The sequence below is a fragment of the Chryseobacterium sp. 27AL genome (genome assembly GCF_057815395.1).
The window spans coordinates 1-57,671 of the sequence record NZ_JBYRIW010000003.1 but is presented as its reverse complement, the minus strand read 5'-3'; the positions used below and the strand labels follow the sequence as shown (position 1 = coordinate 57,671).

At 37.1% G+C, this 57,671-nt stretch carries 55 protein-coding genes (1 of these 55 running past the window's edge); 30 read left to right on the top strand and 25 right to left on the bottom strand.

Translation table 11 applies throughout. The annotated features are described in order from the left end of the window. From AC3WV0_RS07780 to AC3WV0_RS07760, 5 genes are all read left to right on the top strand, one after another. Positions 1 to 64, top strand: the end of a protein-coding gene (locus AC3WV0_RS07780; RefSeq protein ID WP_248390861.1) for a hypothetical protein. Its footprint begins 386 nt before the window's first position; 64 of the gene's 450 nt are visible here — the last part of the coding sequence; its start codon lies off the left edge, out of view; the stop codon is at positions 62 to 64. Then, on the top strand, positions 64 to 561 hold the full coding sequence (locus tag AC3WV0_RS07775; protein WP_488845450.1) for a metallophosphoesterase family protein: 498 nt from the start codon (positions 64 to 66) through the stop codon (positions 559 to 561). The genes AC3WV0_RS07780 and AC3WV0_RS07775 overlap by 1 nt, the downstream gene beginning before the upstream one ends. Before the next feature lie 91 nt (positions 562 to 652). Continuing rightward, the gene (locus AC3WV0_RS07770) at positions 653 to 1,147 is read left to right on the top strand and encodes a DUF8465 domain-containing protein (protein WP_488845448.1); all 495 of its coding nucleotides are present in this window, start codon (positions 653 to 655) and stop codon (positions 1,145 to 1,147) included. Positions 1,148 to 1,165: 18 nt separating this feature from the next. Continuing rightward, positions 1,166 to 1,882 carry a DUF3822 family protein gene (locus tag AC3WV0_RS07765; RefSeq protein ID WP_488845446.1) on the top strand — a complete coding sequence of 239 codons (717 nt, stop codon included), beginning with the start codon at positions 1,166 to 1,168 and terminating at the stop codon, positions 1,880 to 1,882. Positions 1,883 to 1,950: 68 nt separating this feature from the next. Next, positions 1,951 to 2,535, top strand: a complete 585-nt coding sequence (locus tag AC3WV0_RS07760) for an RsmD family RNA methyltransferase (RefSeq protein ID WP_488845444.1) — start codon at positions 1,951 to 1,953, stop codon at positions 2,533 to 2,535. Positions 2,536 to 2,792: 257 nt separating this feature from the next. Here the strand turns inward: AC3WV0_RS07760 and murI are convergent, their stop codons facing one another. The 7 genes from murI to AC3WV0_RS07725 form a co-directional block, all read right to left on the bottom strand. After that, positions 2,793 to 3,623, bottom strand: coding sequence for a glutamate racemase (gene murI / locus AC3WV0_RS07755; RefSeq protein ID WP_488845442.1), 831 nt, complete (start codon positions 3,621 to 3,623; stop codon positions 2,793 to 2,795). Between the two features lie 65 nt (positions 3,624 to 3,688). After that, positions 3,689 to 4,813, bottom strand: coding sequence for a radical SAM family heme chaperone HemW (gene hemW, locus AC3WV0_RS07750; protein WP_488845440.1), 1,125 nt, complete (start codon positions 4,811 to 4,813; stop codon positions 3,689 to 3,691). Next, positions 4,810 to 6,291 (bottom strand): rhomboid family intramembrane serine protease, encoded by a 1,482-nt coding sequence (locus AC3WV0_RS07745; RefSeq protein ID WP_488845438.1) that lies wholly within the window; start codon positions 6,289 to 6,291, stop codon positions 4,810 to 4,812. The genes hemW and AC3WV0_RS07745 overlap by 4 nt, the downstream gene beginning before the upstream one ends. Before the next feature lie 80 nt (positions 6,292 to 6,371). Then, on the bottom strand, positions 6,372 to 7,322 hold the full coding sequence (locus AC3WV0_RS07740) for a PorP/SprF family type IX secretion system membrane protein (RefSeq protein ID WP_312900701.1): 951 nt from the start codon (positions 7,320 to 7,322) through the stop codon (positions 6,372 to 6,374). Positions 7,323 to 7,373: 51 nt separating this feature from the next. Continuing rightward, a complete protein-coding gene (locus tag AC3WV0_RS07735; protein WP_488845436.1) occupies positions 7,374 to 8,447 on the bottom strand; it encodes an RluA family pseudouridine synthase in 1,074 nt (357 codons plus the stop codon). Between the two features lie 71 nt (positions 8,448 to 8,518). After that, positions 8,519 to 9,607 carry a PASTA domain-containing protein gene (locus tag AC3WV0_RS07730; protein ID WP_488845434.1) on the bottom strand — a complete coding sequence of 363 codons (1,089 nt, stop codon included), beginning with the start codon at positions 9,605 to 9,607 and terminating at the stop codon, positions 8,519 to 8,521. A gap of 259 nt (positions 9,608 to 9,866) precedes the next feature. Then, positions 9,867 to 10,109: a bacteriocin-like protein gene (locus AC3WV0_RS07725; protein WP_312900698.1), complete on the bottom strand. Its 243-nt coding sequence runs from the start codon at positions 10,107 to 10,109 to the stop codon at positions 9,867 to 9,869. 133 nt (positions 10,110 to 10,242) lie between these two features. On the opposite strand from AC3WV0_RS07725, the gene AC3WV0_RS07720 reads away from it, so the two are divergent. From AC3WV0_RS07720 to AC3WV0_RS07705, 4 genes are all read left to right on the top strand, one after another. Next, the gene (locus AC3WV0_RS07720) at positions 10,243 to 11,229 is read left to right on the top strand and encodes a D-alanine--D-alanine ligase (protein WP_488845432.1); all 987 of its coding nucleotides are present in this window, start codon (positions 10,243 to 10,245) and stop codon (positions 11,227 to 11,229) included. An 81-nt stretch (positions 11,230 to 11,310) separates the two neighbouring features. Then, positions 11,311 to 11,775, top strand: coding sequence for a pantetheine-phosphate adenylyltransferase (coaD, locus tag AC3WV0_RS07715; RefSeq protein WP_090002303.1), 465 nt, complete (start codon positions 11,311 to 11,313; stop codon positions 11,773 to 11,775). A gap of 34 nt (positions 11,776 to 11,809) precedes the next feature. Further along, positions 11,810 to 12,169, top strand: coding sequence for a four helix bundle protein (locus AC3WV0_RS07710; RefSeq protein ID WP_488845430.1), 360 nt, complete (start codon positions 11,810 to 11,812; stop codon positions 12,167 to 12,169). A gap of 46 nt (positions 12,170 to 12,215) precedes the next feature. Continuing rightward, a complete protein-coding gene (locus AC3WV0_RS07705; protein WP_488845428.1) occupies positions 12,216 to 12,848 on the top strand; it encodes a trimeric intracellular cation channel family protein in 633 nt (210 codons plus the stop codon). A 129-nt stretch (positions 12,849 to 12,977) separates the two neighbouring features. Here AC3WV0_RS07705 and AC3WV0_RS07700 read toward each other — a convergent pair whose 3' ends face one another. Together AC3WV0_RS07700 and AC3WV0_RS07695 are read right to left on the bottom strand one after the other, a co-directional pair. Continuing rightward, on the bottom strand, positions 12,978 to 13,547 hold the full coding sequence (locus tag AC3WV0_RS07700) for a DUF2892 domain-containing protein (protein WP_488845426.1): 570 nt from the start codon (positions 13,545 to 13,547) through the stop codon (positions 12,978 to 12,980). Positions 13,548 to 13,640: 93 nt separating this feature from the next. Next, complete coding sequence (locus AC3WV0_RS07695) at positions 13,641 to 14,132, bottom strand: dihydrofolate reductase (protein ID WP_488845425.1); 492 nt, start codon at positions 14,130 to 14,132, stop codon at positions 13,641 to 13,643. Positions 14,133 to 14,208: 76 nt separating this feature from the next. On the opposite strand from AC3WV0_RS07695, the gene AC3WV0_RS07690 reads away from it, so the two are divergent. The 5 genes from AC3WV0_RS07690 (at position 14,209) to AC3WV0_RS07670 (ending at position 18,620) form a co-directional block, all read left to right on the top strand. Continuing rightward, positions 14,209 to 14,817: a LemA family protein gene (locus tag AC3WV0_RS07690; RefSeq protein ID WP_449388443.1), complete on the top strand. Its 609-nt coding sequence runs from the start codon at positions 14,209 to 14,211 to the stop codon at positions 14,815 to 14,817. Continuing rightward, positions 14,817 to 15,251, top strand: coding sequence for a TPM domain-containing protein (locus tag AC3WV0_RS07685; protein WP_488845422.1), 435 nt, complete (start codon positions 14,817 to 14,819; stop codon positions 15,249 to 15,251). The genes AC3WV0_RS07690 and AC3WV0_RS07685 overlap by 1 nt, the downstream gene beginning before the upstream one ends. Then, entirely contained in the window at positions 15,232 to 16,038 is an 807-nt protein-coding gene (locus AC3WV0_RS07680) for a TPM domain-containing protein (protein WP_488845420.1), read from the top strand. Before AC3WV0_RS07685 ends, AC3WV0_RS07680 begins: the two co-directional genes overlap by 20 nt. Positions 16,039 to 16,217: 179 nt before the next feature. Next, positions 16,218 to 16,739: an NAD(P)H-dependent oxidoreductase gene (locus tag AC3WV0_RS07675; RefSeq protein ID WP_488845419.1), complete on the top strand. Its 522-nt coding sequence runs from the start codon at positions 16,218 to 16,220 to the stop codon at positions 16,737 to 16,739. 3 nt (positions 16,740 to 16,742) lie between these two features. Beyond that, the gene (locus AC3WV0_RS07670) at positions 16,743 to 18,620 is read left to right on the top strand and encodes a monovalent cation:proton antiporter-2 (CPA2) family protein (RefSeq protein ID WP_488845417.1); all 1,878 of its coding nucleotides are present in this window, start codon (positions 16,743 to 16,745) and stop codon (positions 18,618 to 18,620) included. Here the strand turns inward: AC3WV0_RS07670 and AC3WV0_RS07665 are convergent, their stop codons facing one another. Continuing rightward, complete coding sequence (locus AC3WV0_RS07665; RefSeq protein ID WP_488845415.1) at positions 18,621 to 19,442, bottom strand: GIN domain-containing protein; 822 nt, start codon at positions 19,440 to 19,442, stop codon at positions 18,621 to 18,623. A gap of 228 nt (positions 19,443 to 19,670) precedes the next feature. Between AC3WV0_RS07665 and AC3WV0_RS07660 the strand changes: the two genes are divergently transcribed. From AC3WV0_RS07660 to AC3WV0_RS07640, 5 genes are all read left to right on the top strand, one after another. Beyond that, entirely contained in the window at positions 19,671 to 20,036 is a 366-nt protein-coding gene (locus AC3WV0_RS07660; protein WP_488845413.1) for an SPW repeat protein, read from the top strand. A gap of 140 nt (positions 20,037 to 20,176) precedes the next feature. Next, the gene (locus AC3WV0_RS07655; RefSeq protein WP_488845411.1) at positions 20,177 to 22,318 is read left to right on the top strand and encodes a M3 family metallopeptidase; all 2,142 of its coding nucleotides are present in this window, start codon (positions 20,177 to 20,179) and stop codon (positions 22,316 to 22,318) included. Between the two features lie 5 nt (positions 22,319 to 22,323). After that, the gene (locus tag AC3WV0_RS07650; RefSeq protein WP_488845409.1) at positions 22,324 to 23,163 is read left to right on the top strand and encodes a hypothetical protein; all 840 of its coding nucleotides are present in this window, start codon (positions 22,324 to 22,326) and stop codon (positions 23,161 to 23,163) included. A 2-nt stretch (positions 23,164 to 23,165) separates the two neighbouring features. Beyond that, positions 23,166 to 23,591 (top strand): hypothetical protein, encoded by a 426-nt coding sequence (locus tag AC3WV0_RS07645; RefSeq protein WP_488845407.1) that lies wholly within the window; start codon positions 23,166 to 23,168, stop codon positions 23,589 to 23,591. Positions 23,592 to 23,806: 215 nt separating this feature from the next. Beyond that, complete coding sequence (locus AC3WV0_RS07640) at positions 23,807 to 24,184, top strand: YchJ family protein (RefSeq protein WP_312900683.1); 378 nt, start codon at positions 23,807 to 23,809, stop codon at positions 24,182 to 24,184. A 327-nt stretch (positions 24,185 to 24,511) separates the two neighbouring features. Here AC3WV0_RS07640 and AC3WV0_RS07635 read toward each other — a convergent pair whose 3' ends face one another. Both AC3WV0_RS07635 and AC3WV0_RS07630 read right to left on the bottom strand, forming a co-directional pair. Then, positions 24,512 to 25,012, bottom strand: coding sequence for an FKBP-type peptidyl-prolyl cis-trans isomerase (locus tag AC3WV0_RS07635; RefSeq protein WP_488845405.1), 501 nt, complete (start codon positions 25,010 to 25,012; stop codon positions 24,512 to 24,514). Between the two features lie 102 nt (positions 25,013 to 25,114). Continuing rightward, positions 25,115 to 25,366, bottom strand: coding sequence for a VF530 family protein (locus AC3WV0_RS07630; protein ID WP_488845403.1), 252 nt, complete (start codon positions 25,364 to 25,366; stop codon positions 25,115 to 25,117). A 152-nt stretch (positions 25,367 to 25,518) separates the two neighbouring features. Here AC3WV0_RS07630 and AC3WV0_RS07625 point away from each other — a divergent pair, with 152 nt between their 5' ends. From AC3WV0_RS07625 to AC3WV0_RS07615, 3 genes are read left to right on the top strand one after another with little or no spacing between them, the layout of a single operon-like run. Next, the gene (locus AC3WV0_RS07625; RefSeq protein ID WP_488845401.1) at positions 25,519 to 26,724 is read left to right on the top strand and encodes a metallophosphoesterase family protein; all 1,206 of its coding nucleotides are present in this window, start codon (positions 25,519 to 25,521) and stop codon (positions 26,722 to 26,724) included. A gap of 3 nt (positions 26,725 to 26,727) precedes the next feature. After that, on the top strand, positions 26,728 to 29,763 hold the full coding sequence (locus AC3WV0_RS07620) for an AAA family ATPase (RefSeq protein ID WP_488845399.1): 3,036 nt from the start codon (positions 26,728 to 26,730) through the stop codon (positions 29,761 to 29,763). A gap of 49 nt (positions 29,764 to 29,812) precedes the next feature. Further along, the gene (locus tag AC3WV0_RS07615; RefSeq protein WP_488845397.1) at positions 29,813 to 30,259 is read left to right on the top strand and encodes an STM3941 family protein; all 447 of its coding nucleotides are present in this window, start codon (positions 29,813 to 29,815) and stop codon (positions 30,257 to 30,259) included. 208 nt (positions 30,260 to 30,467) lie between these two features. On the opposite strand, the gene AC3WV0_RS07610 is transcribed toward AC3WV0_RS07615, so the two are convergent. From AC3WV0_RS07610 to AC3WV0_RS07600, 3 genes are all read right to left on the bottom strand, one after another. Further along, complete coding sequence (locus tag AC3WV0_RS07610) at positions 30,468 to 31,487, bottom strand: LLM class flavin-dependent oxidoreductase (RefSeq protein ID WP_488845395.1); 1,020 nt, start codon at positions 31,485 to 31,487, stop codon at positions 30,468 to 30,470. Positions 31,488 to 31,561: 74 nt separating this feature from the next. Further along, complete coding sequence (locus AC3WV0_RS07605) at positions 31,562 to 32,641, bottom strand: acyltransferase family protein (RefSeq protein WP_488845393.1); 1,080 nt, start codon at positions 32,639 to 32,641, stop codon at positions 31,562 to 31,564. Between the two features lie 128 nt (positions 32,642 to 32,769). Then, entirely contained in the window at positions 32,770 to 34,911 is a 2,142-nt protein-coding gene (locus tag AC3WV0_RS07600; protein WP_488845391.1) for a S9 family peptidase, read from the bottom strand. Between the two features lie 831 nt (positions 34,912 to 35,742). On the opposite strand from AC3WV0_RS07600, the gene AC3WV0_RS07595 reads away from it, so the two are divergent. The 4 genes from AC3WV0_RS07595 to ygiD all read left to right on the top strand — a co-directional run bounded on the left by AC3WV0_RS07595 (position 35,743) and on the right by ygiD (position 40,230). Further along, a complete protein-coding gene (locus AC3WV0_RS07595) occupies positions 35,743 to 36,261 on the top strand; it encodes a hypothetical protein (protein WP_488845389.1) in 519 nt (172 codons plus the stop codon). An 839-nt stretch (positions 36,262 to 37,100) separates the two neighbouring features. Then, a complete protein-coding gene (locus tag AC3WV0_RS07590; protein ID WP_488845387.1) occupies positions 37,101 to 38,084 on the top strand; it encodes a hypothetical protein in 984 nt (327 codons plus the stop codon). A gap of 711 nt (positions 38,085 to 38,795) precedes the next feature. Beyond that, positions 38,796 to 39,308 carry a YceI family protein gene (locus tag AC3WV0_RS07585; protein ID WP_488845385.1) on the top strand — a complete coding sequence of 171 codons (513 nt, stop codon included), beginning with the start codon at positions 38,796 to 38,798 and terminating at the stop codon, positions 39,306 to 39,308. 94 nt (positions 39,309 to 39,402) lie between these two features. Next, complete coding sequence (gene ygiD / locus AC3WV0_RS07580) at positions 39,403 to 40,230, top strand: 4,5-DOPA-extradiol-dioxygenase (protein ID WP_488845791.1); 828 nt, start codon at positions 39,403 to 39,405, stop codon at positions 40,228 to 40,230. 63 nt (positions 40,231 to 40,293) lie between these two features. On the opposite strand, the gene AC3WV0_RS07575 is transcribed toward ygiD, so the two are convergent. Beyond that, the gene (locus AC3WV0_RS07575) at positions 40,294 to 40,572 is read right to left on the bottom strand and encodes a hypothetical protein (protein WP_374462141.1); all 279 of its coding nucleotides are present in this window, start codon (positions 40,570 to 40,572) and stop codon (positions 40,294 to 40,296) included. A 353-nt stretch (positions 40,573 to 40,925) separates the two neighbouring features. On the opposite strand from AC3WV0_RS07575, the gene AC3WV0_RS07570 reads away from it, so the two are divergent. Continuing rightward, positions 40,926 to 42,092, top strand: coding sequence for a carboxypeptidase-like regulatory domain-containing protein (locus AC3WV0_RS07570; RefSeq protein WP_488845383.1), 1,167 nt, complete (start codon positions 40,926 to 40,928; stop codon positions 42,090 to 42,092). Positions 42,093 to 42,127: 35 nt separating this feature from the next. Here AC3WV0_RS07570 and AC3WV0_RS07565 read toward each other — a convergent pair whose 3' ends face one another. The 3 genes from AC3WV0_RS07565 to hutH all read right to left on the bottom strand — a co-directional run bounded on the left by AC3WV0_RS07565 (position 42,128) and on the right by hutH (position 45,969). Then, positions 42,128 to 43,624 carry a S8 family peptidase gene (locus tag AC3WV0_RS07565; RefSeq protein ID WP_488845381.1) on the bottom strand — a complete coding sequence of 499 codons (1,497 nt, stop codon included), beginning with the start codon at positions 43,622 to 43,624 and terminating at the stop codon, positions 42,128 to 42,130. Positions 43,625 to 43,740: 116 nt separating this feature from the next. Beyond that, positions 43,741 to 44,187 carry a GNAT family N-acetyltransferase gene (locus AC3WV0_RS07560; protein ID WP_488845379.1) on the bottom strand — a complete coding sequence of 149 codons (447 nt, stop codon included), beginning with the start codon at positions 44,185 to 44,187 and terminating at the stop codon, positions 43,741 to 43,743. A 294-nt stretch (positions 44,188 to 44,481) separates the two neighbouring features. Then, positions 44,482 to 45,969, bottom strand: a complete 1,488-nt coding sequence (hutH, locus tag AC3WV0_RS07555; RefSeq protein ID WP_488845377.1) for a histidine ammonia-lyase — start codon at positions 45,967 to 45,969, stop codon at positions 44,482 to 44,484. A gap of 132 nt (positions 45,970 to 46,101) precedes the next feature. Here hutH and AC3WV0_RS07550 point away from each other — a divergent pair, with 132 nt between their 5' ends. Both AC3WV0_RS07550 and uvrC read left to right on the top strand, forming a co-directional pair. Next, positions 46,102 to 46,863 (top strand): hypothetical protein, encoded by a 762-nt coding sequence (locus AC3WV0_RS07550; RefSeq protein ID WP_488845375.1) that lies wholly within the window; start codon positions 46,102 to 46,104, stop codon positions 46,861 to 46,863. Positions 46,864 to 47,464: 601 nt separating this feature from the next. Next, the gene (gene uvrC, locus AC3WV0_RS07545) at positions 47,465 to 49,258 is read left to right on the top strand and encodes an excinuclease ABC subunit UvrC (protein ID WP_312903002.1); all 1,794 of its coding nucleotides are present in this window, start codon (positions 47,465 to 47,467) and stop codon (positions 49,256 to 49,258) included. A 45-nt stretch (positions 49,259 to 49,303) separates the two neighbouring features. Here uvrC and AC3WV0_RS07540 read toward each other — a convergent pair whose 3' ends face one another. Genes AC3WV0_RS07540 through AC3WV0_RS07530 form a run of 3 tightly spaced genes read right to left on the bottom strand, consistent with a single transcriptional unit; the run spans position 49,304 to position 52,045 of the window. Continuing rightward, positions 49,304 to 50,062 (bottom strand): hypothetical protein, encoded by a 759-nt coding sequence (locus tag AC3WV0_RS07540; protein ID WP_488845373.1) that lies wholly within the window; start codon positions 50,060 to 50,062, stop codon positions 49,304 to 49,306. Between the two features lie 9 nt (positions 50,063 to 50,071). Next, positions 50,072 to 51,151, bottom strand: coding sequence for a putative type IX sorting system protein PorV2 (locus AC3WV0_RS07535; RefSeq protein ID WP_488845790.1), 1,080 nt, complete (start codon positions 51,149 to 51,151; stop codon positions 50,072 to 50,074). A gap of 15 nt (positions 51,152 to 51,166) precedes the next feature. Then, positions 51,167 to 52,045, bottom strand: a complete 879-nt coding sequence (locus tag AC3WV0_RS07530; RefSeq protein ID WP_488845371.1) for a DMT family transporter — start codon at positions 52,043 to 52,045, stop codon at positions 51,167 to 51,169. 397 nt (positions 52,046 to 52,442) lie between these two features. Between AC3WV0_RS07530 and AC3WV0_RS07525 the strand changes: the two genes are divergently transcribed. Beyond that, on the top strand, positions 52,443 to 54,071 hold the full coding sequence (locus tag AC3WV0_RS07525; protein ID WP_488845368.1) for an acyl-CoA carboxylase subunit beta: 1,629 nt from the start codon (positions 52,443 to 52,445) through the stop codon (positions 54,069 to 54,071). A 318-nt stretch (positions 54,072 to 54,389) separates the two neighbouring features. Here the strand turns inward: AC3WV0_RS07525 and AC3WV0_RS07520 are convergent, their stop codons facing one another. The 3 genes from AC3WV0_RS07520 to AC3WV0_RS07510 all read right to left on the bottom strand — a co-directional run. Then, on the bottom strand, positions 54,390 to 55,829 hold the full coding sequence (locus tag AC3WV0_RS07520) for an AAA family ATPase (RefSeq protein ID WP_488845367.1): 1,440 nt from the start codon (positions 55,827 to 55,829) through the stop codon (positions 54,390 to 54,392). A gap of 52 nt (positions 55,830 to 55,881) precedes the next feature. After that, positions 55,882 to 57,003 carry a vWA domain-containing protein gene (locus AC3WV0_RS07515; RefSeq protein WP_488845366.1) on the bottom strand — a complete coding sequence of 374 codons (1,122 nt, stop codon included), beginning with the start codon at positions 57,001 to 57,003 and terminating at the stop codon, positions 55,882 to 55,884. Positions 57,004 to 57,366: 363 nt separating this feature from the next. Further along, positions 57,367 to 57,671: hypothetical protein (locus tag AC3WV0_RS07510; protein ID WP_488845365.1), on the bottom strand; the 305-nt coding region annotated here is incomplete at its 5' end.

The window sequence follows — 57,671 nt, the reverse complement described above, 5'->3', positions numbered from 1 at the left end:
TGAAAGAGTGCAGACATTTAAAGAAAAATACGACGAAAATATTACCGACAGAACCTTCAGATAATGACCAAAATCCTTCTTCTTTCCGATTCCCATTCATATATTGATGACCGTATTTTAGAATATGCCGGGCAGGCAGATGAAATATGGCATGGTGGTGACTTTGGAAGCATGGAAGTGATTGAGCAGCTGGAAAAAATAAAACCGCTAAAAGGCGTTTACGGAAATATCGACAATGCTAAAATCCGTTCGGAATTCCCTGAAGTGAATCGTTTCTTTTGCGAAGGTGTGGAAGTTCTGATGATCCACATCGGCGGTTATCCGGGAAAATATACTCCGCTGGCAAAACAGGAAATTGCGGGAAAAGCTCCAAAGCTATTTATTTCAGGCCATTCGCATATTTTGAAAGTGATGTTTGATCAGAAAAACAACCTGCTTCATCTCAATCCGGGAGCATGTGGAAAGCAGGGATGGCACAAAATGAGAACGATGATGCGTTTTGTAATCGACGGTACGGAAATCAAGGATCTGGAAGTGATTGAATTGGGGCCTAAATTTTAAACACGGATCTCACTAATGTTTCACGAATATCACTAATTTAATTTGTGGAAATTTGTGAAAATATTTGTGCATTTTGTGTTTTAGAAAAATTATGAAAATAGGAGATAAAGTTTCGGTGGTAGATGAAGATTTGAGCGGGATTGTAACTTCGGTCAACGGAAATGTTGTTGTTTTTAAAGATGAATATGGTTTTACACATCAGTATCCGAAAGAAAAACTGGTTCCGAAAAATTCAGATCTGTACGAAAATATTAAAGTTGAAAAAAAAGCAGAGCCTAAAAAAAACATTTCTAAAAAACATCAGAAAAATGCTTTGGTTCTTGACCTTCATTTTCATAATCTTGTTAAAAACCCTAATGATTATGACAGTTTTGAAAGGCTTTTCATTCAGAAGGAAAGATTACTCGAAACGTTGAATCTTTGCAGGAAAAATCATCTTAAAAGATTAGAGATCGTTCACGGTATTGGAGACGGAACCCTTCAGCGAATGGTTCTGGATATCCTGGAAAGCCAGACCGGACTTGATTTTTACAATAAGGAAATACTTCATCATCAATCAGGTGCGGTAATGGTAGAATTTCACTAAATTTGCAGGAATTGAAATATGAATATACTTAATTTACTTTTCACCAAAGACGGACTGACTTACCAGATTGCCAGGAATAAAAGCATTGTGGAAGAAAAATCGTATTTCGTAAATGAAGAATCTCCGGAAAATCTTATTTCAGATAAACTGGACGAAGTACTGATTAAACAAAGGTTTGATGAAATTCATGTTGTTTCGGCACTGAATCATTTTACACTGATGCCGGAAGGATTTTCGCAGCATGAAACAGGATTTGATCTGATCGCATTCAATGCCCCTGTTGACAAGGAAAAAGAAGAGCTGATGCTGTCGATCAATGAGAAGTTCAAAGTTCAGTTTTATTACACATTCCCTAAGGATTTTTACAGAAAGATCAAAGATTTGGCTTTACCTGTGAATTTTAATTTTTCGGGCGAGAAGTTTCTGAATTCCATCCATAATAAAAATAATAAGGAAATTCACATTAATCTTTATCACAATCAATGTGAGTTTTTTGCCATAGACAACAGGAAAGTTATTTTATATAATAATCTGGATGTTAATTCTGAGGTTGATTTTCTTTACTTCATCATGTTTACCTTAAGCAAGATCGGTTTTGGGATCAATGAAACGAATTTCTTTGCTTACGGAGAAACTACGGAAAATGAAACCTTTATTTCCGAACTTCAGAAATTTGTGAAAAATTTAAAAATCATATTCGATAATATTCCGAATAAAAATTTTATACTAAATTAGGTTACAGGAAGCAGTTACCAGGTTTAAGTCACCCGCATGCTTTATCTACAATCTAAAACTTAACAATTATGTACAGAATCATTTCAGGCAAATGGAAAGCCAAAAAAATAGCTGCTCCAAAGAATTTTGATGTAAGACCGACGACGGATTTTGCCAAAGAAGCGCTTTTCAGTATTTTGGAAAATACGTATGATATGCAGTCGGTTTCCGTGCTTGATCTTTTTGCAGGGATTGGCTCCATCACGCTGGAATTTGCTTCCAGAGGCTGCCAGGATATAACTTCTGTAGAAATGAACCCGAAACACACGGCTTTCATCAATTCTACCGCTGCTGATTTAGATATGGCTTTGCAGGTGAATGTTCAGCGTGGTGATGTTTTCGACTGGCTTAAAAAATTCAGAAACAAAAAATCTTTTGAAATTGTTTTTTCCGACGCTCCATTTGAAATGGAAGAGAAAAAGTACCAGGAAATCATTTCCCTGGTCTTAAACAATAAATACCTGAAAGAAAACGGCGTGCTGGTCATTGAGCATCAAAGCCGTATGAAATTTGATCATCCGAACTTATACGACACCCGAAAGTACGGAAACGTGAGCTTCAGTTTTTTTAAGCCCAATAAAGGAGAGGTAAACGAAATACAAAATCAGGAATAATTTCCTGATTTTTTGTTTATACAATCTAAACTTTTAGGAGCTTTTTCCCGCTTTCCATTACAATCTTTTTTTTGCAAAAAAAGGATTTTCATTACAATCGGGGCTATTTTTAGTTTACATAGTAGTATACTTAGACTCTTTCGTCATCTATAGGAATCCTGACTGGAATATTTTATGCATAGTTTAGATCCTTACGGGATGACAAATTGAGTTAGTCTCTAAAAGATAAAGCTGTCTCATGTGAAACAGCTTTTATGTTATAATACTTTTAATTCTAAATCGATGGATCTTCCGAAGAATTTCTTGGAGATTTTTTCAAAATTTTTCGTTAAATCCGATAGATAAAAATGATAGCTCGGGTTGGGATTCTGATCATTGAGCAAATTGTATTTATCTAAAATAATCTTCAAATGATTGGCCACAATATTAGGAGAATCAATTACACGGACACGGTTACCATAATATTGTTTGATTTCATCGATTAATAAAGGATAATGCGTACAGCCTAAAATCAGGGTTTCAATATTCTTCAGCTTACTGTTGCTCAAGTAATTATAAATAATTGCATGGGTAATGGGATGATTTTTAAAACCCTCTTCAATGGCCGGAACCAATAAAGGCGTCGCCAGCTCATCAACCTTGATCCATTTATTATGTTTTCTGATGCTCTTTTTGTACAGACCGGAATTTACTGTAGCTTTAGTCGCAATAACGCCGACGTTATTATGAATTTCATAAGAAACTTTCTCCGCGACAGGATTAATTACATCAACCACCGGCACTTTCCCTGCAACGGAAAGCATCACTTCATTTAGTGCATTCGCCGTCGCCGTGTTACAGGCAATGACGATAGCCTTACAATTTTGCTCCAGCAGAAAATTAGTGATTTTCGTAGAATATTCAATGATGGCTTCTCTCGATTTTTCACCGTAAGGAAGGTGTTTGGTGTCTCCGAAATAAATAAGATCTTCATGAGGAAGCAGCCGCTTAATTTCTTTAGCAACCGTTAATCCACCCACACCACTATCGAAAATCCCGATAGGCTGTTTCGGTGAAAGATGCGAGTAATCTTGCTTTTTAGTTTTCAAAATAACGTTGAAATTTTATGCAAAAATAAGGAATTTTGTCACGTAAAATATTACGTGAAATTAATTTAGACAATAAACAGGTCAGAGGCAATTCCATCTGCCATAAACCAGTGCTTTTCCGGAATTTTCAGATGGTTGTTTTCAACGATTAATATCTTTTCTTTAAGTTTTGACTGAATCTCTTTCTGGGAATGTTCTATTATTTCACCATTGAATTTTTCTTTCAAACGATTTAAATCAACTCCCCAAATCGTCCTTAAACCAATCATAATCATTTCATTAAATTGATCTTTAAGAGAAAGAATTTCTTCTTCTTTAGCCAGTATATTTGAATTGAGTTTTTTAATATATTGCTGATTATTGGCAACATTCCAGCTCCTGATATCATATCCGTTATAAGAATGTGCAGACGGCCCAATGCCCAGATATTCTTTGTATTTCCAGTATGAAGAATTGTGCTTTGAATAAAAATCAGGCTTAGCAAAATTGGAAACTTCATAATGTTCAAATCCGTTATCCTTCAGGAAATCTGATAAATAATAGAATTCCCTGTTCTGCTCTTCTTCTTTCGGACTCTTTATTTTACCTTTTGAAATCCAGTTTTCCAGGGCGGTTTTAGATTCAACTGTCAGCGCATATGAAGAAATATGCGGAACCTGAAGTGCAATGGTTTTATTTAAATTTTTCTTCCAGATTTCCAGATTAGACGTCGGCGAACCGTAAATGAGATCAATGCTAAGATTTTCAAATCCGAAATCCTGGGCTCTTTTGATGGAGCCCTCAGCTTCTGACGCAGTATGAGCGCGATTCATCAATTTTAAATCAGCTTCAAAAAAACTTTGAGTCCCGATTGATAAACGATTTATCGGAGAATCAGCTAAGCCTTTAAGAAAGGTTTTGTCCAGATCATCCGGATTGGCCTCTAAAGTAATTTCAATATCATGATCAAAAGTGAAATATTTCAAAACCTCATCAATCAGAGATTTTATTTCATCAGATGAAAGGATGGACGGTGTGCCCCCGCCAAAGTACAGCGACTGCAGGTTTTTATTCTGCAGTTCATCATTCCGCATGGAGATTTCCTTTTTCATCGCAGCCAACATTTCATCTTTAAAGTTCAAAGATGTTGAAAAATGAAAGTTGCAGTAGCTGCATTTCTGTTTGCAAAAAGGAATGTGAAGGTAAATCATTTTATAATAAAAAACAGCCAAGATACTAAAGCACCAATTAAAAAACCAGAAATATGAACAACATTATCTGAATTTGTAATTAATCCAAAAAGAACATTCAATAACAAATATCCTGAAGTAACAAATATGGCAGTTTTGTTTTCTTTAAAGCCATTTGCGCAACTTACTCCAAATATTCCTCCTATTACACCAAATATAGCTCCTGAAGCTCCTAATCCTACATAGTTATCATGATGAAAGCATAATGTTATTATAATAGATAAAATTCCTGAAGTAAAATATATAATGCTTAATCTCTTTTCCCCAAAGATATCCTTTGCAAAAACACCAGCGAATGAAAGAATAAACATATTATAAACTATGTGTGGTAGACTACCATGCATAAATATTGCTGTTAACAAACGCCAGATTTCTCCTTGAGCTATTTTTTCACTACTAACCGCTCCAAAAACAACCAGATCTTCAGTTTTAGGATAAAAAATATCTACCTGCAAAAAAGCCAATACTAAATAATAGATTATATTCAAGTTAATTATGACTGGTAAAAAATAATGACCTTTTTTAGGAATAAGAAAATTCAAAATTGATAAAAACTCATCACTTTTTTTATCATAACCTACTTCTTTATAAGGTATAAAAATTAAAGAGAAAAGTATGATGAGCAATCCACCGACTAGAATTTTAAAATATAAATATAAAAAATAGTCAGCCTTTTTGGTCTTATTTGAAACAGGCTTTAAAATGAGTGCTGATTTATCGTGATTAAAAATTAATTTATCAAAAGTTTCTTTTTCATCAGATTGAAAAACCTTTTCAAAATGATGTTCTTTAGAAAAATTCTTTTTTTCAAAATAATTAATCGTATTTTGGATAAACTTTTTTGCTGCAGCTTTTTTTTTGTTATCTGATAAACTATAACTAATTGTTGTATCTTTAATTTCAGAATACCATATCTTAGAAGTGGCTTTAATAGAAGCAGAATCTTTAAAAATAGGAGCAATAAAGAAAATCTGCATTTGCATTTTTTCTCCATTTCTTCCAACTATTTTTGTTTGAAAATCGCCCTTGCCTTGTCTCTGATCAACGTATAACTTATTTATTTCATACTCGGAAATAGCACGATCAAATTTAATCTCTGAAACATTATTGACACTAATACTCCTATAAAAATATTTGGTAAAAAACATCTGAGAAATGATCATAAGAAAAAGAATCAAAATCCAACAGATCAATATGTATACAAAATTATCTTTCTCTTTATTTTCAAACTGGAGTACTATAAATTTATTCCTTATTAAAATGACAGAAATAATAGAAATAAAAAACGGAATGATAAACTCCCAAGTTAAAAGCTTTATATCTATTCCTGCCTTTAATTCTATTAGATATCTAAGGAAAAAACAAATCAAGGTTGATATCAAAATCGACACTAACAGAGCAGGAAAAATACTTTTAATTTTCCTAAAATAGTTTTTCATCGTTTGTATTGAAACACATAGCACCAATTCCACTGAATCGGTGCTATAATTTTTATTTAAATTTATTTAAATTAAATCAATTAATATCTATAACCTCTGTGGTTAATGAAGTTGTCGAAGTTATATCCTACTCCTAACATAAAGCTGTTTCCTCCATATTCCTGGATATCAGACAATCCGATGTTGTAAGTAGCTCCCACCATGAATTTGTTAAATCTTACTTTTACAACCGGTGCAATCTGTAACTGCTGACTGTCGAATCTATTCTGAACGGTTCTGTAGTTTACTCCGAAAGAGAATGAGTTGATATCGTTAAAGAATGTAGCCATAAGGTTACCGTCAATCGTTCTTGTAGAGTTTGTATTTAAGTTGATTAATACAGACGGTGTCAGATACATATTATCTGCAAAATGCCAGTCCCATCCTAAATTCAAGAAGAATTTGATTGGAGAAGGCTCACGTCCGTTTACAATTGCCTCATCATTGGTAAGAGCAATATCGTTCACGGAAACTGAAGCAAAGATATTTCTGTAAGTAGCGGCTGCTCCGAAGTTGGCATAAGCCATGAAGATGTTACTTTCACTTCCCTGCAATAAAGGGTCTGAAGCATCTTGGGTATTAATTTTTGAATAATCAAAATTCATGTTGTATAAGCTAACGCTTGTACCGAAAGAGAACTGATCTTTTCTGTCTCCTTCACTGCTAAGAGGAATAAAATATGAAGCACCAGCCGTAATACCTCCTGCGGAAATAGGACCATTACTGTCTCTGAATACTGATAAACCCGCACCTACTCTATCAAATATGTTCGCATTGATCCCCACTGACTGTACGTTTGGAGACTCACTGAACTTCGAAAATTGCTGCTGATAGTTAAGATTAAGCTGCACATAGTCGGTCTTTCCGTATTGTGCCGGGTTGAACAGAAAATCACCATCTAAAAGGTATTGTTGATAGTATGGTAATGTTTCTTGTGCTTTGTATGCATTTGACAAAAGAGCTAAACATACGATAGCATATAGTTTTCTCATAACAAATCTTGATTTCAATTCAACAAATATAAAAAAATTCTCAATATATTTTTAGTTTTCTAAATAATTTCTCCATTTTTTTACAGCATCCGCCATATCTTTCGGCATTGGGCTTTCAAAATATAATTCTTTCTTTGTGGTGGGATGTATAAATCCTAAGGTATGGGCATGAAGTGCATGTCTAGGCAAAATTTCAAATACATTTTTTATAAACTGCTTGTACTTAGGAAGATTCACTCCTCGGAGAGGCGTATGCCCTTCATACCGTTCATCATTAAACAAAGTGTGACCGATGTGTTTGAAGTGCGCTCTGATCTGGTGTGTTCTTCCCGTTTCGAGTTTACATTCTACCCAGGTCATATATCTGAATCTTTCCAGAACCTTGTAATGGGTTACTGCGTGCTTTCCTTGACTACCGTCTTCATATGTGTGCATCTGCATCCTGTTTTTAGGATGGCGTCCTATATGGCCTCTTATGGTTCCTTCATCATCCTGTACATTGCCCCAGACAAAAGCCCAGTAGAGTCTCTTTGTTTTTCTGTCGAAAAACTGTTTGGCCAAAAAGCTTAAAGCATATTCATTTTTTGCGATCACCAGGAGCCCGGAAGTATCCTTATCAATTCTGTGAACTAATCCTACCCTGTCGAGATCAGATTTTTCTCCATTTTGTTCAAAGTGATAAGCTAATGCATTCACTAAAGTTCCGTCCCAATTCCCAAATCCCGGATGCACCACCATTCCCGGATCTTTATCTACAACAATCAAATCGTCATCTTCATATACAATATTGATGGGAATATTCTGAGGAACAATGACATTTTCTCTCGGAGGATGCGCGAGCAATACAGAAATCTGATCTCCCGGTTTTACACGATAGTTCTGTTTAACAGGGTTTCCGTTAACGACTACGTTTCCGGCTCTGCAGGTCTGCGAAATTTTATTTCTTGAAGAATTCTGACGAAAAATCAAAAGGAACTTATCAATCCTCAAAGGCTCCTGACTTTTATCCACAGTAATATTGAGATGCTCGTACAATCCCTTATTTTCCTCATCAATATCAATATTATCAATACTGTTTTGGTCTAATAATTCTTCATCTAAAAAATCTTCGTTATCTTCTGCCATTGTTTTATTTTTTATACAAAAGGCTTCAACGTAATAAAAGTTGAAGCCTGTATTTTTATGAGAATTACTTATTATTCTACTACTACTTTTTTAGCTTTCGGTTTTTCCGCCGTTTTTTGAGTTGAAACGGCAGGCTTATTATTGGGAACTGTATTTCCGTTAGCTGTATTGGAAGTTGTTGTTTTCGGTTTTGCACCTTCATTGGCCGAAACGGTTGTTTTTGCGCCAGATTTCTGAGGTTCCGAAGAAGAAGGTTTCGGGCTTTCTCTTTTTGGTGGAGCAGGAACCTGAGGTTCTTCATATGCCGGCTCATGATAAGCAGGAACTTCCTGATACTGTATTGGAGGTAATCCTGTATCTACTTTCATTCGGTATACAGAATTCAGCTCTTCAATTTTTGCTCTCAATTCTGCAGGAGTTCTCTTACTTGCCCAAAGATCCATCTGCATTCCCTGATCTCTCACATCTCCGGCGGCAGGATCCTGATAATAAATAATATCGGATTCATCTTTACTTCCGTCTTCATGTTCTACAAGACCCACTTCAAACATACTTCTGGCGATCACCGCTCTTGCTTCTTTTACGGTAAGTCCGACAACATTAGGAATGGAAATATTTCTCAACGGTCCTGAACCAATAACAACATCTACTACAGAGAATCTCGGAACTTTAGTCATAGGTTTTACAGGATTTCCTTTAAAGAGAATCCTTAATACGGCATCTCTCTGAATGCTTGGTTCATAAATGGTATCACCGACTTTTAATCCTACCTGTTCCAGCCTATGAAAAGCCAACACTGAATATTTGTTAATAACATCCGGTATAGCAACAGGGGCCCAGGTCTTCGGATTGACCATTATCTGGATTAATGCTTCTGGTTTCACACGAGAATGTGGTAAAGGATATACTTTTAAAACCTGATAAGGTTTATACTTAGGATCATAATTAAAACTATCAATCTTATATTTCAAACCAGCATCCTCTAATACTTTTACGGCATCTTGTGCTGTCATGTTCATTACATTCGGGACAGGAATTTCCTGACCGTGATCGGTATAATATTCCAACCAACGGAACGTAAGCCAAATCAATCCCACAAAAAGTGCCATTGATAATAATAAATTAATTAAAACTTTCCAGTGGAAAAGTGATTTAAACATGTTTCAAAAAACTTTAAATGTAATGGCAAATATAATTAAAGTTTTTAAAATGCTATTTATTTGATTCATATCTTATTTCTTAATATTTTATATTGAGATGCGTCTTATTAAATCATAAACTATCAATACAAACAAAGAGACCGTCCCACAACTCATGGAAACGGCCTTTTTATGAATTTTTCTCACGTTTCTCTATGAGAACGTTTTTCGTTTAAACAATTCTTATATCATTTAGTTATGAGAATGAATCTTTTTATTTTTAATCATCACAATGACTAACTCCTCCATTTGATGTTAAATGATATATCTTGCCATCGCCAATATTACAATAATGGCTACCTTGTGCGTATCCTGTTCCTTCATTGGCATTCCCCATATGATAAGCACAACTACCGGAATGAGTTACCCATGTACCATTACTTTGCTGAATTGCAATACTGCAAGCACGTCCTCCCACTACACCTTTTAATTGTGTTCTTGAAAGTTTTTTTAAGTTTTTCATAAAATATTTTTTTTGATTTTCCTACTCTAAAAGCTTTTCGGAATCCGCTTTATTAAAAATAATAAAAAAACAAACACTCTAACCATGTATTTAACTATTTCATTAAATTTGCCCCAATTGATACTTTACAAATATGAGCAAAAAAGGTGTTGCCGTAGTGATGGGAGGCTATTCTGATGAATATGTTGTATCATTAAAAAGCGGACAATTAATATATGATTCTCTGGACAGAAATCTTTATGATGTATACAAAGTGATTATTCTTAAGGATGAATGGTATTTTTTAGATGAAAACAATCACAAATTCCCGATCAGCAAGGGTGATTTTTCAGTAGCCTTAGACAATAACAGGACCTTAAAATTTGATGTCTGCTTCAATATTATTCACGGAACACCGGGTGAAAATGGAATTCTCCAGGCATACTGGGATGCTATCGGACAGAAATATACCGGATGTGATTTTTATCAGAGTGCTCTTACTTTCAATAAAAAAGATACTTTAGCTGTACTTTCAAAATATGGTATTCCTTCTGCAAAAAGTGTGTACTTAAGAAAGGGGGAAAACATCAATATTGATGAGATCATAGATAATCTCGGGTTACCTGTTTTTGTAAAACCAAATCAGTCGGGATCTTCTCTGGGAATTTCAAAAGTTAAAGAAAAATCTGACCTCATTGCAGCTACAGAAATTGCCTTTAAAGAAGATGATGAAATTTTAATTGAAAGTTTCCTTAATGGAATGGAAGTTTCAGTAGGAGTTATTGATTATAAAGGTGAAACTATCGTTTTGGGAATCACGGAAATTGTTCCTAAAAATGAATTTTTTGATTATGAGGCCAAATATGAAGGCGCTTCTGAAGAAATTACCCCCGCAAGGATTGACGACGAAACAAGAATCCGCGTGGAGGAAATCGCAAAAAAAGCATACAACTCTCTGGGGATGAGCGGTTTTTCACGCAGCGAATTTATTCTGATGGACGGAATTCCTTATATGCTGGAGATGAATACCAATCCTGGATTCTCCCCTGCCAGCATCCTTCCGCAACAGGCAAAGATTTACGGAATTTCCATCACAGACCTTTGTGGCAACGAGGTTGAAAAAGCTTTACATAAAAATTAAAATACAAAGGCTGGAAGGTAGAAGTTAATAACTCTGTAATTACCTCATCATTCATAGCCCATAACTTATAATTTACTGCGCATGAAAATTGCTGTTTTTCCCGGATCATTTGACCCGATCACGTTAGGACATTACGACATCATAGAACGGGCAGCTCCGCTTTTTGATAAACTCATTATTGCCATCGGGCAGAATTCCCAGAAAAAATACATGTTTCCTCTTGAAAAAAGGATGGAGTTTATACAGAATTCCGTTGCCGAATTTCCAAATGTAGAGGTTGATTATTTTGAAGGACTAACCGTTGATTACTGTTTTGAAAAAGACGCTCAGTATATCATCAGAGGATTAAGAAATCCTGCAGATTTTGAATTTGAAAAGGCCATTGCCCATACCAACAGAACATTGGCTCATAAAAAACTCGAAACGGTATTTTTGCTGACCTCATCCGGGAAATCATTCATCAGCAGCAGCATTGTACGGGAAATCATCAACCACGGCGGCGAATACGAACTGCTGGTTCCGGATTCCGTTAGGGTTGAAAGATGAGTAATAAGTAATCGGCAATAAGTAATTTTTAAATATGGATTTTAATCAGCTATTTAGGGATAGAACAAAGAATTTTTCTATTGCCATTATTAAATCATTGTCTCCGTTACCTTATTCCGACGATCTTTCAGTAATCAGAAAGCAAATCATCAGATCTTCAACTTCTGTGGCCGCCAACTACAGAGCAGTTTCAAGAGCAAGATCTGAAAAGGAAAAATTTGCCAAAATATGCATTGACGTTGAAGAAATTGACGAAACTCAATTCTGGCTTGAACTTGTTGAAGAGCTGCAATATTTAAATCAGGATAAAATTCTAGAGTTAAAAAACGAATGTAATGAATTGGTAAAAGTAATGACATCATATAAATTTAAGTTGTCCCAAATAACAATATAATTGATATTATTTATTACCAATTACTCATTACTCATAAAAGTAAAACATGCACGAACAGTTTAATTTTGCCATAGAAGTCCTTGGAACGATATCCTTCTCGATGTCGGGAAGCTTTGCTGCCATGCAGAAACGGCTTGATCCGTTCGGGGTACTGATTATCGCCTTTGTTACTTCTGTGGGTGGCGGAACAGTAAGGGATCTACTCCTGGACATTCCGGTATTCTGGATGCATGATCTACTGACATGCGCTTTGATTATCCTGACCAGCATTTTCACAATGATCTTTAAATCTTTTGAGAAAAATTTCAGGGTTACTTTATTTATTTTTGACAGCTTCGGATTGGGGCTTTTTACCATAATCGGTATCCAGAAAGGATTGAGTGAAAATATACATCCTTTGATCTGTATCGGGCTGGGAACCATTACCGGTTGTTTCGGAGGAATTATCCGGGATATACTGCTCAACAGAATTCCATTAATTTTCAGGAAAGAGATTTATGCAACGGCATGTATCGTAGGTGGCTCTGCTTTCTTACTATTGACTAAATTCACAACACTTACTTACACCATCATACAGATCTTCACCATACTTCTGATCGTTGCTATAAGAACGCTGGCTGTAAAATACCATTGGCAGATTCCTAAATTTTACGGGTATGATAATAATTCTGAAATGTAATTAAATCACTGTGGTTTATTTAAGAACTATACATATCAGTTTTTCTCACCTATTTATCTGATTTAAATTAAGTCTTAAAAAAAAATGCATCTGATTTCTCAAATGCATTTATATTTAATTTAAATTTTCTTAAAAGAATTTCCCTCTCTGTCTCATATTTGGGTTGTGCATATGCTTTTGCATGGATGGCATTTTCAGCTGTTCCTTCATCATTTTGATCTGGTCAGTCATCATTCCGGCGCTGTCTAATCTTTTTGCTTCTTCCAGCAATTTCTGACCTTCCTGCTTTCTTCCTTTAGAAATGGCTGCAGCAGCAAGATTTAAAGTAGCCATAGCTCTGTCATGCTTCATGTTAAGACCGTATTCCAACGCTTTTTTCATCAGAGGTTCCACTTTTGTCGGATGATCCTGAGCCTGCGTCAACCCCATCAGATAATGATAATAACCATATTGAGATCTGTGAAGCTGCATCTGATAATTGGTAATATTTTTCAGCCAGTCTGCCGCTTTTTCCATATTCTGTTTTCTCAGCTGCCAGAAAGCCAGCAGGATATATTCATTTTTAAAGAAAAGTAAAATCGGAGCTGCTGCCAGAAGAAAGACAACAATTCCCCAACCCAGATTTCTTGTAAAAATCATCATATAAAGTCCCAAAAGTATGAGAACTGCAGCAATGGCAATTTTTATATACTTATTCATTATTAAATTTTAGAAGTGCAAAGATAAGAAATTTATGATTCAGGGTTTGTGGTTCAACGTCTAAAGTTTTACATTAAACTCTGAAATACTAACTTAAATATTAATTTTTTCAAAGGTTTGAAAACAAAAATCATATTGATTTTTCTCGTCTTTTTCATGACAGGTTTCATTTACTTTTCGCCACACTTTTTCATCAATTTCAGGAAAAAATGTATCGGCATTAAGATCGGCCTTCACCCTGGTAACTTCCATTCGATCAACAATATCCATCGTCTGTTCATAAATTTTTCCGCCACCGATAATGAAAATATCTTCATCTATTTTTTTTGCAAATTTTATAGCCTCTTTAATACTTCCTACAATAAGAATTCCTTCCTGAAACCAGTCGCTTTTTCTTGATACAACAATATTTGTACGGTTGGGAAGCGGCTTTCCGATGCTCTCATATGTTTTCCTTCCCATAATCACCGGATGTCCCGATGTAAGATCTTTAAAGTGTTTTAAATCTTTCGGAAGATGCCAAAGTAACTGATTTTCAAAACCAATTTCGTTCTTCTCTCCCATTGCCACGACGATTGTTGTCATTAAAATTATTTTTTACAAAATTAGCACATAATTTGTATATTTGGTTAGCACAAAAAATTTTTAAAAAAATTAAACTATGAAAAACAGAGGCTGTCTGAGCGCCGGAACTATCGGCATTGCTCTTCTGATTATCGTTGCGGTTTTATTCTTCTGGGGAAAAAGCGGCTACAATAATTTTGTAACGAAAGAACAGAATGTCAATACCAAATGGTCTAATATTGAAACAGTATACCAGAAAAGAGCCAACCTGATTCCTAATCTTGAAAGAACAGTAAAATCATATTCGAAATTTGAGCAGGAAACTTTGACAAAAGTTGTTGAAGCAAGGTCAAAAGCAACTTCTATAAACATCGATCCTACGAATATGACAGAACAGGACATGGCAAAATTCCAGGCTGCACAAGGTGAATTATCCGGAGCATTAAGCAGATTAATGGCTGTTGTGGAATCTTATCCTAATTTGAAAGCGGATCAGCAATACATTAATTTCCAGAGAGAATATACGGCCATCGAAAACAGCATCCGTACAGAAACGGTATATTACAACCAGGCAGCTCAGGAATATAATACCGCTATTAAAACATTCCCGAACAATATCCTGGCAAATTTTACCAATTTTAAAGAAAAACCATATTTCAAAGCAGAAGCGGGCGCTGAAAAAGCACCTGAAGTATTCACAGAGTAATGGCGGCCGGTAAATTCTTAACAAGTCAGCAGATAGCTTCCCTCGTGGAAGCTATTCAGTCAGCAGAGGAACATTCTACCGGCGAAATCCGCGTACATATCGATTCAAATACAGACAACGACAATGCAAAAACAGCATTTAAGGTATTTGAGGAATTATGTATGGGGAAGACCACTGAGAAAAATGCAGTTCTTTTTCATGTTAATTTTGAACAGAAATACCTTACCATTATAGGTGATACGGGTATTCACGAAAAGGTAAGTCAGTCTTACTGGGATCATCTGCACGACTTTATTACTTCTGAATTTGCCAAAGGAAATTACTACAAAGCGCTGAAAAGTGCCATTCTGGAAACCGGTCTTGAACTAAAAAAACATTTTCCTGTCACTGGAGAAAACCCCAACCAGCTGTCTAATGAAATTACGTTCTCTTAAATTAGTACTTTCATTCATCCTTATATGCTTTTACACATTTGTATCAGCACAGTATTCTATTCCTAAAAAGCCAGCAGTACTGTATCCGGTTTTTGACGAAGCTAATCTTCTTTCTGAACAGGAAAAAAATGATCTTAACAAAAAGCTTATTGCTTTCTCAGATTCTACTTCCACTGAGATTGAGGTCATTATTATCAAATCGACCCAGGGAGAAGATGTTAATTTTCTTGCTACCATGTTTGGTGAAAAATGGGGTATCGGGCAAAAAGGGGTTGACAATGGAGTCGTTTTTTTAATTGCCAGCGAAGACCACACGATGTCGATTCAGCAGGGACGGGCCGTCGAGCAGTACTTAACAGCGTCAGTGGCAGGTCAGATTCTGGATTATATTGTTACTCCACATTTTAAGCAGGGCGAATGGTATGAAGGAATCGACCGCGGAACGTCTGCTATTATGGATGCCGTTCAGGGTAAATTTAAACCTTTAAAAGAACACAAAAAGAGCGGCAATGGAGGTCTTATTAAAATCATGATTATTGCATTTGTCATCTTCATCATTTTCTCAATAATTTTCGGAAACCGAGGTGGAGGAAGAGGTGGAAATGGAGATGACGACGATGTCATCCTTTCAAGAAGAGGCAGAAGAAACTATCCTGGTGGATTTTTCCCTTTCCCGGGCAGTTTCGGGGGTGGTGGATTTGGAGGCGGAAGCTCTGGAGGCGGTGGATTTGGAGGCTTTGGCGGAGGCGGAAGCTTTGGCGGTGGTGGCGCCTCTGGTGGATGGTAAGCTTTTATTGTCTGATATTATACCAATTACTTATTCATTTCGTAAAAAGATATTTTTTGCACATTTTTTTAATTTTCATTAACTAAAATGTCATTTATTGATATTAAAAAATTAATAAACCTGCCCTAAAACTGTTTTTAATTTAAGACTTTTTCATTATATTTACTGAAAACAGGTTTATGAAGAAGACATTGGTAGTTTTTGCGCATCCCTATTTAGAGCACTCAAATTCGAATGCAGAGCTCATTAATTACTATGTTCGTCAACAGCATTTTACCCTTCGGGATCTTTACGAAGAATATCCTGATTTTCATATTGCAGCATTCAGGGAACGGAAAAGAATAAAAAATTATGAACGTTTTATTTTTCAGTTTCCTCTTATCTGGTTCGGAATGCCACCTCTGCTAAAACTCTGGATCGATGAAGTTTTTGACCGTGACTGGCTTAAAGACGGTAATTACAATCCATTGCAGGGGAAAGAGGTTTATATACTGGTCACAACTGGCGGAAAAGAAAGATCATTTCACAAAGAAGGAACCTACAAGTTCACGGTCGAAGAGCTGATCAGCGGTCTTATCGTGTCTCTGAACGTATTTAAAGCAGATATCAAAAATATTAAAATCGTTTACGAAGCCAATAAACTTTCAAAAAAAGAAATCATTTTACACAAGCAGGAATTTTCAGAACTACTCAATCAATAAAATATGGAAACAAGCTTAGCCATGAATACACTTTTATTCCTGGGCGTTGCCATTATTATGGTTCCGCTGGCGAGGAAATTCGGACTAAGTTCTGTGATAGGCTATATTGCGGGGGGAATTATTATAGGCCCTTATGTTTTAAGGCTGACAGGAAAGGATGTCAACGGCATCATGCACGCCAGTGAATTTGGCGTAATCATGCTTCTTTTTCTGGTCGGACTTGAGCTGGAGCCCCGGAAATTCTGGGAAATGCGGAAAAAAATTGTTGGGTTGGGCCTCAGCCAGATGCTCCTTACCATTTCATTGCTTTTCCTTGTCTTTATAATGGTCGGGTGGCCTCTGGATAAAGCCATTGCTATTTCCATGTGCTTTGCACTTTCTTCTACGGCTATTGTTTTACAGACTTTACAGGAAAAAAATAATTTAAAAACACTGGCAGGAGAGGCTTCATTTTCCACGCTTTTGTTCCAGGATATCGCAGTGATTCCCATTCTGGCGATCCTCCCGCTGATTGCGCATTACAAAGCAAGACATCATGATAATGAAATTCAGGTACTGATTCAGACACTGCCCGAGTGGATGCAGTTTGCAACCGTGATTTTAGGAGTTGCCCTATTAATACTACTGGGAAGATATGTTTTTGTTCCTTTTTTAAGATACGTTTCAAAATCAGGAATGACGGAATTGCTGACTGCTTCCTCCTTATTCCTGGTGATTGGAGTTTCGGAACTGATGGTTGCCATTGGCCTTTCGCCGGCTTTAGGAGCTTTTCTTGCAGGAGTAATGCTGGCCAACAGCGAATTCCGGCACGAGCTTGAGGCTCAGATTGATCCCTTTAAAGGATTGTTGCTTGCTGTTTTTTTTGTAAGTGTCGGGTCTACCATGAATTTTAATATCATTCAGGAAGATCCTTTATTTATTTTCAGTACTGTTTTTGCCGTTTTGGTGATCAAGTTTATGGTTTTATTTGCAATTGGCAGGTTTTTCAAGATTGATACACCTCAAAGTCTATTTTATGCATTTGCCCTTTCGCAGGTGGGAGAATTTGCATTCGTATTGATCAATTATGCTTCAAATCTTTATTTGCTGAATGCGGAGCTCAATGCACAGATGATGGCCGTTACAGCTATTACCATGTGTATCACGCCATTTCTTTTAATTATTAATGACAGACTGATCACTCCCCGTTTCATCAAAGAAGTTCCAGATCCTGAAAATAATTTTAATATTTTAGACAGTGATGTTCGACAAAAAAGGATTATTATTGTAGGCTTCGGGCATTTCGGAAGTACTGTCGGGCGACTTTTAAAGGCCAATAAAATATCCGCCACGGTTCTGGACAGAGACTCTGACCGGGTAAAGCTATTAAGAAGCTATGGCTTTAAAGTGTATTACGGTGACGCCACTAAAATTCCCACCTTACGTGCCGCCGGAATTGAGGAGGCTGAAATACTTGTCTTATGTCTTGATGATCCTGATGACAATAAATTTATTGCCGACCTCGTGCGCGATCATTATCCAAAAATAAAAATATTTGTGCGGGCCAAAAACAGAATTGACGCCTACAATTATCTGAATAACGGAATCAATAATATTTATCGTGAAACACTCGGTACAGCTGTTGATATGGCCGTAGATGTGCTTCACGAAACAGGTATGAGAAAATATGCCGCCAGACGACTCGGACAAAGATTTATGGCTATTGACAAAGAATCTATCAGAAAACTGGCAAAGGCAGAGGAAGACGACGAAATTCATCTTTTCACCACAAAAGAAATCCTCCAGCGAGAGGAGGAATTATTGGCTTATGATAATCTTAATTTTGATAATAAGCAATGGGAAGATTCATCCAATGATGATGAGGATGAAGAAGACAGGTAATTAGTGAATACTTACACTTCCACCACTGCTTTCTTCTTTCGTTACCGAAGTTACATTTCCTTTCTTGTAAACATTCACACTGCCACCGGAAGAAGCCTCTGCATAGATAGATGATGAAGCGCTGATATCCACTCTGCCTCCGCTGGATGCATCTACTTTCAACTTATCGGCTATAAGGTTTTTGGCAGAGATACTGCTTCCTGATGATGATGAAATTTCAGTATTTTTTGATTTGCCGGAAAGATCTAAACTTGATCCTGATGAGGCTTCAATATCAAGATCTACAGCCCATATTTTTCCTGAAAAGCTACTGCTGCTTCCTGCAGAAATTTCAAAATCATTGGCTTCAAGATTTCCGCTTACAGATGCCGCGCTTGATACTTCGATATCTGTTTTTTCCTGAACGAATTTATCTTTAACTGTAATTCCTGCAGCAGAGTTAGCCTCAATTTTCGTAAAATCTTTAGCATAAATCTTTGCGGAAACATTGTGGTTATTCATCACCCTGATTCCTTTTTTATAATGGATATGTAATTTACCGCCACTGATATCAACCAAGACATCATCAATGATATTTTCAGGAGCAGAAATAACTACTTTTTCCATGTCAGATTTTATAATTTCAGCTTCTATAGCCTGGGAAACTTCGATCTCATCAAAATCCCCCGTTACCTGCTTCTGCTTCACGGGTCCGTGATCTGACGAAACTACCTTTTCCACCCAGTTTCCATCTTCGTTATTCCTAGTTTTTTTTTCTTTTCGTCCGTCGCATGATGCCAAAAGTACAAAGGCTGAAAAAATAAAAAGTTTTGTTGATTTCATATTCGGTTGGATTTTATGATTACTTAATTTATTAACAACTAATTTATAAAAAATATTACATTGCTGTTAATATTAATACGACCAGAGTCATATTAAGCATTTTTCAGATATTATTTTTCTATCAATTCAGGATTAAACTATTTAAAAATCAATAATTTATACCACAATTTTTCTTTCAATGGTATACGTATTGAACTAATAGCCGTACACATTACAAAAATATTGATTATGATTTCATCAAAAACTCACGCTATTTTAGATTACCTTGTAGGTATATTGTTAATTGCCGCTCCGTGGCTTTTGGGATTTGCTGACGACAGCGCAGCTACAACGATTCCTGTTATTCTCGGGATATCGACCATTTTGTATAGTCTTCTGACCAATTATGAATATTCTGTAGCCAGAATGATTCCTTATAAGGTACATCTTGCGATCGATTTGGTAGCAGGAATCCTATTACTGGCTTCACCATGGCTGTTTGGTTTCAGTGACAGAGTGTATCTTCCTCATGTCATTTTAGGTGCATTTGAAATGGTGGCAGTATTGCTTTCCCGTAAGGCGATCTCGCCAGTTCACGCGCCAAAACAGATTTGATACTCCTTTAATTTTTCAATGCAATATGACAGAGCTCTTCCTAAATAAGGAAAAGCTCTGTTTCTTTGATGATAAGATTTAATTCCTACTCTTTTTAACATAAGATTTTAATATCTTTAGGCATTATTAATAAATCGTTTATGAAGAAGATTTCATCAGTATTATTAATTTCTGCATTAGCATTTAATCAATCCTGTACAACAATGAAAAGCATTGAAACTCAAAAGGAAGTTCCTTCACCGGACGCTTCCCTTTCGTCAAATCCTTTTATGAAGAAAAGCAAACTTCAGTATGAGGCACCGGAATTTGATAAAATTAAAGACGAACATTTTAAACCTGCATTTGATTTTGGACTTAAGCAACATGATGCTGAAATTCTGAAGATCGCCAACAATCCTGAGGCGCCTACTTTTGACAATACGCTGGTAGCCCTGGAAAAAAGCGGCGAAATTCTGAAAAGGGCAATTATCGTATTTTCCAACCTGACAAGTGCCAATACCAATCCTACGCTACAGGCTCTGGATGAAGAATATGCACCGATCTTTGCTGCACATTCGGATAAAATGTATCTTAATGAGAATCTTTATAAAAGGATAAAAGCAATTCCGGAAAATGGTTTGGATTCTGAAAGCAAAAGACTTTTACAATATTACAAGCAAAATTTTGAAATCGCAGGAGCCAATCTTTCGGCTGCTGACAAAGAAAAACTAAAGCAGATCAACCAGGAACTGGCTTCGCTGTCTACGCAATATTCCAACAAATTACTGGAAGCAAGAAAACAGGGAGGTGTTTTCTTTAGTGACATTAAAGAACTTGACGGTCTTTCGACTGATGAAATTGCGGCGGCTGCAAGCGATGCTAAAAATGCCGGAAAACCGGGCCAGTATTTATTGGCTTTACAAAATACAACCCAACAGCCACTTCTGCAAAATCTGAAAAACAGATCTACACGTGAGAAACTGTTTAAGGCATCATGGACGAGAGCTGAAAAAAGTGACGGAAACGATACCCGGGAAACGATTGAAAAATTGGCGAAATTAAGGCTTAAAAAAGCACAAATTTTAGGAAAGAAAAGCTTTGCAGAATGGAAACTTCAGGATCAGATGGCCAAAACCCCTGAAGCAGCCACTCATTTAATGAATCAGATTGCAACACCTGCTGTAGAAACAGCGAGACGCGAGGCAAAAGATATTCAGGATCTTATTGATCAGCAAAACGGCGGCTTCAAAGTAGAGCCCTGGGACTGGAACTTCTACGCTGAACAGGTTAGAAAAGCTAAATTTGACCTTGATGAAAGTGAGATAAAACCTTATTTTGAAATTACCACGGTTCTGGAGAAAGGGGTTTTCTTCGCTGCCGAAAAATTCTACGGACTTACGTTCAAGAAAAGAACAGATCTGCCGGTGTATCATCCGGATGTGGTAACTTATGAAGTTTTTGATCACGATGGTAAATCGATTGCAATTTATTACCTGGATTTCTACACAAGGGATTCTAAAAACGGTGGAGCCTGGATGAGCAATTTCGTCGAGCAATCCTATTTATTGGGAACCAAACCTGTCATCGTAAACTGCTACAATTATCAGAAACCGGCTCCTGGAAAGCCCTCTTTAATAAGCTTTGATGATGTTTCAACGATTTTCCATGAGTTTGGTCACTCGATTCACGGGATGTTTGCCAGCCAGAAATACCCTTCGCTTTCAGGAACCAATGTTCCGAGAGACTTTGTGGAATTTCCTTCACAAATTAATGAACACTGGGCTTTAGATCCTGTCGTTTTGAAAAATTACGCTCTGCATTACGAGACCAAACAGCCGATTCCACAAACATTGGTTGATAAAATAAAAAAGGCCTCAACATTTAATCAGGGGTATATGACTACAGAATTGGTTTCAGCTGCCGAACTGGATATGGATTGGCATACCGTAACCAATGAAAGTGAATTGATTCCTGTTTTAGATTTCGAGAAACAATCATTAGCGAAACATGGCTTTACTTTGGCAACAGTTCCTCCACGATATCATACTCCTTATTTTGCACATATTTGGGGAGGCGGTTATTCTGCAGGGTATTATGCTTATTTATGGTCTGAAACTCTGGATAATGATGCCTGGGAATGGATCAAAGACAATGGCGGACTAACCAGAGAAAACGGTGACCGCTTCAGAAAATACATTCTGTCTGTAGGAAATTCGGTAGACCTGAATCAGGCATTCAGAGATTTTACGGGACACGATCCGGATATTAAGCCTTTATTGAGAAACAGAGGTTTTATTAAATAGTTGGTATGACATTAAATATCGGTATTAAAATACTTTCATCGGTATCTATTATAATTCTGACTTTCTCTTCAATCGGAAATAAACGATCTGAAGAGAAGTCAGAATCTTTTTACTATAAAAAATCTGATACATTATCTGAGACTGAGTTAGCTAAAATATTTGATGAAGAAAGGAAGTATTTTGACTCATCCTGTACCGAAGAGACAAAAAAGGCTTATGAAGATATCAAAAGGAACAAACTTGTTTTCTTTCATTATTTCGGAATGGTGGAAAGTTTCAAGGGCAATGCTGAGATGAATTCATTATTAAAGAATTACAAAATCGAAGTTGATTCTGCCTTATATTACTGTACTATTCCCTCTTCATTGCAACATTGCTATGCCCGTATCATGAGGGAAGAAATTGACAGAAAATTTGGACCTAAGTTTATTGATTCTTTAAGACAGATCTCTGAAATACAATACGTGAAAAATAATCCTGATAAGATTTATCGTTTTGAAGAATGTGATATGGTCTCAAGATATCCCGGCGACAAAGATTACAACGACTTTTTCGCCAACAGCAAGAAAGATTTTTGGAAGAAAACAGAATATCCCATAGATTATGAATTTCGAAAGGAACAAGATCTCTATTCTTATATTTCCGCAGATTTTATTCTTTATAAAGACGGAAAAATAGCTGACATCAAAACGCATTTAAGCTTTCAAAATAAAAAAAATTATAAATTCGCATCCTATTTCATTAATCAATTAAAAAACTTCATTCAGGACACTCAATGGATTCCTGCAAAAAGTTCTGGAATACCTGTAAATAGTGAAATGAGAATAACAATACATTTTAAATAACTATGAAAAAATTTATTTTAAGCTCTTTAATTTTAGTTTATGGCGGTATCTACGCACAAAAAGCAAAACCGAAAACCAATAAAATTGATCAAAATCTGGTAGGTCTTTGGAAAGGCAGTGAAAAAGACCAGCAGATAGAAGGTGTTGAAAAGCTATGGATTATGGAAAGGAAGCAGGACGGAACTTTTATGCTACTTTTTACAACGGTTCAAGATTGCCAAGTGGATCAACATGTAGAAAAAGGACAATGGTGGATTGAAAACGGAGAATTTCATGAATTGCATTACACCTCAGGTCAGACAGATGTTTACACGTACCAAGTTCTTGATCCTTCGCACATCAAATTCAAATCAAAAGAACAATCTATGGAAATGGCGACTGATAACTACACTTTTATAGATACAAAAATCGAGGAAGAAAATCAATAAAAATTATAAGCATTCATTTTTGGATGCTTTTTTTATTTAAATATGAATACTTATCAATAAATTGTTTTTCTCCCGCTGATTTTGCAGATAACGCAGATTTAATTACTGTGAAAATTATATCGAAAATCAAGCCCCGTAAAAACATCCCCAATTGATACGAACTTTTGTGGACTCCGTGAAAATATTCGTGTAATTTTGTGTTTTAAAATAAAAAAATGAATTGTCCCTGCTGTTCCGGAAAAATTTATGAAGAATGCTGTAAACCGTATCATACCGGAGAAAAGAATGCGCCGACCGCAGAAGCACTTATGCGTTCCCGGTTTTCTGCATTTGCCATTCCGAATGGTGATTATCTGATGGAAACTACGCTGCCCAGCAAGAGAAAATATCACAATAAAAAGGATTTACAGGAATGGGGAGAAATCAATACATGGACAAAACTGGAAATAGTAGCAAAACCCGCCGTCAATAAAGTAGAATTTAAAGCCTTTTATACCGATGAAAATGGAGATCCTCAAATTCATCACGAGTTGTCAACATTTAAAATGATTCAGAACCGATGGTTTTACGCAACCGGAGAATTTCTGGAATAGTACTGTTGACAGGAGATCATAAAGAATAGATTAATAAGGCACATGAAACCCTCAACTTTCTATCTTGTATGGTTAAAATATCATTGAAGCCTGATCTACATCCATATTCTTCATCGGATATACTCTTTAAAAGAGGCCATAAAACACTGAAAGATAACAAATTGTACTTGATTGCCTCTTCTAAATGCTTGATTGTGCATTCGGAATGGTTGATTGCCCATTCGAAGTGGTTAATTGCTTTATCGAAGCTGTTTATCCGGCAAGCTGATTGTAAACGTTTTATGATAAAATAAAAATGTCCGGCAAAACCGGACATTCATATTTTGGTTAGTGAGCTTCGTTTCCGTCGATCCCATGAGCGTGGCCATGTGATAACTCTTCTTCTGTTGCAGGACGTGTATTTAAAATTTCTACCTGGAAATCCAAAACTTTCCCCGCCATTGGGTGATTAAGATCTGCAATTACCGCTTCCGGTGTTACTTCTACCACAAACGCCTGGAAATTATTTCCCTGATTATCGGTTAATGGTAAAATAGCTCCTACCGGTGGAGTTCCGGATTCCTGGAACATATCGATTGGCAACTGTGCAATGGCATCAGGCTGTCTTTCACCATAAGCTTCTTCCGGCTGAATTACAAATGCTGCTTTATCTCCAGCCTTTAATCCCAGAATATTCTGTTCAAACTTTGGGATCATCATTCCAACACCGTATAAAAACGTAAGTGGATTTTCTGCGGTGGTCTCTTCTACAAGAATTTTACTTCCGTCTTCTTCGATGGTGTGAAGTATGTAACTTACAGCTACAACATGATTGTTTTCGATTGTCATATTTTTTCTTTTTTTTCGTGAATCTCACGATTAACGATACAAATATACTGTTTTTGAATTCACTGACAGAAGAATAACAGGTAAAGAAGTATCCGTGGCGTTCTATTTCTGCCCTCTTGTTTCCTTTCTTTTTTTCTCTCTCAACATAAAAAGATAAAGACTTTCCACTTTGGTTCTGGCCCACGGCGTTTTCCGTAAAAACTTCAATGATGAGCTGATACTCGGGTTATCTGTAAAGCATTTGATGTTGATCTGCTCTCCCAATCTTTCAAAACCCTGGTAATATTCTACCAGTTCTTCAAGAATGGCATCAAGTCTTTTTCCGTGAAGTGGATCTTTAGATTGCTGTTCCATAGTGTAAAAATAAACATTTAATTACATTTTTATGGGAACAATTATGAAATGGCAAATTTAATCCCGGATAAAAAGCAAGTAACTGCTTTAAACTGAATAATAATCTTAAGCCACAACCTTTACTTTCAATTTATCTTCTTTAAATTTACAGGATGAAAATTCTGCACACTGCCGACTGGCATTTGGGTAAACGGCTCGACCGCTTTTCAAGACTGGAAGAGCAGATTCTGGTGATGAACGAGCTTGTACAGATCGCCGATGAAGAAAATATTGATCTTGTTCTCATTGCCGGAGATTTATTTGACAACTTTAATCCCGGAACGGAGGCTGTTCAACTGTTTTATCAAACCTTAAAACGGTTATCCTTAAACGGAAAACGCCCTGTCATTGCCATTTCAGGAAACCACGATTCTCCCAGCCTTATCGATGCTCCCGATCCTCTGGCCCGTGAATGCGGTATCATACTGATCGGTCATCCTAAAGCAATCATCCATCCTTTTGAGCTGGAACATTTTAAAATCTCAAAATCAGCGGAAGGATTTATTGAACTTACCTTAAAAAATCATGATTTTCCGGTAAGAATTCTTCATACGCCTTATGCCAATGAAATACGGTTAAAACAATATCTCGGTGAAGATAAAGAAGCAGAACTGAATCAGGTTCTTGCGGAACACTGGCAGAAAAATGCAGATCAATTCTGCGATGAAAATGGAGTCAATTTACTCATGACCCATTTGTACATGAACAAAAAAGGAACTCCCCTGCTGGATGAACCTGAAGGCGAAAAACCGCTCAAAATAGGAAATGCGGATCTTATTTTTTCAGAAATCATTCCTCATCAGATTCAATATACGGCACTCGGGCATCTGCACCGTTTTCAGAACATCGGAACGGCGGAAAAACCTGTGGTGTATTCATCTTCCCCGCTTTGCTACAGCTTCAGTGAGTCTGGACAGACTAAATATATTTCCATCATTGAAGCAGAACCCAATCAACCCGTTCAGTTTACAAAAATTCCGATCAAAAACGGGAAATGCCTTGAGAGAAAAAGTTTCGACTGTATCGAAAAAACGATAGAATGGCTCACTGCCAATCAGGACACCTTTGTAGAGCTTACTTTGGAAAGTGAAAGCTTTTTAAAAGCCGATGAGAGAAAACTTTTGTATCAGACCCACAGCGGGATCGTACACCTCATTCCGAAAATTAAAAATCAGGAATTACATGAAAATCAGCTTCGGGATATCAACCTCAGTCAGGATATTCAGTCTTTGTTCAAAGATTATTTTAAATCTAAAAATGGTGGTCAGGAGGCCAATGAGGAACTTATCGATTTGTTTAACGAAATTATTAACCCCTAGCCTATGATTCCTGTTCAACTTACATTAGAAGGGATTTATTCTTATCAGGAACGCCAGAAAATAGACTTTGAAAATCTTACAGAAGCCGGTCTTTTTGGTATTTTCGGTTCGGTAGGTTCCGGGAAGTCGTCAATTCTGGAAGCGATTTCCTTTGCCCTGTATGGGGAAACTGAAAGGCTCAACGCCAGAGATAAGCGTGCCTATAATATGATGAATCTGAAATCGAACAGATCCTACATCGAGTTTGATTTCATCAATTACGAAAATAAAAAATACCGGGCTACCCGAGAATTTAAAAGAAATTCTAAAAATTTTGAAGATGTAAAAACACCTTCAGTCACATTTTATGAATGGAAAAATGAAAACTGGATTCCGCTTGACCATTCAAATGCGGAACAAATTGTAGGTTTAAGCTATTCTAATTTTAAACGGACAATCATCATTCCGCAGGGGCAGTTTAAAGAGTTCCTGGAACTGGGTGCGGCTGAACGCACCAACATGATGAAGGAGATCTTCGGTCTTCAGCGTTTTGACCTTCACGATAATGTTTCTTTGATTAATACCAAAAACAGATCAGAGCTTGATCAATTGGAAGGTCAGCTGAAAGGATTTGAGGAAATTACGGAGGAACAGATTACAATCAAAAAAGAAAATTTAACCCATGAGGAACTTAAGTTTCAGGAAACACTGAAAAGATTCCGCGAAACCGAAGAAAAATATGTCAAACTGAAAGGGTTAAAAGATGATTTTGAATTGCTGAATCAGAAAAAATCTGATTTTGAGAAAGTCACCCAACAAAAATCTGAAATAGATATTCTGGAAACAAAAACGGAAATCTACGACCGTCTATCAAGGATTTTCACGCCTCTTCTTTCGGAAAAAAAGAAACTGGCTCAGGAAATTTCGGAACAGCAACAGCAAAAAGAACGTCAGCTGAAAATTCTTAATACCACTCAACTTCAGTTTGAAAAACTGAAAAGCGAACTGGCATCCATCCAGCCGCAGTATGAAGCCTTGCCACAATCTAAAACGCAGGAAAATGATTTAGGTCTGATCTTGCAGATGATGACAGTTGCAGATGAAATTAAGATCTTAAAAGAAAGAACGGAAAACGGTTCCCAGAAAGTAAAAGAAGTAGAAGCTCACCAGAAAATGATTCAGCAAAAAATTGAAGAACTTTCTAAAAAGACCGAACTGCTGAAACCGGGAAAACTGGATCCCGGATTGCTCGTCAACGTAGGAAACTGGTTTCTCGAAAACAAAAAGCTGCAGGAAAACCTCAGCGGACAAATCAAAAAAGCGGATGCTAAAAAACTTGAAATCCGCAGAATTTCTGAAGAGCTGGAGGTTTTAAAAATCAATTCCGAAACCTTTAAAGATGATTTTAAGATTCAGTTAGAAAATTTAGAAAATAAAAAGAAAGAGCTTTCAGAAAAACGAAATCATCTGGAAGTTCAGCAGAAGCTGGCTCATTTTGCCAGTGAACTTCATGACGGAGAATCATGTCCGCTGTGTGGAGCTCTGGAACACCCGAATATCGTGGAATATGACGATGTTACTTCAGAGTTAAATGAAATTCAGCAACAGCTCGACCACATTGATCATCAAAAAGAGCATATTCAGAAACAGTTATCAGAAGCGGAAAAGATTCTTGATAGAAAAAAAATCTTTGAAGAACAGCTGAAATCTGAAGAAGAACTGGTAAAACAGATTCAGATCCAGGTGGAAATTCATCATCAGAATTTTATCTGGAAAGAATTTAAGGCAGATAATGAAAGTGATTTTGAAGCCAAAAGACAGCATTCTTTCGCAATCGAAAAGCAAATGGAAGAGCTGAATCTGCAGATCAGCGAAGAGCAGAAAAATCTTGATAAAGAAAGAAGCAATCTCGACAGCTACAATAAAGCGCTGGAAAAATTCAGGCTGGATGAAGCGAAAAAAGAAGAGCAGATCAGAACAAATGAATCCAACCTTAAAGTGCTGGAATGGAATAATTATGCTGAAAAAGAAGTTGAAGAAGTTGAAGAAATTTTCAATAAGCTGACCACATCCAATCGAGAAACTGAACAGAATTATCAGCAATTACTGAAAGAAGAAAAAGAAATTTCTCCAAGACTTGCCGAACATAAAACTATTGTCGACCAGCTGGAAAAACGCATTTCCGAATTGGAAAAAGAAATTGCGGACAATACTCTTTTAATAGAAACGGCTCTTGCAGAGCAGCAGTTTGATTTGCATAAGGTACTGGAAACGCTAGCTGAAGAAATTGATGTTCAGAAAGAAAAAAATAGTATCCAGCAATTCAGAATCATTTTTGAAACGCTGAAGAACAGCATGCTTGAGTTGGAATACAAATTAAAAGATTTCACTTTTGATCATGAAGAGTTTTCAACTGTTGAAATACAGTTTGCCTCTCTTGAGCTGGAAGTAAAAACAGCCAATGATTCTGTCGTAAAAATTCAGGCAGAAATTGAAAGACTTGAAAAAGAATTTAAGAAGAAAGGAGATCTTTTAAAAACTTTTGCACAGCTTCAAAAGCGTGCGGATAATCTTAAGATCATGATGAACCTCTTTAAAGGAGCAGGATTCGTACAATATGTTTCATCCATTTACCTTCGTCAGCTTTGTGATCATGCCAATGTGCGTTTTCACAGGATGACACGAAATCAGCTCAGCCTTCAGCTCAATGACAATAACGATTTTGAAATTATTGATTACCTCAACGAGGGTCGCAGCAGAAGTGTGAAAACCCTTTCCGGCGGACAGGCATTTCAGGTTTCTTTAAGTCTTGCCCTTGCACTGGCAGAAAGTGTTCAGAGCAATGCAAAAGCGGAAAAGAATTTCTTCTTTATTGATGAAGGTTTTGGCACGCAGGATCTGGAATCGGTGAATATTGTGTTTGAAACACTGGTTAACCTTCAGAAAGAAAACAGAATTGTAGGCATCATTTCCCACGTGGAAGAGCTTAAAGAAAAAATCCCCGTATCACTGAATATTATTAAAGATGAGGAAAGAGGCAGCCTTATTGAGGTTATTTAAACTGAATTTACATCTAAAGATTTATTACATTTAAATCAATAAAATTATCATGCAAAATTTACCTCTTATTTTAAAACCCGGAAAAGTAAAAAGCAGTATTTTACTGGTCATCAGCATTGGATTTGTTATTTTAGGAATTTCCCTTTTAGACAAAAATAAACTCATTGCGATTCTGAATATTGTTTTTTTCGGAATGTGCTTTGCGGTTTTTCTTCTGAACCTCATTCCTGGTTCTTCTTATCTCAAGATCGACGAGAAAGGAATTGAAATGAAAAATCTTTTCAGGGTCACTTTTATTCCGTGGCAAACAGTTAATACCTTTGAAACAAAATGGATCGCTTTCAATAAACTTGTGGTTTTTGACCTTAATAAAGCTCTGGTGGGTAACAAAACTAAGCTGAGACAGGGAGGGCTTCCTGACACCTATGGAATGTCTGCCACAAAGCTTGCCGAACTTCTTAATGAATACAAAGCTAAATTTTCCCCTGACGCATAAATTAAAAAAGTTGTCCGAGAAGTTTGGATAGTCTCTTTAGTAAGACTTTTTCAGTTTTTTAATCATAGCACACCTACGGCGTGCTTACAATATTGTATTGTTTTTTTCAGCTACACAGACATTGCTCCTCCGGAGCATAAAAACTACTTGCTCATTTTTGGTGAAAAAAAAAGAGGCTGCCCAAACTTTAGCACAGCCTCTTGTTGTATTATTTTACCTGTGGTCCAACCTTTTCGCCAAACAGTTCGATTGATTTTTTCATAATATCATCAGCCGGATCGCCAACATCCATATGGCCGATAAATCTTGTAATTCCGAAAATCTCTTTCATATAAGCAATTTTATCGGCAACTTCATTGGTGTTTCCTATGAATAAAGCACCATCCTTGCTTCTTCCGCCTTCATACTGCATTTTGGTAAATGGAGCCCAACCTCTTGATGATCCGATCCGGTCCATCTGTGATTTATAATTGTTGAAATATCCGTCTATCACATTTTTATCATCGCTTACAAAAGTATGCGAATGAATAGCAATCTGCATTTCAGATTCGGAGTAGCCTGCTTTAAGATATTCCTGCTTATAAAATTCTATAAGATTTTTAAACTGTATCGGCATCCCGCCAATGATTGCTACCACTAAAGGCATTCCTAACTTTGCAGCGCTAAGCACAGATTGCGGAGTTCCGCCTACGGCCCTCCAGATTGGAAGTTTTCCGCCGTTTTTTGCTCTTGGATAAACCGTCTGATTCTGCATCGGAGCACGAAGCTTTCCTGACCAGGAAACGTTTTCTTCTGAATTGATTTTTAACAGCAATTCTAACTTTTCATTAAAAAGTTCTTCGTAGTCATTCAGAGAATATCCGTAAAGAGGAAAAGATTCAATAAAACTTCCTCGCCCTACAAAAATTTCTGCACGGCCATCTGAAATCAAATCCAGTGTTGAAAAATCTTCATATACTTTAACGGGTTCTGATGAGCTTAATACGGTAACACCACTTGCCAGCTTGATGTTTTTGGTCACACTTGCCGCAGCAGCCAGTACAATCTCCGGTGAAGAAACCGCATAGTCCGGACGGTGATGTTCGCCCACGGCAAAAACATCAATTCCCACTTCATCCATCAATTTTACCTGGTCGATGATCTCACGGATTTTCACACCTGCATCTTTATATTTTCCGGTATTTTGGTCGAAACCTAGGTCGCCAAACATTCCAATTCCTAATTCCATATTGTTGATTTTATATTACAAAGATAACACAGTCAAAAATCAGGCACATTGATGTTTGATAAGAAAGGATATGACTATTCCTTCACTTTCTTTTTGAGTTTCAGGAATTGTTTTTCAAAAAGATGATAGGATAAATAGGCAAGAACTGCTGTGAGCAAAAACGTTAATGATAAAACGATCTTCCAATCCCAATGGTAGTTTTCTCCGATTTTTCTGACCAGCATCACGGGCATCATATGAATCAGGTACAATCCGTACGTATACTTTCCTAGTTTTGCAAAAATAGTTTTATCTGATATTTTAAACACGTTTTTATTTCCCAGGGTAAAAAGAATGAGCACTGAAAAAAGAATGGCAAAGAAAATATGCCGGAAATTAAAATATTTAAAAATAAGACTGTCTTCAGGCATCATAATACACAAAATTACAATCAGAAAATAGATGTACTTATAAATGGCAGGGATGTTCTCAAGCTTTTCTATAATGTCTTTTCTAAAAACGAAAATATATGCCGGAATCGCACCAAGCGCAAAGTAATCTAAATTCGAAAACACATCACAATCTCTTACTCCGGAGAGCATATTAATAATTCTGAATACAAAAGCTGTAATGATACCGGTGATCAGAAGTCTGGGAATATTTTTAGTTGAGATAAAATACATCGCAATCCCCCAGATCAGATAAAAATGCTCTTCCACACACAGTGACCATATTACCTGAAGCGGCGAGACATTCGGCTGCCCTCCTTTGTACATGACCTGATAATTTTCAAGGAAAGTGACTACCATCAGCCAGTTGGGCGCGAAACCGGCATCGGAAGACGGAATGTGAAATAATTTAACCAAAAAAGGAGTGCAGAAAGCAAACAAAACCATAAGATAATACAATGGCCATATTCGCAACATTCTTCTCCTAAAAAAATTTCCGAGATCAATCTTATGATTATTTAATTTTTCAACCAGCAATATGTAAGTGATTAAAAAACCGCTTAAAACAAAAAAGAATGCTACTCCTATTGCTCCTCGTGAAAAGTAATTTAGAAAATTATCCTTAGGAATTCCTCCTACATGAAAAAAGAATACCAATAGAAAAGAAAAAAATCTCAGTGAATCAAAAGTATGGAAGTGAACCCTTTCTATTTTTTTATTATTCATAAAGGAATTAATATTTAATTGTAAACTGTTTCCATTGGTTATAAGAGTTTTATAAAAAAAAGACAGAAAACCTCAACGAATCAGCCGTATAGGTATTCTGTCTTGTAAAATTCATTGTATGATATGGATTATTTTTTCAGGTACTGATCAAAATAATCTGTTACTTTCTGCATTAAATGTACCCTGTCTTTTCCGATTACATTGTGCGGGTGCCCCGGGTACACAAAATAATCCATCTGTACACCATTGTCCACCGCAGATTTTATAAACTTAACCGAATGCTGCCACACCACCACATCATCCTGCGCACCGTGAATCATCAGAAGCTTTCCTTTCAGATTCTGTACTTTATCCAGAAGATTGGCTTTTGCATATCCCTGCGGATTTTCCTGTGGTGTATCCATATATCGTTCTCCGTACATGATTTCGTACATGCTCCAGTCAATCACCGGTCCGCCGGCAACGCCCACTTTAAAAACTTCCGGATGGCGAAGCATAAAACTTGTCGTCATAAATCCTCCGAAGCTCCATCCATGAATCCCCATTCTCGTTGCATCTACGTAGGGCAGAGATTTCAGGTAATCAACACCTTTCATCTGGTCATTCATTTCAGTAGTTCCCAGGTTTCTGAAAACAGCCTGCTCAAATTTTAATCCACGGTTGGAAGAACCTCTTCCGTCCATGGTGAAAATGATATACCCGTTCTGCGCCATATATTCATACCAGAGATTTCCGGAAGCAGGAAATGAATTGGTCACAAGCTGCAGGTGCGGTCCGTTGTATAAATAAACAATTACCGGATATTTTTTATTGGAATCAAAATTAGTCGGCAGAATGATCTTTCCGTATAGCGGAGTTCCGTCGTCAGCCTTTAAGACTACATTTTTAATTTCCGGACGCTGGTAATTCTTCAACGGGTTCTCTGCGGTAAGAATAGTTGTGGATTTCAGCGTATTTGTATTGATGATATTGGCTACTCTCGGCGTATTTGCATTCGTATAAATATCATAAAGATAGTTTCCGTCACTACTTAAAATACCGGTATGAACTCCTTCGGTATTATCCAGACGCTGCATTTTGAAATTGGCCCAGTTGATTCTGTACAAATGTTTTTCGAGCGGCGTTTCTTTTGTGGAAGCAAAATAAATTTCCTTTTTCTTTTCGTTAAAGCCTAAAATATCGGTTACCAGCCAGTCTCCTTTCGTGATCTGGGCAACAAGACCTTTTTCCAGACTGTAGTGAAAAAGATGATTATAGCCCGTTCTCTGACTTTGCCAGATAAAATCCGTAGTAGAATTTGGGAAAAAGGTAAGCGGATGTTGCGGCTCAACATATTTATCGCTGGTTTCTTCAAAAAGCGTTTTTACCAAATTTCCTGTAGCAGCATCATACTGATTCATTTTCATGTGGTTTTGTCCTCTGTTCAGCACACCTACAAAAATGTATTTAGAATCCGGACTCCAGGTCACGGCTGTCAGGTATTGATCTTTTTCTCCTTCGATGTTAAGGAATGTGGTAGATTGGGTTCTGATATTAAAAACACCCAAAGTTACCTGATGAGAAGTCTGCCCTGCCATCGGGTATTTAATATTGTGATTCACCGCAGGCGTTACCGACCAGTCGATGATCGGGTAATCGGCAACCATGGTCTGATCCATTCTGTAAAATGCCACACTTTCGGAATTCGGAGCCGGGAAAATACCTGTATCGATGCCGAACTCATTTCTATGTACGTTGGATGAACCGTTCAGAATATTTTCATCAGAATCATTCGTTACGGCGATTGTTTTACCGTTTTTATTAATGAATAAATTATTTTTTACCGTAAAGGCAAAAGTCTGGTTATCCCCGAAAACTTTAAGATCGGACGCATTCTGGTCTATTTCGATCTGACTCTTCATTTTCCAGTCACTTCCTGATTTTTCAACCCAGATCACCTTTCCTTCTTTATTGAAATACCCTTTCGAATTGCTGATGAATTTGATCTGCGGAACCGCTTTAAATTTACTATCCGTAAGACCTCTGTTCAGCTGTGTTAAAGAAACCAGCGTATCCTGTTTATTTGATTTCAGGTCGGTAATAAGATATCCGCCTTTTACTGCCTGAATGTAAGATTTTCCGTCTCCTGACCATGAAAACTGAGAAATGTTTTTCACGGCAAGATTGGTTCTCAATCCGTTAACCGCTTCCGCCATTGTGAACTTCTGGGTCTGGGCAAATGCAGAACTGCCCAAAACCAGCATCAGTAAAGAAAATTTATATAATTTCATTGCTTAAAATTGAATCCATCAAAAATAAGAAATAAATATCATTCGTTAAGAAGTGTTAAAATAAATAATCAAAGAGTAATAAAATATTACAGCACTACTCATTTGCTGAGCAATAAAGTTTATGCTGAGCCTGTCGAAATACCCCAGCTTTAAATAAACAATCAAAGGTTAATAAAATATTGCAGTAATACTCATTTGCTGAGCGAAGCACCCTAGCGCCCGAAAAATAAGTGAAATCCTTTCAACAAATATTTGCGCCCCTAGCGTTAGAATAGGACTAATAAAATATTACAGTAATACTCATTTGCTGAGCGAAGTGCCCTAGCGTACGAAAAATAAGCGCAATCATTTCAACAAAACTTTGCGTCGATAGCGTCAGATAACAATCAAAGGTTAATAAAATATTACATTAATACTCATTTGCTGAGCGAAGCACCCTAGCGTACGAAAAATACACGCAATCCTTTCAAGCAAATCTTTGCGTCGATAGCGTTAAAAAAATCAGTGAAATGTAAAAATAGAAGGAAGATTTTATCCGTAATTGCCCATGAAAACAGCAGTACCCCAAAAGTAGTCTTGGTTGGACTACTTTTTCTAGATAATGAACACTATATCACAAATATATAAAATAAATCAGGAAAACTGTAGTGTAAGTTTGTGAGGTCTTGTGGTTTTTGTTGCCAATATGTAAGAAATTAGAAAATAAGAGGTTAGTATTTGGCAGTGAAAATATTTTGTTTACATTTGTAGCTGAAATAGTAGTCCAACCAAGACTACTTTTTACTATAGCACGGAATGAACACTATGATGAAATATTTTAGACCTTTTCCATTGCTACGTTTTTGCGTAGTGTGGTGGTATATTTTCATTCCTTCAAAAGCATATTCCGGTTCTTTTGTACCGGCAGATTCCATTATCTTCGTAGCTGAAGACGCTTATGTCTATTCAGAAACCTCTGTATTTATTGCAGGTTCTGAACAGAAAAAGAGCTTTACATCAGTTAAAAAGTCCAGAGATTTTCTCAAAAGATCATCTTTACCATTTTCTACTCAGAAATCAGTCCATATCGCAGCCCATAAGGCTTGCTATACAAGTAGTCCGGGGAACCGTAATGACCCCGGACGCATTTCTCATGCCTCAATGTTGGGGATTATGGGAAGTTCTTCTCTAAAGCTTCATGATAAAATAATAAAGCCGCTCTTTCCTCAGTTTATTAGCGCAGGAAGGGATAGAAAGGAGCTTATAAACGGAACTTTTCATCCTTTTCAAATTACAAATATCATCATCAATCACTTTGTGCGTCCTCCGCCTAGGCTTCCCTCTGAAGACACTAAAGTTTTTAGCATATAAGTCATATAAGAGAAGGTTACAACTTTGAAAACAAATAGAACACATAAGACTTTGAAAATCTTCGATTTTCCTGCATAACGTTTTATCATTCATTATCCACTCACTATTGACTCACGAGCCACTTCGTTTGTCATCCCGTAGGGATCTCAGCAAAGTATTTCACATAACAATTGTGAAATGAGTGTTTAAAGATAAGCGAAACGCCTGATGGAGAGGATGTGACTTCGAGACCCTCAGTCACCGGCATTTTACAAGTCTTTGTCGTTAGGAATCTCGGTATAGCTGGTAATAGAATAATGGAAAGATTCGGGCTTAGATCCCTACGGGATGACAATAGGAGTGGTAAAGGAACTCAATTTTGGGTATTGGACTCATCGTCAATTCGAGTGTTTTTTCGTAACAAGGTGAAGAAAAAATGTATCGAGAATGACATTGATCCTTAAACTCATAAACTTCTCGATACGACTTCTACAAAGTCTACTGAAGTGACGAATCTTGGCATAGCTGGTAATAGTAGTATGGAAAGATTCGAGCCTAGATCCCTACGGGATGACAATCGGAGTGGTAAGGAAACCAAATTTTGGTATTGGACTCATCGTCAATTCGAGTGTTTTTTCGTAACAAGGTGAAGAAAAAATGTATCGAGAATGACATTGATTCTCCAACTCATAAACTTCTCGATATGATTTTTTCAAAATCTACTCGAAGTGACGATAGACTCAGCGGACTCTTTTAAGTAGAACGCCTTTGTGAAACTCAAAAGCATATCATAGATAAAAAAAACTTAGTGCACTTCGTGTTCACAATTAAAAATATAACAACAACCTAAATACAAAACAATGAAACATTTATTTACAACCGCTGCCGTGCTGTTCAGCATGACCGCATTCGCTCAGGTGGGGATTAATAATACTTCCCCAAAAGCAACCCTCGACATTACCGCCAAAACCAGCGGAACCAAACCCGAAGGACTCATTATCCCGCAATTATCCGGTGATAATATTCATACTGCCACAGCCGCCGCTGTCTATGGAGCAGCACAAAAAGGGCTTATTGTTTATGCCTCTTCAGCCGACTCTAACCCTACCGGGCCAACAGCCAATATTACCGCTGCGGGATATTATTATTTTGATGGGACGAATTGGCAGAAAGTAATGACGGGAAGTGTAGCCAACTCAGATCTGACGACAGGAGTTGGCGGTATCTACAAAGGAAGCGGTTCTTTATCAGGAAACACTACAGTCACACAGGGTGCCAATACATTGGCTTTTACTTCGACTGCCACGAATGGGTTTTCTGTAGATGGAACTACACTTTCTGTAGATGCAGCGAATAATAGGGTGGGAATAGGAACATCAACTCCAGCGGTTGCTTTAGATATAAATTCAAGTACTTCTGGAGCGATAAAAATAAAAGATGGCACAGAAGCGGACGGCAAAGTGCTGGTAAGTGATGCGAATGGTGTGGGAACATGGAGAAATCCATCTGCAACCTCTGGTACATTGATTTATAGTGGAGCAGCTACCACACGTTATGCTCCAGGCTCAACATATATTCGTGTTGATCTTGGCTCTATTCCTACTACAGTTTGGGATAAGGTTTATGATGCGGCTGGTAGAGCGTATATTATAGCTTGGAATACGACATTAGGTTTTGTGCATAAAACAACGGTATGGGCAATTGGGGATAACAGTGCCGACTCGAAATATGGGTTCTTTTTTAATGATGTGTACTGGTCCACTTATATTGCAGACTCTTCAACTTGGGAGTTTCAGTCCTCACGTGCTCCACTGCCGAATTATGTTGAAATATACGTTTTCTAGTCAAATAAGTATGCCTATTCCACCCCCTGCTGACAATCGTCTCGCTCGCGCCAGCAATCAGACAAACTACATTAATTAATCCTAGTTCTCACAAGGCGCTCTTCTGAAAGAACCGCGAACAGCTACCCTTGATAGGCTGCTTACTGTGATGTAAGAAAAGGTGTATTTGTCAACACCGTGTTGATCGCCCGATCAATGGTGCGTTGACCGCTCGGTCAAGGATGTCTTGACCGCCCGAGTGTGGGTGTGTTGACCGTACGGTATGAATATTCATAGTTTAAGGTTTAACGATTGGCCTAAAACGAGAGGCTGCCTGAAAGGGCAGTCTTTTTTATGTGGTTGTAACTTCCCTGATGATCTTTTTGATAAGAAAGTGAGCAACAGATTCTGCCAGGCTTTTATGGTCAAATATTTGCTAAGATATTCATGTGACGGCAAATATTGAACCGCACCCCTCCACCCTAGCCGCGATAGGAACGGCATCCTTTTTTTGTTGCGGCTGGAAAAATGGCAGGCAAAAAAGATATAGTGGATAGCGCGAAAAAGCTCCTTAATATAAATGTTCAGTAAAGGAATTTAATTTCTCAAATTACCTTAACAACAAATAAATGTAAAAATGGCAGGTAAATCATTTCTTATCCTACGTCAATGATTTGCATTCAGCTCTGATATAAATTTGCACTATAATTAACAACAAAAAATATTAATACAATGGCAACAAAATGGACATTAGACCCAGCGCACAGTGAACTTACTTTTAAAGTAAAACACATGATGATCTCTAACATTAAAGGAAACTTTACAGATTTTACCGCAGAGATCGATGCTGAAGACGATACTTTTGCTAATGCAAAAACTACCGCTACCATCCAGACCAATTCTGTTACTACCCACAACACAGACAGAGACAATCACCTGAAGTCTGCTGAATTCTTCAACGCTGAAGCTAACCCAACGATCACTTTTGAATCTTCTGCATTAAATAATGAAGTAACCGGAAATCTTACCATCAACGGAATTACCAAGCCGGTAACACTGGATGTAGATTTCAACGGGATCAACGTTGACCCATGGGGAAATACAAAAGCAGGTTTTTCTTTTGAAGGAAAAATCAACAGAAAAGATTTCGGACTGAACTGGAATGCTGCTCTTGAAGCGGGTGGTGTAATGGTAAGCGAGGAAGTAAAAATCGCCGGAGAACTACAGTTTGTAAAACAAGCTTAATGTATTCAGCGGAGCTTTTAATTCAATAAAATACAAATCAACATAAAGGTTCAGGGATCAAAAGCCTTGAACCTTTTTAATGAAGAGACAAAAAATGAACCTCAACGATCTACAGAACATAAGTGATCTTTTTAGTAAAACCCCTAAAATGCCGGTGTTATTTCTGGGACACGGATCGCCCATGAATGCCATTGAGGAAAACCAGTTTGTACAGGGATTCCGTAAAGCGGCATCTGAAATTCCCAAACCTAACGCCATACTTTGTATTTCTGCCCATTGGTTTACGCAGGGAACAAAAGTAACGGCCATGAAAATGCCTAGAACGATTCATGATTTCGGAGGTTTTCCGCAAGCTTTGTTTGATGTACAGTATCCTGCTCCGGGATCTCCGGAACTGGCGAAAGAAACAGCAGATCTACTAACTCCCGTTCCGGTAGAGGAAGATCATAGCTGGGGACTGGATCATGGTGCATGGTCGGTGATTAAGCATATGTATCCGAATGCTGATATCCCGGTGATCCAGATGAGTATAGATTACACAAAACCCGCCCAATATCATTTTGAGCTGGCTAAAAAGCTCAATATGCTCAGAGAAAAAGGAATTTTGATTATTGGCAGCGGAAATATTATTCACAACCTGAGACTTATCGACTGGAGGAATATCAATACCGTCGGAGCCGGTTGGGACTGGGCAGTAGAAGCCCGCGAGAAAACCAACAACTGGCTGCTGGATGGTAATTTCAGCAATATTATTCAGTACCAAGATCAGGGAATTGCACTGCAATATGCTGTGCCAAGTCCAGATCATTATTTACCGCTTATTTATACCCTGGGTCTAAAAGATAAGCCTGAAGAACTATCTTTATTTAATGATGAATTGATCGGTGGTTCGCTGAGCATGACCAGTGTAAGAATAGGATAAAATATGGCACAAAAAAATCGGAAGATAGAAATCCTCCGATGTAAAGATATGCGTGAGCTTTATTTAGATTCTTGTGATAGCAGTAACGTATGGCTTACCATCAGTTGGCTGATAAATATCCACAAGTGCCTGCCATACTACTTCTGAAGGTGGCATAGAAGCATCACATTTGTAACGGTAATTCATTCCGTTTACTACTTGTGTTGATACTTCAAGAGGAGTATATTTCACTCCTACAAAGCCTTCCATTGCTTCTTCGAATACTTTCCAATCTTCCGGAGTTAGTGGATGAAATGCTGTCCAACCTCCTACTAGTGCTGGTTTTTGTGCTGTTGTTGACATAATTAATATTTTTAATTTGTTTCCCCTACTCTTGTGGCCTTTCGGGATACGCCCCGTTTGAAATGGTTTCTGGTCTCCATAGTTATAGTTTTTTTTACATTGTTGATCTCGACACTTAAATACTGTCATGAACAATAATGTTTGTTTGTGATCACATGACAAAGCTACTTCAGATCATGGAGATTTTGTAGAGTATATTTACTCATTTTTCGGGATACGTATAATTACTTAAATCAATGTGATTGTTCTACTTACTTTGAGTGTGAGTCTACTTACCTCGGATATGAGTCTACTTCACTCTTTACATATCAGTAACTTTTTTTATCACTAAAAAATTAGTAATATTGTTTACCATGAAAAAATCAATCGTATTACTCTTACTATTGCTTCCTTTCTGTTTTTCATTTGCCCAAATGATTAAAGGAACTGTAGTGAATGATGCCGGAATGAAAATCGGCAACGTGAATATCTACATCGACGGAACCAAAACGGGAACGGTTTCTCACGAAGACGGAAGCTTTTCTTTAAATATCCCCGGTAAGAATTTAGGAAATATTATTTTCAGAAAAGAAAATTATGAAACTTTCGCAACTCCGGTTTCGGAGGTTATCAACAAAACCCTGAAGGTCGTACTTCTGAAAAGCAATGATATTGAAGAAGTAACCATTGTGCCATATACAGAGGAGGCTTACAAAAATTATATCAATTATTTCCTGGATCAATTCATCGGCTATGATAAGCAAAATGTGAAAATTAAAAACCAGCGCTCTCTGAAGTTTTCTTTTGATAAAAAAAACAAGATCCTGAAAGTAAAAGCGCCCAAAACATTAATCATTGAAAATAAAAATCTGGGTTATGAGATAGAATATAACCTTGTGAATTTTTCTTCGGATTTTAATACTAAAATTGTCAACTGTTCAGGAACGAGCCTTTTTAAAGAAACAAAAAATAATAACAAGACGAGACTCAACAGAATGAATGCCTATGACGGCAGCCTGCTTCACTTTTTCAGAAGTGTTTACAATAATACAGTAGCTTCTGATCAATTCGTTGTAAACCATGTCATAAAAGTTCCCAATCCCAAGTATCCGTCGGAAGAAGAACTGAATACGCTGAAAGATTATATGGCAATGGTAAAAAATACTATGACGAATTTCCCTGACAACATCCGCGATATTGCCGCAAGAAAAAGGAATGAAAGTGAGTATTCTCTTGCGATTGTAAAAACATTGATTCCTGATTCTGATTATGTAAGAAGAAATAATGGTGAAGTCCTTTTTTCGTTTAAAGACATATTACAGGTGAATTACAAGAAATACGATTATGAGCTTAAGGGAAAAGAATTTATTAAAAGTAAAATCCCTGTGGTTAAAACTTCATTTCTTCATCCTGAAGGAGAAACTTTTGAAGTATCAAAAGACGGTAATATTACGAATCCGGATCTATTGATAACCGAAGGAGAATTTACAAAAAATAAGATTGAAAATATGCTTCCTCTGGATTATCAACTGGGAGATTAAATCATACTATTACCGTCTTTACATCTTATTAATAATTATTGCACTGCCTGTAGCACATTAATATTACCGTATCCGTAATCAGAATTCGGAGTCGGATAATACGTCGCCGATTGCCTCATTTTATTGATAACCTGAGTTCTTGTCCAGGAAGGATTTTTAGCCCAGACCAATGCTGCTATTCCCGCAGTGGATGCAGTAGCAACAGAAGAACCACCGACATAATCCGTTTGTCCGTTGTAATAACTTAATACCGGAATGCTGTTTCCGGAAGCCCTTTCCATCTGGTACGTGAAGTCAATTTCAGCACCGGAATGGCAAACATCACATTTCTGATTCGATGTGTTTTCTTTAACTCCGGTGATTGCCTGAGTTTCTGGCATCCACGCGGGAAAAATAACCCCTACGAAATTCGTAAAGCTGGTAGAAGTTCCGCCTGCACAAAAGATCAGTTTACCTTTTGAATACGCATATTTTACACCGTCTTCAATTTTTCCGACTGAGAAGATATGTCCCATTGACATAGAAATGATCTTTACATTATTATTGTTTCCTAATTCGGTGAAGGCAATCTTCACTCCGTTTTGTTCGTGATAGCCGTCCAGCACTACATTGGAAGCTGCTCTGTAGGTTACAAGATTAGCATTATAGGCGACCCCGACCGGCTGTCCCATATTATTTCTTGGCGCTGCCATTGCGGAAGCCATGCTGGTACCGTGCCCGCATTGGTCTGCCGAGCCGTCATATCCTGTACTCCACGGCCATATGGAATCTACATATACCCCATTTTTACTGATGCTTCTCCCTGAAGAAAGTCCGTTGTTGAAAGATGATCCCAGTAAAGACTGCTCCGGAGAAACTCCGCTGTCGATGACTCCAATAGTAACTCCTGCACCGGTGCTGTAGCTCCAGGCATTAATGATATTGTGTTTTGTAAATGACCAAGGCGCTTTGGCATTAGGAGAAACGGTTGTATAGTCTGCTGTACTTAAAGCAGTAGATTCAAATCCGCAACCGGAAGACGAGCTGCTTGATTTCGCTGCATTGCCGAATTGTTTTTCATTTTCAAAGTACCGATAATCTGCAGGTTCTACGTAACGGATATTTTTCATTTTACGTAAAGCAATTACGGTTTCCTGCTTTTCAATCGCAACATCCATCTGGTTGAGATATTGATCAGACGAAAGGAGAATTCTGTCACTTTTCCCTTCATACTGTTCAATTACTTTCAGGATTTCCGCTTCGATTGCTTTGCTGTCAGGGGTTAAACTTCTGTCAAAAGAAGAACCAAAACCAATAGAAGCAATTTTATTTCCCTGAAAAATAGCGCTCCATACAAAATGGTCTGATGATTCCTTCCACGAAAATCTTCCTTTCGTTTTAATGGTTTCATTAATTTTCTCGTTGATCTGCCTTACCGATAAAGGATCTTTCTGGGCTACTTCAATATTTGCCGCCGAATTCTGCAGATCGTCTCTGTTACATGCCGTAAAAATAAAGAACAGCATGAATAAGTAAAATACATTTTTCTTCATGTTAAATAATATTTGATTGGTAAAACCAAGATATCACTTTACATTGAATTACAGAACTTTAAAGACAATATTCTGTTGAAATTTTATTATGCTTACAATACTATTTAAGGAAAAACTTACAGAACCTTCTCATAACAGACACTTTTCTCAATTCCGATATACTGACCATAATTCGAAATTCTGGCATAGCCACTTTTCTCATAGACCGAAACTGCTTCGTTCTGTTCCAGAGATGTTTCAAGAACAGCTTTATTATAATTTAATTCTTTTGCCCATTTTTCCAGCTCTTTCATAATAGCTGTCGCCAAGCCTTTTTTCCTAAAGTCAGGATGGGTGTACATTCTTTTTATTTCTACCGTCTCTTCATCAAATTTCTTGAACGCACCACATGCAGCCGGAAATTCATTAATATGAACAACAATACAGTTTTTAATAGTTTCAAGTTTATTAAACTGATTAAAGAACTCCTGATCTTCACCATTACGAACCGCAAGATCTGCATCTAAGAGTTTTACTAAATCCTGAAAATCTTTATGGGAAGAGTCTGTTTTATTTATAATCATAATTATTAATTTGATGTATTTATTGACATGTTTATTAATAAACCTTTTAAACCAATATCAGAATTAACCGCAAAAGATACAAAAGATAATAATGCTATGATTAGAATATTTAAGGTTTTCAAAAGAATAAAATCGAAGATTTTTAAAAACTTATGTGTTCTAAAATATACACAAAGCTTTATCCTTTAATCTAATGTGGCTCATGTGTTTAAAAAGCTCTTGTGACTTTGTGGTTAAATAAACAGTAATAAAAAAGGCTTTCATTTCTGGAAGCCTTTATTTTATTTATTTAAATTAATTTACTACAAATTTTCTTTCATTAATCAGCTCTGCAATCGCCAGCATATCTTCGCCGATCAGTCGGTCGTCTTCAAGTTTTGCCACCTTTGAACGTAGAATTGCATAATTTTCTTCAATGATTTTTGAACATTTGGAAGGTCTTCTGAATTCTAATCCCTGTGCGGCAAACATCAATTCCACTGCTAAAATATTTACTAAATTACCAAGCACCTGATTAAACTTACGTCCCGAGATACTTCCCATAGAAACGTGATCTTCCTGCCCAAGACTTGTCGGGATCGAATCCGCAGAAGCCGGGAAGCACAACGTTTTATTCTCAGTAACCAACGCTGCTGAAGTATATTGAGGAATCATAAAGCCTGAATTCAATCCAGAGCTTTCGGTTAACAATCTTGGTAATCCATATTTTCCTTCCAGCAATAAATAACTTCTTCTGTCAGAAATATTACCAAGCTCGGCCGCCGCCAGGGTTGCATAATCCAGTGGCAAAGCCATCAGCTGTCCGTGGAAGTTTCCTCCTGAAATCGATTCTTCGGCACTTAATACAATCGGGTTGTCTGTCACTGAATTCAGTTCTGTTTCTGCCATCATTTTAAGATGTTCAAATGCATTTCTGCTTGCCCCATGAACCTGAGGAACACATCTCATAGAGTATGGATCCTGAACCCTTTCGCAATCTTCATGAGCCTGCAGGTTTTCCGAACCTTTTAAAAACTTCAGCATTCTCGCTGCTACTTTTTTACTTCCTTCAAAAGGTCTTATTTCGTGAAGCTCTTTTTTAAAAGGACTGGCAGAACCTCTGTACGCTTCAAGGCTCATGGCGGCCGTCATGTCTGCAAGATCAAGTAAGTATTCAAATTTCTCAAGGCCTTTAATGGCGTGAGACAAAATAAACTGCGTTCCGTTGATCAGTCCCAATCCTTCTTTTGGACCTAATGACAATGGTAGAAGATCGTTCTTTTCTAATACTTCTGCCGTATTGAAAATCTCATTTCCAACCCATACTTTTCCCAATCCTAAAAGTGGCAATACCAAATGTGCCAGGGGTGCCAGATCACCGGAAGCTCCTACAGATCCCTGCTCGGGAACTACAGGAATAATATCTTTCTCCAGCATCAGAATCATCCTTTCGATCACTTCCAGAGAAACTCCGGAAAAACCTTTCGACAATGCATGAACTTTTGCGATCATCATAATCTTCGAAAGCTCTTTATCAATAGGTTTTCCAACGCCTACCGCATGCGAAATAATTAGGTTGTACTGCAAAAGTGCCGTTTCATCCGCTGAAATTTTTGTATCGCAAAGAGGCCCAAATCCTGTGTTGATCCCATAAACACAACGGTCTGACTCTACAATTTTCTGAACATTCTTCTGTGATTTTAAAATCTGTTCTTTGGCTGCTTTATTAAGTTTAGCTTTATTGGGAGTTTTACAGATCTCCAGAACATCATGGAAACTCAAAACATCTACGCCGTATATCATTCTCTAAATTTTGTCCTAAAATTACACATTTGGCGATAATTGCGAAAACTAATTTTCCGGACTGAACATTTTCTGAAAAGAAGCAGATTAATTTCCTATTTTTACCACCGAAATAAAAAAATTAATATCCTTATGAAACTTAAAACTTTCATGCTTGCATTAGTTTTGACAGGCACAGCATCTTTCGCGCAGAAAGTAAAATACACCAAAGAAGAAATCAAAAAGATGGAGCAATACCTTTTCAATGAAGGTTTCAACACGCCATCTCCCAAGAAAACATCTACTGTTATTCTGAAAGACGGAAGCATCCACAAAGGCTTCTGCAGTAAGACAGACACGAAAAAAGGACAGATCTTTGAGGTTGCTCTTAAAGACAGCATCACGAAAAAAAGCCAGACTTTTGAAGCAGACCAGATCGCAGAAATGTACATCTACCCAAGCAATGCTGAGAAAATGGCTAAAGTAGCCAAATACATGGGCAACATTAGAAACTACAGCACCCGAAAACTGTCTAAAACGGCCAACAATGACAGAATCTATTTTGTAAATCAGACGGTTTCTTTAAAGAATAAAAAAGATGACAAAGAATTCCTGATGCAGGTGATCAACCCGGGATTTGATGATATTATTTCGGTTTATCATGATCCGAGAGCAAAGGAGACTGGAGGTGTTTCCTTCGGATACGGGCCTCAGCTGGGCGGTGGAGTTATCAAATCATTCTACATAAAGAAAGGAGATAAAGTACTTTGGCTTCATAAAGATGACTTTGAAGACAACTATGATTTTCTTTTCGGGGACAATGCAGAATTCATGAAAAAATATCCGAAAAAATCGGTGGAATGGGATTATTTCAGTTTCCTGGTGAATGAATATACGCAAATGACTAACGGATAGTTATTGAAAGAAGGTTTAAACTTTTTTTAACCACAAAAAATGCAAAAGATTTAGATACTGTAATTAAAGAATAAAAAACACAATAGTCTTTAAAAATCTCTGATTTTTATTCTTTTAAGAACTTTGTTATCCAACAATAGCATTAAGATAGTCTTTTTTCTCTTTATGGTAAATTTAGTTTAAACCAGTAAAATATTAAACGGTGCCGCCTCTACCAAGGTGGCATTTTTTATTCAATTTATATAAGCGAGCAGGTTTTATACAAAACGTCAGCATCTTTTATCTAAAACGTCGAGACCTTTTAAGTAAAACGTCGAAAGGTTTTGCCTGAAACGTCGAAAGGTTTTGTCCAAAACGTCGAGAGGTTTTTCTGCAACGACAGGCATCACTGATAATCAATACATTACAAGACTAATATTTTAACCTTTACTCCTTAATTTTTGTCTAATCAGGTTTTCATTAAATAAAACGGAATTAAAGTCCTCATCTGTTTAAATTAATGTAACAATATACCAATGTAGCAGTTTACCAATAAATGCTTTTGAAACTGTGGTAGTTCTGCAGCTTTTTTTTATGGCTTTAAATTCCTTAAATTTGTTATATGAATCCTTCTCTAGAATTACAGCTGAAAACTTTACCATCTGAACCCGGCGTTTATCGTTATTATGATAAAAACGATCAGCTTTTGTATGTGGGTAAGGCAAAAAACCTGAAGAAAAGAGTACTTTCTTATTTCAATAAAAATCTTTCCGGATACAGAACCCGGATCATGGTGGGAAAAATCCAGCGCTTGGAAACGACCATTGTCAACAGTGAATATGATGCTCTGTTACTGGAAAATAATCTGATCAAGGAACATCAGCCCTTCTACAACGTAATGCTGAAGGATGACAAAACTTATCCCTGGATCTGCATCAAAAATGAAGATTTTCCGAGAATATTTCTGACGAGAACCAAAATCAAAGACGGCTCTGAATATTACGGACCATACGCCAAAGTGCGGCCGGCAAAGATCTTACTTGATACCATTAAACATATTTATAAGCTCAGAACCTGTAATCTGAATCTCGCTCCTGCAAAAATTGAAGAAGGAAAATATAAGGTTTGCCTGGAATATCATATTAAAAACTGCGAAGGGCCATGTGAAGGCCTGGAAAGCAAGGAAGATTATGATGAGAAGATTGATGCCATTCGAGGAATTATTAAAGGAGATTTCCGGAAAGCAAAAGAATATCTGATGAATCAGATGATGAAATATGCCCAGAACCTGAAGTTTGAAAATGCACAGATCGTAAAGGAAAGACTCGATGCACTGGAAGATTACCAGGCAAAAAATACTGTCGTAAACCCAAGTATTGATGATGTGGATGTTTTCGGAATGACCAGTGACGAAACAGCGGCTTACGTTAATTTCTTTAAAATCAGGAATGGAAATATCATCCAGAGTTTTACCACAGAGATCAAAAAGATTCTTGAGGAAACCGATGAGGAAATCATGGAAGAGGCTTTAATTGAGATCCGTCAAAAGTTTGATTCGAATTCTAAAGAGGTATTGCTGCCGTTCCATTTGCCTATTGAAATCCCCAATGTAAAGCTGATCGTGCCTAAAGTAGGAGATAAAAAACGTATCGTTGAACTTTCTGAGAAGAATGCAAAAGAATACCGTCTGGAAAAACTGAAGCAGGTGCAGATCGTAGATCCGGAAAGGCATACCAACCGTATTATGGCAGAGATGCAGAAGTTATTGAGAATGCCGGTAGAACCCCGCCATATCGAAGGCTTTGACAACTCCAATATTCAGGGTACCAATCCCGTTTCTGCCTGTGTTGTTTTTAAAGATGGAAAACCAAGTAAAGCCGACTACAGAATATTCCACCCCAAAACCGTAGAGGGGCCGAATGACTTTGCGACGATGGAAGAAGTGATCTACCGCCGGTATAAAAGAATGTTGGATGAGGGAGAAAGTTTACCACAACTGATTCTTATCGATGGAGGAAAAGGACAATTGTCGTCAGCAGTAAAGAGCCTACGCTTATTGGGCTTATACGGGAAAATTACCATTGTGGGAATTGCGAAAAGATTGGAGGAAATCTTCTTTCCTGAAGATTCCATTCCTTTATATCTTGATAAAAAATCTGAAACGCTTAAAATACTGCAAAGGGTTCGGGACGAAGCCCACCGGTTTGGCGTAAAACATCACAGAACAAGAAGAAAGAACTCAACCATAAAATCTGAGCTTGAGGAAATTCCGGGTGTGGGAGGAAAGACGATTGAATTGCTTTTATCGAAATTAAAATCTGTGAAAAGGATCAAGGAATCAAGCCTGGAAACACTGGAGGAGATATTGGGAAAAAGTAAAGCAAAGATTGTTTGGGAGTTTTTTAACAATGAATAAAAACGGGCTGGAGAACATCTCCAACCCGTTTCTTTTAATATCTAATTATTTCTTATTAAAAGTTTCTTTAAAATATTCTCCGTTCGCCTGTGGAATTTCAATCACGATATTCCCATTCTCATAGTACCCTAAGGTAGATTCTCCGTTTTGCAGTTTTACCCTGAATACATCAGCTTTCGTTGTTGCCTTAAAAGTAGCGAAAGGTGAAGAGCTGTTTTGAGCAACTAAAATAAATTGTTGATTATCGATCTGAATTTTCTGTAGATCTGTTTTACCATTGCTGAATCGAACAGCGCTGTTATCCATGGCTGCTGATGAGACCATATTAGAAGAAGCCGAAACGGCTTTCTCCGTAACGTTTGTCTGAGTAACAGTCTGCTGATTAGTCTGATTAACCGGATTTGCAGGAGAAACTGATATAAAAGTCTGTTTCAATGCATCCTGATAACCTTCTTTGAAATCTTTGATATTGGAAGCACCTTTTATAGAAGATACAACCTTATCATGGCAATCTTTAAACTGAAGCATGACTTTATTTCGAAGGAAACCACTGTCGTTTAAGACATCAGCCATTAAAACGTTGCAGGGATTTGCCTGTGCTTCTGCCGGCCACTGTAATTTATCCGTAGGAATTACTGTATAATTCTTACTTCTTAAAGTCTTGGTCAGCAGGTCTGCCAACCCGAAATCTTCTTTAAAAGTTTCAAATTTTGTCGGAAGTGAAATGTATTTATAGTCGGAAACTTTTTGTCCGAAAGCAAGCATTGAGCATGCTGCTAATATAACAAGTGATAATTTTTTCATTTCGTTGATTTAATCATTTCTGAATTGTCCCATATCCAGTTTCAGGGAAAAGAAGTTTGAGTAGAAGTTCGATCCGCCAATTCCCGAATTGGTAATGGCATAATCCAGCGTAAGACCTCTGTATCTGATCCCAATACCGGCACTAGGCTGGAAAGAAACTTTCCGTCTAAGATCTTCAATATCGGTAATCGACTGGAATCTGTTGACTCCGAGTCTCACAAAAATCATTTTCTGATACCCTAGTTCAGCACCGGCGTAAGGTGTTAAACTCGCAAAATCTGTGGAAACCAAAGCTGCTGTTTTTGCAAAATCTACATTAATTCCCGCCTCCGGCAATACATAGACGCTGCTGTTGATTTCAAACAATTTGCTTGCTCCCACATTAAGTTTAGGCATGGTAAGTTCCATTTTATCTTTGGGGGCCGGGTTGAATTCTTCACCGTTTACAACGGTGGAAAGTTCTTTTTGATTAACACTCCAGAAATTGACCGTAGTGGTTGCATCTCTCAGCATACCTCCCAATTTCCAGCCGTTATCCATTTTATAGATCGCACCAATATCAAAACCGAATCCGTATCCGTTGGCAAATTTACCCACATTTCGGTAAACGATTTTGGCATTGATCCCTACATCCAGTTTAGTATTTCCTCCGGGATTGAATGCATAAGAGAGAATGGCTGCATAATCAGACTGGGAGAATTTGGTGATCTTATCGTAATCAATATTTCCTTCTGTATCGATTAATTGGGTTGTGTTCAAGATGTTATCAACCCCCAATCTCACCACAGAAACCCCGAAAACACCTGTTTCTAAAACTTTAGCGTAGGCGAGATAATCGTATTTTGCGATCGATTCAAAATATTCGGCGTGCATGGCGGCTCCCTGCCAGTCTCTTTCAATCGCCATAAGTCCTGCCGGGTTCCACATCGGGGAATAAACATCGTCCTGATTGGAAATTACAGCTCCGCCCATTGCCAATCCTCTGGCACCTGCACCAATATTAAGGAATTCGTTGGAATACTTTCTGATAATCTGTGATTGCGATATCCCGAACACCAGAGAAAATACAAGTAAAAGATATTTTTTCATCATATAAATTGATGCTTAATTTAAAGTTTTTTGTTTCTTAGCTTTTATTAACCCGTTGGCAATGATTGCCAGTATCATAACACCTGAAGCCACATAAAAAACAGAGCTCATATGTTCTGATTCTCCAAAGATAAAAAAAGCTAGTATAATTCCGTAAACCGGTTCTAAATTAACTGTTAAAATTAGAGTGAAAGGCGAAATATATTTCATCAGATTTACCGATTCCAGCATCGGAAAAGCAGTGAAAACACTTGCTAACAAGCATATTAACGCAATATCACGGTAACTTATTTCATTCATGTGAAAAATTTGTCCGGTAAACAAATAAATTAACATTAAAATGCCCCATCCGCAGAATATTTCATAAAAAATAATATTTCCTGAGCTTGTTTTACCAAACATCTTTCCATTGAATACTGAAAATATGGTTCCGAAAATCGCACAAAGCACTCCGTAGAAGATTCCTTCTTTAAATCTGAATTCTGTTTTGAATATGAGTAAAATACAGGCAACAATCACGACTCCCATGATAACTTCTGAAATATCAATCTTTCTTTTAAAAATTACAGGTTCTAAAATAGAAGCAAATAAAGTTGATAAAGAAAGACAGCTCAATGCAATGGAAACATTTGAGATTTTTATCGAATAAAAAAAGCAGTACCAGTGTAAAGCCATTGAAAAGCCTATGGCAGCCAGCTGAAAAAAAATTTTCTTTGAAACTTTAATACTTTCTTTTCTGAATACTCTGATGTAAATAAAAAGACAGATCGCGGCAAACAACATTCTGTAAAAAACCAGAATTTCTGCATTTGCATGAATCAGTTTTCCCAAAATTGCCGTAAATCCCCATAAAAATACAATCAAATGCAATCTGAAAAGAGCCAATTTATGCATATCCTACTTCTTTATATATTTTGTGCAAATTTACAAATCGCTTTCACAATGGTGTAAAATATTTACGGCTAAATCATTATATTTTTAAAGATTGTAAGAAAATAAATTGTTATATAAGAATAAATTAATGTATCAAAACAAAAACCCTGAAAATTTGTTCAACTTTCAGGGCCTTCAAATAATAAACTATTAAAAAAATAAACTAGGAACTTAGAGAAGTGTAAGATTTCACTCTTACTTTCTCTATGGTAAAGTTAGCAAATAACGAACCATAAAAAATATATTTTTTGTTAAAAATTTCATAAATTTCTGAAAACCAATTTCTTAAACAATTGTTTACATCAATTTTCATTCCATTGAAAAAATAGTATCTTTAAAAGGAAAAAATTGAGATTTTATGGACATTGAATTCAACAAAAGAGAAGATCAAAACAGATTAAAATTATCAGAAATAAATCGTTTGCTCTCTGAAATCAAAAAAGGCGGAGGAGAAAAAAGACTACAAAAGCTTCGTGATGAGGGTAAAATGACCGCAAGAGAAAGAATTGAGTATCTTCTTGACAAAGATTCTGAATCCATTGAAATCGGTGCTTTTGCAGGATATGAAATGTATGAAGAGCACGGCGGCTGCCCAAGCGGAGGAGTTGTTGTAAAAATCGGTTATGTTTCAGGAAGACAATGTATCATTGTGGCTAATGATGCTTCTGTGAAAGCGGGAGCATGGTTCCCGATTACGGGAAAGAAAAATCTGAGGGCACAGGAAATCGCCATGGAAAACAGACTTCCTATTATATATTTAGTAGATTCTGCAGGAGTTTATTTACCAATGCAGGACGAAATTTTCCCGGATAAGGAAATGTTTGGCAGAATTTTCAGAAATAATGCTAAAATGAGTGCTGCGGGAATTATACAGATTTCTGCTGTGATGGGAAGTTGTGTGGCAGGAGGTGCCTATCTCCCTATTATGAGCGATGAGGCAATGATTGTAGATAAGACGGGTTCTATTTTCCTTGCAGGAAGTTATCTCGTAAAAGCAGCTATTGGTGAGAGTATTGACAACGAAACTCTAGGCGGAGCGACAACGCATTGTTCGATTTCCGGAGTCACTGATTATAAGGCTAAAGATGATAAAGATGCTTTAAACAGGATCAAAAATATTATGAAATCTTTGGGAAGTACAGAGAAAGCTGGTTTTGACAGGATTGAAAGTGCACCACCTAAAGAGAAGCCTGAAAACATTTTCGGAATCATGCCGGTTTCTAGAGCGGAGCAATATGATACGTATGAAATCGTCAAATGTTTGGTTGATCATTCTGAATATGAAGAATATAAGCCTGACTATGGTAAGAGTATTATCTGCGCTACTGCCAGAATTGACGGATGGTCTGTTGGAATTGTTGCCAACCAAAGAAAACTGGTAAAAAGCGGCAAAGGTGAAATGCAGTTCGGAGGGGTAATTTATTCTGATTCTGCTGACAAAGCCACAAGATTTATTGCAAACTGTAATCAGAGAAAGATTCCATTGGTATTTTTACAGGATGTAACAGGTTTCATGGTCGGTTCAAAATCTGAGCATGGCGGAATTATAAAAGACGGAGCGAAAATGGTGAATGCCGTTTCTAATTCTGTCGTTCCTAAATTTACAATCATCACCGGAAATTCTTACGGTGCCGGAAATTATGCCATGTGCGGGAAAGCATATGATCCGAGGCTGATCGTAGCGTGGCCTTGGGCGGATCTTGCGGTAATGGGTGGAGCGCAGGCAGCAAAAGTACTGGCCCAGATCCAGGAATCGACTTTGAAAAAACAAGGGAAAGAAATTTCTGAAGAGGAACACAATGAAATTTTAGACTCCATTTCAAAGAAATATCAAAAGCAAACGGAAGCTACTTATGCAGCTGCAAGACTTTGGACAGATGCCATTATCAATCCTGTAGACACGAGAAAATGGATTTCCATGGGAATTGAAGCCGCCAATCATTCTCCAATTACTGAAAAATTTAATCTGGGAGTGATACAGGTTTGATGATTGATGATTGATGATTGATGATTGATAATTGATGTTTGATGTTTGATGTTTGATGATTGATTATAAATAAAAAAGGATGTGGAATGTCTCCACATCTTTTTTATTTTACTATTGAGGCTGTAAATGTAATATTAATACTTACAGTCTATTCTGAATACCAATATTTAAATCTATGACTACCGCCTAGCCCCGATTGAAGCATTTGTTTGAGCTCATTTTTGCTTATTCTTCTGCGGCGGCTTCGCCGCCGCAGAAGAATAAGCAAAAATAGCGAGTGCGGAAAGCGGGAAAAAGCTCCTAAAAAATTAAAATTAATCAGGAAAAGAATACTCCCGTTCTGAATCTTTCCTTATTCAGTTTTTTATTGGCAGCCAGGCCCCAAAGGATGAATTCTTTCATAAATAAAAGATCTTCTTTTTTTGTATCCGGCTGGTATTTTTCAATCATCTGATCGAGTGCGCCAATTCTGTTAAGTGCCTTTGAATAGAGCTCATCAGAAGATTCGTCGGTGATTTCTATAAAGCCATCATCTTTCAGAAACCAGTCGGTGATCTGCTGAAAAGGCCCGGCAACATCTTTCTTTTCCAATTTTTCGACTTTTGGGAAATAAGTAGTGAACAATGTTTTTATCGCATTATCAATAAGAATCTGGGCAACGGCTTCTGCCCCTTCCTGCTCACCTTCGTAAACCAATTCTACTTTTCCGGTAACAGCAGGAATAACTCCCATGAAATCACTTAACCGCACAGAAGTTTTTTCATCTCCTGATAAAAGTGATCTTCTTTCTGCCGTACTGAGAAGATTTTCAAATGCTGTAATGCTCATCCGTGCACTTACACCACTTTTATAATCTACAAACTCGCTGTCGCGGGCCTCAAATCCGATCTGCTCCAGAAGATCTTTTGCCAGATCCGGGACATATATTCCATTTTCCTGTCTTTTATCTAAGCTGGATTCGTATTTCGTGATTTCTTTAGCAATATGAATATTTTCCGGATAATGCGTAAGAATCTGTGATCCAATCCTGTCTTTTAGTGGTGTAACAATACTTCCTCGGTTAGTATAATCTTCAGGATTGGCCGTGAAAACAAATTGTATATCTAAAGGCATCCTCACCTTAAATCCACGGATCTGAACGTCTCCTTCTTGTAATATATTAAATAAAGAAACCTGGATTCTCGCCTGAAGGTCCGGTAATTCATTAATAACGAAAATACATCGGTTCGCCCTCGGAATCATTCCGAAATGGATTACCCTGTCATCGGCATAAGAGAGCTTAAGATTTGCTGCTTTTATAGGGTCTACATCGCCAATAAGATCGGCAACTGTCACATCCGGAGTAGCAAGCTTTTCGAAGAATCTGTCATCACGGTGCAGCCATTCTATAGGTGTATTGTCACCTTCTGCTTCGATAAGTTCTTTTGCATATCGTGAAATCGGATGATATGGATCATCATTGATTTCACTGCCACTTATGAAAGGAATCCATTCATCCAGTAAACTGGTCATCATTCTAGCCAGCCTGGTTTTTGCCTGACCTCTTAAGCCTAACAAATTAATATTATGCCTGCTGAGAATAGCATGCTCTAACTGGGGAATAACAGTGTTTTCATATCCGAAAATGCCCTCAAAGACATTCTCTTTATTACGAATTTTATTGATTAAATTATCTCTTAATTCGTCTTTTATACTTTTAATTTTATATCCTGATGATTTTAATGAACCTAGTGTTTTTAAATCTGGCTTTGCAGTCATTGTATTTAAATATGATTATGTATTATAATTAAGTCAATTAAGATTGGATGAATCAACGTATTCTTTTCTTACGATTTGTTTCATAATCTTCAAAGATCATTTGCCCTAAACCGTTAAGACCCGTATAAAACGCTTTACCTTGATTGGCTTCCGTAAATTCTCTGATAAATTGTTGAAGATAAGAATCCTGAGCGATCATAAAAGTAGTAATCGGAATATGAAGCCTACGAGCCTGTGAAGCCATATTATAACATTTTTGAACTACATATTCATCCAGCCCATAAGAATTCATATAATAAGTTCCATCAGATTCTCTTACACAGCTCGGCTTTCCATCGGTGATCATGAAAATCTGTTTATTGGTATTTCGCTTTCTTCGTAATATGTCCATCGCTAACTGAAGTCCGGCAACCGTATTCGTATGATAAGGTCCGACTTGTAAATAAGGAAGCTCCTGAATTTTCACCGGCCAGGCATCATCTCCAAAGACAATAATATCCAGCGTATCTTTTGGATAACGTGTTGTAATAAGCTCGGCAAGAGCCATAGCCACCTTTTTTGCAGGAGTGATACGATCTTCACCATATAAAATCATACTGTGGCTGATATCGATCATTAAAACAGTGCTCATCTGAGATTGATGAATACTTTCTTCCACAACAAGATCACTTTCTGTGAGATTAAAGTCACCAATTCCATTATTAATTTGGGCATTTTTCAAGCTTTCTGTAATGGAGATCTTCTCCACTGGATCACCAAAATTGTAATTGCGCAATTCACCGGTACTATCCTCTCCTGCTCCGCTTTTATTTGTTTTATGATTACCGGTTCCACTTTTCTCAAGATTACCGAATATCTGTTTAAGCGCCTGCTTCCGGATATTTTGTTCCATTTTAGCACTGAGTTTCACACCGCTTCCATTTCCGTTGGGATTGACTTCTTCACGAATGTAGCCTTTCTTCTTAAGATCTTCTATAAAATCATCAATGGTATAATCAGGAGTAGTGAGCTCATATTCTTCATCCAGCATTCTAAGCCAGTCAATGGCTTCGTCGAAATCTCCCGAAGTATGTGTCAACAAATCAGTAAAGATTTCTAATAGCCTGTCGAATACAGACATCTCCGGCGGATTATAATTGCCAAACCTAAAACCTCTTACAATATGCTCTTTCATAAACATAAAGTTACAACATAAAATTCCGATTAATAAGAGATTTAGTCTATTTTAACTTTTAAGAATAAAAATAACATGATTTGAAAATAATTTTTTCAGGAGCTTAATCTCGCTATCCGCTCTTACTCCTCGCGCCATTGCTTGTCTCAGCTAAGGCCTAACACGCCATTCCCTGCTGTGGGGTAACCGCTCCTATCGAGGCTAGGGTCTTAGTCGGTATTTAGCACTATTCTGTTACAAACTCTTCGGCAGGAAATCGGAATTAAAATAAACTATGAGTAATAAGCAATAAAATTACATTCTTTTAAGATGTTATTTATCCTGTCTCTCATTCTATTCTATAAACTTCTAATTTTCCCTGATCTATATAGAATAAACTACAAATAATCTTTTAAAACGAGCCCTGAAGGGGCGCCATCCTATACCGGTATTACCCGGTGGAATGCCAATCCCAAATTCATTGAGCCCGAAGGGTGGAGACGTAATCATGAGTAATGGTAATGAGTAGTGAGGACAGGTAATAAATAATAGGCAATAAGTGGGATCAACACCAAAAGTTGGGGAGAAAACTAAAAAAGGATAATTTTGTATTATGTCTAATGAACAAGAATTACTAAAGTTTTTACTACCGGAATACTTGGTTGAATATTTTGAGATTTCCAAATTTG

Bases quoted from the DNA above. Each gene is read 5' to 3' on its own strand.
- AC3WV0_RS07590 (WP_488845387.1), top strand. From the start codon at position 37,101: ATGAAACATTTATTTACAACCGCTGCCGTGCTGTTCAGCATGACCGCA.
- AC3WV0_RS07730 (WP_488845434.1), bottom strand. From the start codon at position 9,607: ATGTTTAAATCACTTTTCCACTGGAAAGTTTTAATTAATTTATTATTA.
- AC3WV0_RS07735 (WP_488845436.1), bottom strand. From the start codon at position 8,447: ATGGCAGAAGATAACGAAGATTTTTTAGATGAAGAATTATTAGACCAA.
- AC3WV0_RS07695 (WP_488845425.1), bottom strand. From the start codon at position 14,132: ATGACAACAATCGTCGTGGCAATGGGAGAGAAGAACGAAATTGGTTTT.
- AC3WV0_RS07660 (WP_488845413.1), top strand. From the start codon at position 19,671: ATGATTTCATCAAAAACTCACGCTATTTTAGATTACCTTGTAGGTATA.
- AC3WV0_RS07725 (WP_312900698.1), bottom strand. From the start codon at position 10,109: ATGAAAAACTTAAAAAAACTTTCAAGAACACAATTAAAAGGTGTAGTG.
- AC3WV0_RS07765 (WP_488845446.1), top strand. From the start codon at position 1,166: ATGAATATACTTAATTTACTTTTCACCAAAGACGGACTGACTTACCAG.
- AC3WV0_RS07680 (WP_488845420.1), top strand. From the start codon at position 15,232: ATGAAATTACGTTCTCTTAAATTAGTACTTTCATTCATCCTTATATGC.
- ygiD (WP_488845791.1), top strand. From the start codon at position 39,403: ATGAACCTCAACGATCTACAGAACATAAGTGATCTTTTTAGTAAAACC.
- AC3WV0_RS07770 (WP_488845448.1), top strand. From the start codon at position 653: ATGAAAATAGGAGATAAAGTTTCGGTGGTAGATGAAGATTTGAGCGGG.
- AC3WV0_RS07760 (WP_488845444.1), top strand. From the start codon at position 1,951: ATGTACAGAATCATTTCAGGCAAATGGAAAGCCAAAAAAATAGCTGCT.
- AC3WV0_RS07530 (WP_488845371.1), bottom strand. From the start codon at position 52,045: ATGCATAAATTGGCTCTTTTCAGATTGCATTTGATTGTATTTTTATGG.
- AC3WV0_RS07690 (WP_449388443.1), top strand. From the start codon at position 14,209: ATGAAAAACAGAGGCTGTCTGAGCGCCGGAACTATCGGCATTGCTCTT.
- AC3WV0_RS07645 (WP_488845407.1), top strand. From the start codon at position 23,166: ATGAAAAAATTTATTTTAAGCTCTTTAATTTTAGTTTATGGCGGTATC.
- AC3WV0_RS07705 (WP_488845428.1), top strand. From the start codon at position 12,216: ATGCACGAACAGTTTAATTTTGCCATAGAAGTCCTTGGAACGATATCC.
- AC3WV0_RS07775 (WP_488845450.1), top strand. From the start codon at position 64: ATGACCAAAATCCTTCTTCTTTCCGATTCCCATTCATATATTGATGAC.
- AC3WV0_RS07550 (WP_488845375.1), top strand. From the start codon at position 46,102: ATGAAACTTAAAACTTTCATGCTTGCATTAGTTTTGACAGGCACAGCA.
- AC3WV0_RS07560 (WP_488845379.1), bottom strand. From the start codon at position 44,187: ATGATTATAAATAAAACAGACTCTTCCCATAAAGATTTTCAGGATTTA.
- AC3WV0_RS07620 (WP_488845399.1), top strand. From the start codon at position 26,728: ATGATTCCTGTTCAACTTACATTAGAAGGGATTTATTCTTATCAGGAA.
- AC3WV0_RS07745 (WP_488845438.1), bottom strand. From the start codon at position 6,291: ATGAAAAACTATTTTAGGAAAATTAAAAGTATTTTTCCTGCTCTGTTA.
- AC3WV0_RS07685 (WP_488845422.1), top strand. From the start codon at position 14,817: ATGGCGGCCGGTAAATTCTTAACAAGTCAGCAGATAGCTTCCCTCGTG.
- AC3WV0_RS07540 (WP_488845373.1), bottom strand. From the start codon at position 50,062: ATGAAAAAATTATCACTTGTTATATTAGCAGCATGCTCAATGCTTGCT.
- AC3WV0_RS07625 (WP_488845401.1), top strand. From the start codon at position 25,519: ATGAAAATTCTGCACACTGCCGACTGGCATTTGGGTAAACGGCTCGAC.
- AC3WV0_RS07515 (WP_488845366.1), bottom strand. From the start codon at position 57,003: ATGAAAGAGCATATTGTAAGAGGTTTTAGGTTTGGCAATTATAATCCG.
- AC3WV0_RS07570 (WP_488845383.1), top strand. From the start codon at position 40,926: ATGAAAAAATCAATCGTATTACTCTTACTATTGCTTCCTTTCTGTTTT.
- AC3WV0_RS07650 (WP_488845409.1), top strand. From the start codon at position 22,324: ATGACATTAAATATCGGTATTAAAATACTTTCATCGGTATCTATTATA.
- AC3WV0_RS07635 (WP_488845405.1), bottom strand. From the start codon at position 25,012: ATGACAATCGAAAACAATCATGTTGTAGCTGTAAGTTACATACTTCAC.
- AC3WV0_RS07630 (WP_488845403.1), bottom strand. From the start codon at position 25,366: ATGGAACAGCAATCTAAAGATCCACTTCACGGAAAAAGACTTGATGCC.
- AC3WV0_RS07600 (WP_488845391.1), bottom strand. From the start codon at position 34,911: ATGAAATTATATAAATTTTCTTTACTGATGCTGGTTTTGGGCAGTTCT.
- AC3WV0_RS07665 (WP_488845415.1), bottom strand. From the start codon at position 19,442: ATGAAATCAACAAAACTTTTTATTTTTTCAGCCTTTGTACTTTTGGCA.
- AC3WV0_RS07535 (WP_488845790.1), bottom strand. From the start codon at position 51,151: ATGAAAAAATATCTTTTACTTGTATTTTCTCTGGTGTTCGGGATATCG.
- AC3WV0_RS07675 (WP_488845419.1), top strand. From the start codon at position 16,218: ATGAAGAAGACATTGGTAGTTTTTGCGCATCCCTATTTAGAGCACTCA.
- AC3WV0_RS07615 (WP_488845397.1), top strand. From the start codon at position 29,813: ATGCAAAATTTACCTCTTATTTTAAAACCCGGAAAAGTAAAAAGCAGT.
- AC3WV0_RS07700 (WP_488845426.1), bottom strand. From the start codon at position 13,547: ATGAATAAGTATATAAAAATTGCCATTGCTGCAGTTCTCATACTTTTG.
- AC3WV0_RS07520 (WP_488845367.1), bottom strand. From the start codon at position 55,829: ATGACTGCAAAGCCAGATTTAAAAACACTAGGTTCATTAAAATCATCA.
- AC3WV0_RS07670 (WP_488845417.1), top strand. From the start codon at position 16,743: ATGGAAACAAGCTTAGCCATGAATACACTTTTATTCCTGGGCGTTGCC.
- AC3WV0_RS07605 (WP_488845393.1), bottom strand. From the start codon at position 32,641: ATGAATAATAAAAAAATAGAAAGGGTTCACTTCCATACTTTTGATTCA.
- AC3WV0_RS07640 (WP_312900683.1), top strand. From the start codon at position 23,807: ATGAATTGTCCCTGCTGTTCCGGAAAAATTTATGAAGAATGCTGTAAA.
- uvrC (WP_312903002.1), top strand. From the start codon at position 47,465: ATGAATCCTTCTCTAGAATTACAGCTGAAAACTTTACCATCTGAACCC.
- AC3WV0_RS07740 (WP_312900701.1), bottom strand. From the start codon at position 7,322: ATGAGAAAACTATATGCTATCGTATGTTTAGCTCTTTTGTCAAATGCA.
- hutH (WP_488845377.1), bottom strand. From the start codon at position 45,969: ATGATATACGGCGTAGATGTTTTGAGTTTCCATGATGTTCTGGAGATC.
- AC3WV0_RS07525 (WP_488845368.1), top strand. From the start codon at position 52,443: ATGGACATTGAATTCAACAAAAGAGAAGATCAAAACAGATTAAAATTA.
- AC3WV0_RS07585 (WP_488845385.1), top strand. From the start codon at position 38,796: ATGGCAACAAAATGGACATTAGACCCAGCGCACAGTGAACTTACTTTT.
- AC3WV0_RS07565 (WP_488845381.1), bottom strand. From the start codon at position 43,624: ATGAAGAAAAATGTATTTTACTTATTCATGCTGTTCTTTATTTTTACG.
- AC3WV0_RS07575 (WP_374462141.1), bottom strand. From the start codon at position 40,572: ATGTCAACAACAGCACAAAAACCAGCACTAGTAGGAGGTTGGACAGCA.
- AC3WV0_RS07610 (WP_488845395.1), bottom strand. From the start codon at position 31,487: ATGGAATTAGGAATTGGAATGTTTGGCGACCTAGGTTTCGACCAAAAT.
- AC3WV0_RS07710 (WP_488845430.1), top strand. From the start codon at position 11,810: ATGGATTTTAATCAGCTATTTAGGGATAGAACAAAGAATTTTTCTATT.
- hemW (WP_488845440.1), bottom strand. From the start codon at position 4,813: ATGATTTACCTTCACATTCCTTTTTGCAAACAGAAATGCAGCTACTGC.
- coaD (WP_090002303.1), top strand. From the start codon at position 11,311: ATGAAAATTGCTGTTTTTCCCGGATCATTTGACCCGATCACGTTAGGA.
- AC3WV0_RS07720 (WP_488845432.1), top strand. From the start codon at position 10,243: ATGAGCAAAAAAGGTGTTGCCGTAGTGATGGGAGGCTATTCTGATGAA.
- AC3WV0_RS07655 (WP_488845411.1), top strand. From the start codon at position 20,177: ATGAAGAAGATTTCATCAGTATTATTAATTTCTGCATTAGCATTTAAT.